The following is a 54381-nucleotide window of genomic DNA, read 5'->3' as shown; positions in this document are numbered from 1 at the left end:
CGCCGCGCATGTGATAGCCGTTGCGCTCCCAGAAGCCGGCCTGGTCGCCCGGCAGGAAGTCGATGCGCGTCAGCCACTTGGCACTTTTCCAGAAATAGAGATGCGGCACGACGAGCCGCATCGGACCGCCATGCTCGACGGTGAGCGGCTGGCCCTCCCAATGGGTGGCGAGGATGGCATCCTCGGCCGCGAAATCGGCAAGCGGCAGGTTGGTCGTGTAGCCGTCATAGCTCGTCAGCATCACGAAATGCGCCTCCGGCCGCGGCATGACGAGCGCCAGCAGATCGCGCGTGGCGACACCCTGCCAGCGGTTGTCGTATCGCGACCAGGTGGTCACGCAATGGATGTCGGTGAGCCGGTCGCTCTGCGGCAGGGCGAGGAAGGCCGCCCAGTCGAAGGACATCGGGTTTTCCGCCCCGCCCTTCACGTCCAGCCGCCAGCTTTCAGGCCGGATCACCGGCTGCTGGCCGAGATCGAGCACCGGCCAGTTCTTCACGAGATGCTGGCCGGGCGGCAGGCGGTCGGTTTCGGGCCGCGTGATGCGCCCGGTGAGGAACCGGCCCTCGTCCGCCCACTGGCGCTTGGTGCGGGTGAGCTTGCTCTCGTCGTCGTCGCTCATGGCGCTCTCCTGTTGTCCGTCCGAGAGTTGGGAATGCGCGGCACGCTGTCAAGATGACGCGGTGCGACGGCCCGCGCATTGACAGGCAGGCCCGCCACCTGCCACCCATGGAAAATATTCTTTTCGCTTTCATGACGGCAGACCCATGTCCAAGACCACGCGCGCCACCCAGGCCCTCGCCAAGGCCGGCGTTTCCTTCACCCTCCACACCTACGACTACGACCCCACCGCCGACCGCGTCGGCCTGCAGGCGGCGGAAGCGATCGGCGAGCACCCGTCGCGCGTGTTGAAGACGCTGATGGCCGAGGTGGACGGCAAGCCGGTCTGCGTGATCGTGCCCTCCGACCGCGAAGTCAGCATGAAGAAGCTCGCCAGCGCCTTCAAGGGCAAGTCGGCCGCGATGATGAAGCCGGCGGACGCGGAGCGGCTGACCGGCTTCGTGGTGGGCGGCATCAGTCCCTTCGGCCAGAAGAAACAGGTGCCGACGGCCATCGAGGAAGAGGCGCTGGCGCATGAGGCTGTCTATATCAACGGCGGCCAGCGCGGCCTTCAGGTGCGGCTTGCACCGCGCGATGTGGTGGCGGCGCTGAAAGCCATCGCCGCGCCGGTCATCGCCTGACGCATCTTCTCATCGCCCCTTCTTCTCATCATCCCTCCGGCACACTAAGTTTGCCCTATCCCTCGCAACAGACAGGCATGCCATGACCCATCCCGCCTCCCCCGTCGATCCCCTCAAACTCGACAAGCTCGCCGAAGTCGCCGTGCGTGTCGGCCTCCAGCTCCAGAAGGGGCAGGACCTCGTGATGACGGCGCCGATTGCCGCCCTGCCGCTGGTGCGGCTCATCACCAAGCACGCCTATATGGCCGGCGCCGGGCTCGTCAGCACCTTCTATGCCGACGAGGAGGCGACGCTCGCCCGCTACCGCCACGCGCCGGACGAAAGCTTCGATCGCGCCTCGGACTGGCTCTACGAGGGCATGGCCAAGGCCTATGCCAACGGCGCGGCGCGCCTCGCCATTGCCGGCGACAACCCGATGCTGCTGGCCAACGAGGAGCCTTCCAAGGTCGCGCGCGCCAACAAGGCGAACTCCATGGCCTACAAGCCGGCGCTGGAAAAGATCGCCAATTTCGACATCAACTGGAACATCGTCTCATATCCCAACCCGTCCTGGGCGAAGCAGGTCTTCCCAAACGACCCTGAAGACGTGGCGGTCGAAAAGCTCGCCAACGCCATCTTCGCCGCCTCTCGCGTCGATGTGGCCGATCCGGTCGCGGCCTGGGCCACGCACAATGCCAACCTCGCCAAGCGGTCCGCCTGGCTGAACGGCGAGCGCTTCTCCGCCCTTCACTTCACCGGACCGGGCACCGACCTGACGGTCGGGCTGGCCGACGGGCACGAATGGCACGGCGGCGCCTCCACGGCGAAGAACGGCATCACCTGCAACCCGAACATCCCGACCGAGGAGGTCTTCACCACGCCGCATGCCCTGCGCGTCGAAGGCCACGTCTCCTCCACCAAGCCGCTTTCCCACCAGGGCACGCTGATCGACGATATCCAGGTGCGCTTCGAGGGCGGCCGCATCGTCGAGGCGAAGGCGTCGAAGGGCGAGGCGGTGCTCAACAAGGTGCTGGACACCGACGAGGGCGCGCGCCGGCTCGGCGAAGTGGCGCTGGTGCCGCATTCCTCGCCGATCTCGGCGAGCGGCATCCTGTTCTACAACACCCTGTTCGACGAGAACGCCTCCTGCCACATCGCGCTCGGCCAGTGCTATTCGAAGTGCTTCCTCGACGGCGCGAGCCTGACGCCCGAGCAGATCCGCGCGCAGGGCGGCAATGAAAGCCTCATCCACATCGACTGGATGATCGGCTCCGACAAGGTCGATATCGACGGCGTTCGTGCCGATGGAAGCCGCACGCCCGTCATGCGCGCCGGCGAATGGGCCTGATTGGCAGCTTGTTCCGGCCGCGTTCGCGCGGCCGGGACTTCAGATCCGGCCGACGAGCTTTTCGATGCGCGCGACATGCGCCCTGCGCTTGCCCTCGTCCGCGCGGTCCATGTCGTAGAGATTGACCATGCGGAAATCGAGGCCTTTGGCGCAAAAAGCGGCGATGCCGCGCTTCAGCAGCTTCCTGACCGGGTTGCCCATGTAGAGATTGACGACCCACCAGGGCGAGCCCGTCGTGGTGAAGGCCCAGAACAGGCGGATATTACCGAGCCTGGGTTGGATGCGCCCGCCGGCGGGATCGTTCTCGAAGGCGACGCCGGGCACGAAGACCCGGTCGAAAAAGCCCTTCAGGATGGCCGGAAAATTGAACCACCATTGCGGAAAAACCAGCACAATCCCGTCCGCCTGCTTCAGCCGCGAGACGAAGGGCCCGGCCTCGGCGGGGTCGTAATCCGGCTCGAAATAGCGCGCCCGCTCGCTTTCCGTCAGCCGTGGATCGAAGCCTTCGCGATAGAGGTCCAGCAGGTCGACCGTATGGCCGTTTTCCGTCAGCCGGCGCTCAATCGTCCCGGCGAGACTGGCGGCGAAGCTGTCGGAAAGCGGATGAGCGAGCACGAGCAGGATGCGCATGGCGGCCTCAGAACAGCGAGCCCTGGCGCGTGGCGGGCTTTTCCGGCTCCGCCTTCGGCGCCTTTTTCTTCGGCGCCCCGCCGCCGCCCGAGCCAGTGACGGCATCGACGACGCCATCGGCGAACTCGATGGCGATGGCGCGGCCGGGGCCGAGTTCGCCAGCCGCCTTCACCGGCGCGCCGTCCTCGTCGCGCACCAGCGCATAGCCGCGCTTCAGCACGTTGCGGTAGGAGAGCGATTGCAGCACGCGATCCTGAGCCTGCAGGAGCGCGCGGCGACGTGCCAGGTCGCCTGCAAGCGCGCTTTCTCCCCGCAGCGCCAGACCCTTGAGCCTGTCGCGCGAGCGCTCGGTCTGCGTCCTGATGCGGGCGGGTGTCGCCCGCAGGGACACGTCGAAAGCCGAAAGCCGCGCGCGAAGCTGGTCCAGCCGGCGCTCGATCACGCGCTCGGCCCGCAGCAGCCGCTCGTCGACGCGCTGGCGGCGCTCGGCGATGCGCGTCAGAAGCATGTCGGGACGCAGATGCGCGGAGACCCGCTCGAAACTGCGGCGTTTGTTGACGGTGTTCATGTGCAGCCCGCGGCCGAGACCGGCGGCGGCTTCATCGAAGCGGCGGCGCGGCAGGGCCAGAAGCTGGTCGAGGGAGGGCAGCGCGCGGGCAAGCGCGCGCACGCCCTGGCGGCGATTGTCCATCTGCCGTGCCATCGCGCCGCCGAGCCGCGCGGCAAGTGAAGCGATCTCGGCCTGAAGATCGGCCTTCACCGGCACCGCCATTTCCGCCGCCCCGGTCGGGGTGGGCGCGCGGCGGTCGGCGGCATGGTCGATCAGCGTCCAGTCCGTCTCGTGGCCGACGGCGGCGATCAGCGGAATACACGAGGCTGCCGCGGCCCTGACGACGATCTCGTCGTTGAAGCTCCAAAGATCCTCCAGGCTGCCGCCTCCGCGCGCCACGATCAGCACGTCGGGCCGCGCAATCGGCCCGCCGGGAACGAGGGCATTGAAGCCCTCGATGGCGGCGGCCACCTCCTGACCCGATCCTTCGCCCTGCACCTTCACCGGCCAGACCACGACATGAACCGGGAAACGGTCTGCGATGCGGTGCAGGATATCGCGGATGACGGCGCCGGTCGGCGAGGTGACCACACCGATCACCTTCGGCAGGAAGGGCAGCGGCTTCTTGCGCTCCGCATCGAACAGGCCTTCGGCCGCCAGCTTGCGGCGGCGTTCCTCCAGAAGCGCCATCAGCGCGCCGGCGCCGGCCGGCTCCAGCGTCTCGATGACGATCTGGTATTTCGAGGAACCCGGGAAGGTGGTGATCTTGCCTGTCGCGATCACCTCCATGCCCTCTTCCGGCTTGAAGCGCAGGCGCGAGAAGCTGCCCTTCCAGATGACGGCGTCGATGCGCGCCCGGTCGTCCTTCAGCGAGAAATAGGCATGCCCCGAGGAATGCGGGCCGCGATAGCCGGAAATCTCGCCGCGCACGCGCACCTGGTCGAAGGCCTGCTCGACCGTGCGCTTGATGGACCCGGACAGCTCCGACACCGAATATTCGGCAAGGTTGCTGGGCGAATCATTTTCGGAAAAGAAGCTCATGCCGCCAAGTTTAATGCGTTTGCCGGCAGATGACAGGTCGGTGCGGGCCGTGTCCCCAGCGCAGTGCCGCTATTGCGGCCTCACCCGGAAGAGCTGCAAGGCGGCGTCCTCGGTTCCTGCGATCGACTCAAGATAATCCGGCACCCGGCCCTTTAGCAGATCGGCATAGAGGCCTTCGGGCTCCGCCTTGGCGAGGTCGCGGGTCTGGGTGTCGTCGGCGCAGAAGGCGACGAGCGTGACATGCGCCCCGCGCAGGAAGGCTTCGGCCTGGTGCGGGTTGGACAGGCCGATATGCAGTTCCGTCAGCATGCCGCCCTGGTTGCGGTGATAGGGCGCCGAGAGCACCCGGTGCGGCGTATAGCGCAGGATCTGCGCGCCGAGATTGGACGGCCCGGACACCACACCCACCGGCTCGCCGGAGAGAGGCGCGATGGAGGATTGTGCGGTGCAGGAGGCGCGCACCTTCGCGGTGCCGGCAAGGCCGGCCTGCAATTTCTCCTGAGAGCGGCCGGGCAAAAGCGCGCCGGCAAGCGCCCAGGTGGCGGGCACGGCGGCCAGCGTCAGGCCGGCAAAGGCGAGGCCCAGCCCGAGGTTTTTCGGATGGGCGTTGGAGGCCCGGCGCAGGTCGGCAATGGCAAGGCCGAGCGGCAGCGCCGACAGCATGTTGCTGAAGATCGCACCGCGGATCTGGATGAGCGAGACGGCAAAGGCGACGCCGATCAGCGCCAGCATCGTCAGGTGTCCGCCGACGGCCTCGCCACGGCGGATACGCCAGACGCAGACTACAAGCGCGAGCAAGGCCGGCGCGTAATAGGTCCCGATGGAGGCCGGCTCCAGCCGGAACTGCGCAACGGCAGACTGCGCCTCGATGACGCCGGACAGCCAGAAGGTCTTCAGCAGCGGATCGAGCGTGTCGAGCGGGTTGGACAGGCAGCCGGGCGCGACGACGAGGACCGCACCGGCGATCACCGCGCCGCCCGCGGCAAGCCCGGCGAGCCGGCCGCCGAACGGCCGGTCACTGGTGAGCGAGGCGACCAGGAACAGCATCGCGCCGCCAAAGGTGGCGAGCGCATAGAAGCCGTAGGACAGGCTGTCGCAGGTCACCTGCGTATAGCGCGCGGGCGCGACCGTGGCGAAGAAGGCGAGCGTCACCGTCGCCGCCAGCGCCAGCCCGAAGGCGGCAGCGGCCGCATGAAACGCCGGGCCCAGCCAGAGCCAGCGCAGCGCCACGACGAGACAGACCGCACCGATCAGCGGCGTGGTTTCCGCGCCGATGGCGATAGCAAACCCCGCCAGCACGCCGGCCACGGCATGGTCGCGCGCGCGCAGGCCCGGATCGAGCAGCATGGCGGCGATGCCGGCAACGATGGCGAGCTGCACATTGTGGTGATCGATCGAACCCGGCTGGAAGCGGTTGAGCGCCACGACGAAGATCGTCGTCAGGACGAGCGTCGCATGCATGGCGGCGGTGCCACCCAGCCGGTAGCCGGCCAGCCCCATGCCGAATAGCACCGGCACGACCAGCATGACCGGCCAGACCGCCAGCGCCAGTGCTTCCGCGCGCGGCTGTTCGACGAAAAGCGAGAAGAAGCCGATCAGGTTGGCGATGGGCAGGTCGATGAAACGCGACCAGTGCATCAGTGTGCCGCCGTCGAGGCCGAGGCGATACTGCGTCATGTCGAACCAGCCCTGACCCGCCATGAGGTCGCGCACCATGACGAGGCGCATCGTGTCGTCATTGTCGGCGCCGACATAATCGGTGGCAAACGGCAGCGAGACGGCGAGCAGCAGCACGATGGCGACGACGGCGTAGAGCGCCAGCACGCCCGCCGTCATGCCCTGGCGGCGCCGTTGCACTTCGGCGGCGGCGAGCGGCAGGGCCGAGGGCGTGGTTTCCGGCATGTCTTGGCCCTTTCGTGCAGCGTTCGAAGCCACCCGAAACCTAGCCTTAACCTTCTCAAGAAATAGTAAAACGGCGCCCGCATGAGGCGGCGTGGACGGGAGATTGCACCCCATGACGGAAGCCCTGATGGAAGACCTCGATATCGCCGTGCTCCTGCCCTGCTACAACGAGGCCCAGACGATCGGCGATGTCGTTGCCGCCTTCCGCGCCACGCTGCCGATGGCCCGCATCTACGTCTACGACAACAATTCCACCGATTCGACCGCCCTGCGGGCCGCCCTTGCCGGCGCGACCGTGGTGCGCGAGCGCCGCCAGGGCAAGGGCAATGTGGTGCGCCGCATGTTCTCCGACATCGAGGCCGACATCTACATCATGGCCGACGGCGACGGCACCTATGCGGCCTCCGATGCGCCCGAGCTCATCCGCACGCTCATCACCGAGGGTGCCGACATGGTGGTGGGCACGCGCCGGGGCGTGCGTGCCGATGCCGGCCGGCAGGGCCATGCCTTCGGCAACCGCATCTTCAACACGCTCTACCGGTCGCTGTTCGGCAACGATTTCTCCGACATCTTCTCCGGCTACCGCGCCTTCTCGCGCCGCTTCGCCAAGAGCTTCCCCGCCGTCTCCGGCGGCTTCGAGATCGAGACGGAAATGTCGGTGCACGCCTCGCGGCTGCGCCTGCCCGTCGCCGAGCTTGAACTCGATTACGGCCGGCGCCCGGATGGCTCGCATTCCAAGCTCTCCACCTTCCGCGATGGCGGCAAGATCCTGTGGATGTTTGCCATGCTGATGAAGGAAACCCGGCCCTTCACCTTTTTCGGCGCGATCAGCGGCGGCTTCCTTCTGACAAGCCTGATCTTCATGGCGCCGGTGCTCGTCGCCTATTTCGAGACCGGGCTCGTCGAGCGCATGCCGACCTGGGTCTTCTCGCTCGTGCTGATGATGATCTCCTTCCTCGTCTTCTCCGCCGGCATGATCCTCGATTCGCTCGCCCGCGCCCGCGCCGAGCAACTGCGCATCCACTACATGAACCTGCCGGCCGGCCGGCACGCCAGAACCGTCCGCATAAAGTCCGAGACGCCCGCCCGTCATCTGGCCGCCTGAGACGGATCGAACAGGACATCCATATGAACAGGGAAACGACAAACCGCATCCGCTTCGTGATCGAAGACGTATTGCCGCCGATCCTGCGCGATTCCACACTCTTTCGACAGGCAGCGAGCCTCGTCTGGGGGAAACATATCGGCAAGCTCGCGAAATTCCGCGAGCGCGCGCCTTTTCTCACCGCTGAAGAATATGCCGATCTCTACCGCGAACATCCACGCGTCCATGCCGGGACCGACAACTCCCGGGCATGCATCGACCGCATCGTGGCCTCGATTGCGGGCGAGAGCGTCTGCGATGTCGGTTGCGGCACTGGAGCTCTGCTGCGTCATATCAAGGTGGGCAACCCCAGGCTCAATCGCCTGACCGGCGTGGATTTCGTCATCGATGACGCGGCCGGAATAGATGGCGTCGAGTATGTCGCGGCGATGATCGAGAAGCTGCCCTTCGAGGACGGCGAATTCGATACCGTCGTATGCACTCATGTCATCGAGCACGTTCTGGAATACCGTCAGGCGATAGCCGAACTGCGTCGCATCGCTCGCAGGCGCCTGATCATTGTGGTGCCGCGCGAGCGCGAGTACCGCTACAGCTTCAACCCGCATTTCAACTTCTTCCCCTACACCCACTCCTTCCTGCGGGCCGTGCATCCCGTTCCCGCACGCCACGTCTGCGTCGATATCGGACGTGACATTTTCTACATGGAAGAGCGCATGGAGCTGGGCACGTGACTCCGGGCGGTTACAGCCCCACCATCTGGGCGGGCCTGCTCGGCACGCCGCTCCTGATCGCTGCGGGGCAGGTACTCTTCAAGCTGACGAGTGAGACCACCGGAGAGTTCGGCGCGCGGGGTATCGCAGCCCTGCTGCTCAATCCTCTGCTTCTGGCGGCACTGGCGATCTACGGCACAGGCACGATCATCTGGATTTTCGTATTGAAGGCGGTACCGCTCACAATCGGCTATTCCTTTATGGCGCTGACATTCTGCTTCGTGCCTTTGCTTGCGAGCCTCATCCTCGGCGAAGCACTGACAATGCGTTACGCCATCGGCGCCGTGCTGATCATTGGTGGAATGCTCGTCATCAACGGCTGACTTGCGGTTCGAAATGAGCCCGCGTCTGCGCATCGGCTGGGAAGAAGCTCTCGATCAGAACGCCCTGCACGAGGGCATCCTGCGCCGAGCCGAAGGAGGTGAGCGTGGTGATCCAGCTGAAGCGCTTGGTACCGATCCGCATCTCGATCGGCAGCACGGGCAGCCGTTCGGTGGCGGGAAAATCGTTAAGTGCCGCCCGGACGTCGTCTGCCGCCGCCAGCCGCTCGATGCGGTTGAGCAGCGGGCTGCGCGGCCCCTGGAGACGGGCTTCCGCGCGGATGCGGTTCACGAGGTCGGCGGCCGAGCGCGGCCAGTTCACGACGATGGATCGCAGCGGCGTGGGACCGAGATAGGCATCGAGAAAATTGTCGCCGGGTGAAACGGCAATCCCCGCCATGCCGGCGAGGCTCATGAAGGCCTGGTTGGCCGTCAGCACGTTGTATTCGTGGTCGAAAACCACGCCCGGATAGGGATCGTGCCGGTCCAGGATGAGGCCGATGGCCTCGACCACCGCCGCCGGAAGGGCGGCAAGGCTGGCGGACGGCGTCGTGGCGAAGCGCGGCCGGAAGCCGGCGGCGGAAAACAGCGCGCCCTGGTCGCGCGCGGGAATGTCGAGCACGGCCGAAAGCCGCAGGATCATCCCTTCCGACGGGCGCGACCGGCCGGTTTCCAAAAAGGACAGATGGCGCGCCGAAATGCCGGCCTCGCTTGCCAGCTCCAGCTGGCTCATGCGGCGGTGGCCGCGCCATTCCCTCAGATGTTCACCGAATTCCATGCTTTCCTCCAGACCGGCGCGCAGTAAACAGCAGGCAGGACATGATTTCCATTACCTCCAAGGTAATTGGTTTGCTGCACGAGGGCCGGCAGGATGGCCTCATCGACAACGAAGGAGCCCATCATGTTTGCCGCCCTCAACCGCAATCTCCTGCAATCCGTCCTCTTCGCCGACGGCGTCTTTTCGCTTGCCGTCGCGGCGCTGTTCTTCGCCGTTCCCGGGCCAATCGGATCGCTCGTCGGACCATTCGCCACGCCGATGCTCATCAACGGACTGGCAGCATTCTTCCTGCTGTGGGGCGCGTTCCACCTCGCGCTCGCACGACAGGCGCAGCCTTCGGCTGCCGCGGTTCGCCTCGCCATCGTCGGTGACGGGCTGTGGGTCATTGCCAGCATCGCCGTCCTCATTGCCGGTCGCGACGGCCTGACGCTCACGGGCATCATCCTTATCGCCGTGGCCGCCGTCGCCGTTGCGGATATCCTGCTTCTCAAGCAGATCGGCCTTGCCCGCCGACAACGCGCCGCCATGGCCTGACGGCCGACGCGGGCGAAGGGGAGACAGAAAACATTTCACCTTCATCCCGCCGATTCCCCTTGCGCAAAAAATGCACTACCGTCGCGCCCGAATGAAAATGGGGAGCCCTTCATGCGCGTTATCTTTTCCGAGGACCACAAGCTCAGGAACGCCCGTAGCGAACTTCACGGCGGCGAACTGGTGCCGCCGTTCGAGGCGCCGTTCCGGGCGGAATGGATCCTGGCGGCCGTCAAGGATGGCGGCTTCACCGACATCGCCGCCCCTGACGATTACGGCCTGGAAACCGCACTGAAGGTGCACGACGCCGGCTACCTGTCCTTCCTCGGAACCGCCTGGGACCAGTGGAAGGCGGCCGGCTACCGGGGCGAGGCCATCGCCACCTCCTTCCCCGTGCGCCGCACCTCGCCGCGCATTCCCACGCAGATCGACGGCCTGCTCGGCTATTACTGCAACGCCGCCGAGACGGCGATCTCGCCGGGCACCTGGGAGGCGGCGCTTTCCTCCATGCGCACCGCGCTGACGGCCACCGATATCCTCGCCGCCGGCGCAAAGGCCGCCTTCGCGCTGTGCCGTCCGCCGGGCCACCATGCCGGTATCGATGCGTTCGGCGGCTACTGCTTCATCAACAATGCGGCCGTCGCCGCCCAGCGCCTGCTCGACAAGGGTGCCAAGAAGGTCGCCGTTCTCGATGTCGATTTCCACCACGGCAACGGCACGCAGGATATCTTCTACGAACGCGGCGACGTCTATTTCGCCTCGCTGCATGGCGACCCGGCGGAAGCCTTCCCGCATTTCCTCGGTTATGCGGAGGAAACCGGCAAGGGGGCGGGCGAAGGCACGACGCAGAACTATCCGCTGCCGCCGGGCACGCCCTATTCGGTGTGGGAACAGGCCCTGCACGACGCGCTGAAGCGCATTTCCGCCTTCGGCGCGGAGGCGATCGTCCTGTCGCTCGGCGTCGACACGTTCGAGAAGGACCCGATCTCCTTCTTCAAGCTGACCTCGCCGGATTACGTCACGATGGGAAGAGCGGTTGCGGCAAGCGGCGTGCCTGTCGTCACCATCATGGAAGGTGGCTACGGCGTGCCGGAGATCGGTCTCAACGTCGCCAACACGCTGAAGGGCATCGCCGGCTGATCAGCCGGCGCGCCCAGAAACCGGCCCCGATCCGGGGCCGGTCTATGTCTTCAGGCGGTAGCGCACATAGCCGTCCGCCGGGGCATAGCTGTCATAGAGCCTGCGGGCGCGGGCATTGTCGCCGTTGGTGTGCCAGTAGATGCCGCGCCAGCCGTGGCGTTTCGCAAGCGCGATGAGATCGTCCACCAGCGCCCGGCCGATGCCCTTGCCGCGCACCGTCTCGTCGACATAAAGGTCTTCGAGATAGCCTTCCGGCGCGATGTCCCAGGTGCAGTCGTGATAGTGGTGGATGGCAAAGCCCACGAGCTGCCCGTCCCCTTCCGCGATGCGCATGGTGACGCGCGAGGAGGGATCGAGGATGCGGGCCCAAGTGAAGGCCGTCACCTCCTCCGGCACGTCGGCCGCGTAGAAGGTGAGGTAGCCGGCCCAGAGCGCCCGCCACGCCGCCTCGTCCGCCGCCACCGCGTCACGGATCGCCACGACGGCGGTCACGCCCCTGCCCTATCGAGCAGCGCGACCTGATCGGCCGACAGCGAAAGCGACGCCGCCCTGGTGAGGCTCGCCAGTTGCGAAAGGCTGGTGGCGCTGGCGATCGGCGCGGTCACCGCCGGTTTGGCCATCAGCCAGGCGAGTGCGATTTCGGCGGACTTCGCGCCGGTTTCGGCGCCCACCTGGTCGAGGGCGGCGAGAATGCGCTGGCCCTTGTCGTCCAGATAGCGCTGGACGGCCTCGCCGCGCGCCGTGCCTTCCGTGTCCGCCTTGCTGCGGTACTTTCCGGTGAGGAAGCCCGAGGCGAGGCTGAAATAGGTGATGACGCCGATATCTTCCTTGCGGCAGAGATCGGCGAGCGGGCCTTCGAAACCGTCGCGGTCGTAGAGATTGTATTCCGGCTGGAGCACGCCATAGCGCGGCAGGCCCGCCTTGTCGGCGGCGTCGAACGAGGACTGCAGCTGGCCGGCATCGAGGTTGGAGGCGCCGAAGGCGCGCACCTTGCCGGCGGCGACAAGGCTCGCATGCGCCTCCAGCGTCTCCTCGTAAGGCGTCGCGTCGTCCGGCCAGTGCGAAAGATAGAGGTCGATATGGTCGGTCTGCAGGCGCTTCAGCGAGGCCTCCACCTCCTCGAGGATCCATGACTTGCGCAGATCGCGCCGGCCCTGGCCCATATCGGAGCCGACCTTGGTGATGATCACCACCTTGTCGCGCGCGATGCCGGAGCGCTTCAGCCACTTGCCGATGATCGTCTCGGATTCGCCGCCCTTGTTGCCCGGCACCCAGCTCGAATAGACATCGGCCGTGTCGATGGCGTTGAAGCCGGCGCCCGTAAAGGCGTCCATGAGGTCGAACGAGGACTTCTCGTCGGCCGTCCAGCCGAAGACATTGCCGCCGAAAACCAGCGGTGCGATGGACAGGCCGGTCTTGCCGAGGGGTCGATACTGCATGGGAGCCTCCAGGGGTACGTTCTCAAATCAGTGCGCCGACCATAGGACGCCGCGCGGGGCTTTGCACGCGGCGCGACGGATTTTTCCGAACTTGCGGGCGAAAGGCGGCGCGACTAGTCTCTGCCCGCAATCGGGGGCCGCATAAGGGAGTGATATCATGCTGCGTTTCGGAATTCTGTCGACGGCCAAGATCGGCCGCGAACTCGTCGTGCCCGCCATCCAGGACGCGGAGAACTGCGTCGTCACCGCCATCGCGAGCCGCGACCTTTCCAAGGCCCGCGCCATGGCCGACCGCTTCTCCGTGCCGCATGCCTTCGGCTCCTACGAGGAGATGCTGGCCTCCGACACGATCGATGCCGTCTATATCCCGCTGCCGACGTCGCAGCATGTCGAATGGTCCATCAAGGCGGCGGATGCCGGCAAGCATGTGCTGTGCGAGAAGCCGATCGCGCTTCATGCCGGCGAGATCGATGCGCTGATCGCAGCGCGCGACCGCAACAAGGTGCTGATCTCCGAGGCCTACATGGTCACCTACAGCCCCGTCTGGCGCAAGGTGCGCGCGCTCCTTTCGGAGGGTGCGATCGGCCGCCTGCGCCATGTCCAGGGCGCCTTCACCTACTTCAACCGCGACCCCGGCAACATGCGCAACGTGCCGGCGCTCGGCGGCGGTGGCCTGCCTGACATCGGCGTCTATCCGACGATCACCACCCGCTTCGTCACCGGCAAGGAGCCTGTCCGCGTTCAGGCCAGCACCGATCGCGACCCGGAATTCGGCACCGATATCTATTCGAGCGTGCGCGCCGATTTCGGCGATTTCGAACTGTCCTTCTACGTCTCCACCCAGCTCGCCCAGCGCCAGGTCATGGTGTTCCACGGCGACAAGGGTTTCATCGAGGTCAAATCGCCCTTCAACGCCGACCGTTACGGCGCCGAGGAACTCGAACTGACCAACCAGAACCACGCCGAAAGCCAAATCTTCCGCTTTCAGGATGCCCGCCAGTACCGCCGCGAGGTCGAGGCCTTCAGCAAGGCGGCGCGCGGCGAAAACGAGGAGGTCGTGCCGCTGGAAAGCTCGGTCAACAACCAGAAGCTCATCGACGCCATCTACCGTGCGAGCGAAAAAGACGGCTGGGAGCCGGTGTAACCATCGCTTCGCTGCCGGACGACGTGGATCCTCGGGCCTCGCCCGAGGATGACAGGTCGAGGAGATGTACCGGACGCCACTGGCGTTGCGGCGGCGCAAACCATGTTTTAGCCGGCTAACTTATCTTCTCCGCCATCCGCGAGGCGAGGAGTGATCGACACCGTCTGCTACGCCTCCACGCCGACGCGCTTGTAGAAGAACGTCGTCGCGCAGTAGCGGCCGTCAGGATAGAGCGCGTAGTCGGGAATGACGCCGGCGCGCTGCCAGCCGAGACGCTCATAGACCGTTTCCGCCGGGCTGCCGGTCGCGGTATCGAGCACCAGCACCGTCTTGCCGTACCGTGCGGCTTCCGCCTCGGCCGCCGCCATCAGCGCGCGGGCGAGCCCGCGGCCGCGTTCGCTCTCCAAGACGAGCAGCTTCTTCACATCCGCCCGGTGCGGCTGGTTCGGCATCTGGCGGATGCCGACCTGCACCGTGCCGACGATGCGGCCGTCGCGTTCCGCCACGAAAAGCAGCGTGGCTTCCTCGGCGACCGCCGCGATCACGCCCTGCCAGAACGGCGCGGCATCGGCGGGGCCGTAGGGCGCCATGAAGCCGACGGAGGCGCCGCCCGTCACGCAATCGGCCAGGACATCGCAGAGTTCGCCGATGCGGGCTTGCGCTTCGGCAGGATCGAGCCTTCTGATATCGCTCATTGGTCCCTCAGGGTCTGCCGCGATCCAGCACCACGGCGTAATGGGCCGGCGTGTCGCCGGGGTTTTCAAAGACATGGCCATCGGTGATGCTCATATAGAGGCAATCGCCAGGGCCGAGATCGTGCACGGCGTCGCCGACCGTCATGCGCAGGCTGCCGGAAAACAGCCAGACATGCTGCGTCATGCCGGCCTTTGCCGTTTCCGGCGGATAGGCGATGCGCGCGCCGGCCGGGAACGTCACGTCGATGACCTCGACGCGCGAGGCAGTGCCCGGCGGCGAGACGGCGCGGCGCTGGTAACCCGTTTCGGGATCGCGCCAGACCGTCTGCGACCCGTGCCGCGAAACCGGATCGTCCGCACCTTCGGAAAAGGCGAAGAAGGCCGAAAGCGTCAGATCGAGCGCGGCGCACAGCCGTGACAACAGCTGCGCCGTCGGGCTCGCCTCGCCGCGCTCGATGCGCGAGATCATCGCCCGGCTGACGCCGGAGGCGCCGGCGAGATCGTCCAGCGTCATGGCGCGCGCGCCGCGCAGCAGCCTCAGCCTCTCGCCAATGGCGCTTTCCAAGGGGTCATGTGTATTTTCCATTATCATGGAATAATCCTCCCTCATAATGGAGTCAACCGGCATCAACCCATCTGGAAATAATTCTCCGCCATGGCGCGAAGGCGACAATGCGACATCACGCGTGACGCTAAGTTGTTTCGTGGGTAACGGGGGGCGGCGCATATGACGGTCGGTACACAGCGGGCATCGTCGCTCTTTTCCATCACGGCCATTGTCGTCTCGATGACGCTCGTCGCCATCGGCAATGGCATCATGCTCGCCTATGTGCCCTATGTGCTGTCGCGCGCCGACGCGCCCTCGTGGACGCCGGGTGCCGCCGTCACGGCCATTGCCTTCGGCGGCCTGCTCGGGTGCATCCTCGCCGGCCCGGTCATCCGGCGCGTCGGCCATGCGCGGGCCTTCTCCTGCTCCATGGCGCTCGTACTCATCGCCGCCTTCCTCATCGCGCTCGGCGTCCATCCCATCCTGTGGATCGTGGCGCGCGGCATCTACGGCGTGGCGGGCAACGCCAATTTCATCATCGCCCAGAGCTGGCTGAACCACGCGGCCGACAACCGCTGGCGCGGTAGGGCCATGTCGTTCTTCTACATGGCCTATGTGCTGGGGCTCGGCGTCGGCGCCTGGCTGTTCGGCCGCATGCCGGCCGATGGCAATCTCGCGCCGCTCTTCACCATCCTCGTCACCACGCTCGCCATCCTGCCCATCGGCCTCACCCGCCTGCCCACACCGCCGGCCCCCGCCCGCGTCAGCCTCGATTTCGCCATGGCCTGGCGCAATTCGCCCGTCGCGCTGATCGGCGTTCTCGCCGCCGGCGGGCTGTCGATGGTCGTGCAGGGCTTCACGCCGATCTATGCCGCCACAAACAATGTCGGACAGCAGGACGTGGCGCTGCTCATGCTCGTCATGCAGTTCGGCCTCATCTTCGTGCAATATCCGCTCGGCACGCTCTCGGACCGCATCGACCGCCGCGTCGTTTTGATCGTGACCTGCCTGCTCATCACGGGCGCTGCCGTTGCCGCCCTGTTCGTCTCCTTCCAGGCGCTCGTCATTCTGATGCTGGTCTTCGCGCTGTGGGCCGGAGCGGTGGAGAGCGTCTATTCCATCGCAAACGCCCATGCCAACGACCGCACGGACCCCGAGGATTTCGTGCCGCTCGCCTCCACGCTGCTCGTCGCCTGGTCGGTCTCCGCGACGCTCGTTCCGCTCGCCGTAACGGCGCTCACGCCGAGCCTCGGACCGCAGACCTTCATCTATGCGGTGATCGCCGTCGCGCTCGCCTATATCGCCTTCGTGGCGCAGCGGCTGCGGCTGCGCGAGACCGTACCGCCGCAGGCACGCGAGGGCTTCGAGATCAGAAGCGCCCAGGTGCCGAATGCCGGCGCGCTGGTCGAAGGCGAGAAAGCCCCGGAATAGCGGCGCTTGCCGTTCGGAAACCCTTCATTTACCGCTTTTCGCGAGTCGTGCGCACTGCTATATGGCGCGCATGAGCACCAATTCCTCCACGCCCCTCGACCATATCCGCAACTTCTCGATCGTGGCCCATATCGACCACGGTAAGTCGACCCTCGCCGACCGGCTGATCCAGTCGACCGGCGGCCTTGCCGAACGCGAGATGTCGGAGCAGGTCCTCGACAACATGGACATCGAGCGCGAGCGCGGCATCACCATCAAGGCCCAGACCGTGCGCCTGCACTACAAGGCCAATGACGGCGAGACCTATGTCCTGAACCTCATCGACACGCCTGGCCACGTTGACTTCGCCTATGAAGTCTCGCGTTCGCTGTCGGCCTGCGAGGGCTCGCTGCTGGTCGTCGACGCCTCGCAGGGCGTGGAAGCCCAGACGCTCGCCAATGTCTACCAGGCGATCGACAACAACCATGAGCTCGTCACCGTGCTCAACAAGATCGACCTGCCGGCCGCCGAGCCCGACCGCATCAAGGAACAGATCGAGGAGGTCATCGGCATCGACGCGTCGGAAGCCGTGCTGATCTCGGCCAAGACCGGTCTTGGCATTCCCGATGTGCTGGAAGCCATCGTCAAGCGCCTGCCCGCGCCCAAGAGCGAGGGCGGCGACAAGGCGCCGCTGAAGGCGCTGCTGGTCGACAGCTGGTACGACACCTATCTCGGCGTCATGGTTCTCGTGCGCGTCATCGAGGGCCGCCTCACCAAGGGCCAGACCATCCGCATGATGGGCACGGACGCCAAATATACCGTGGAACGCGTCGGCGTGCTCACACCCAAGATGGTGGCCATGGACAGCCTCGGCCCGGGCGAGATCGGCTTCATCACCGCCTCGATCAAGGAAGTGGCCGATACCCGCGTCGGCGACACGATCACCGAGGACAAGCGCCCGACGGCCAAGGCCCTGCCGGGCTTCAAACCGGCCCAGCCGGTCGTGTTCTGTGGTCTCTTCCCGGTCGATGCCGCCGATTTCGAAGACCTGCGCTCGGCGATGGGCAAGCTGCGCCTCAACGACGCCTCCTTCTCCTTCGAGATGGAATCGTCGGCGGCGCTGGGCTTCGGCTTCCGCTGCGGCTTCCTCGGCCTGCTGCATCTCGAAATCATCCAGGAGCGCCTGGAGCGTGAGTTCGACCTCGACCTCATCGCGACGGCGCCTTCGGTCGTCTACCAGCTCTACATGACCGACGGCACGATGCGCGAGCTACACAACCCGGCCGACATGCCCGACGTCGTGAAGATCTCGGAAATCCACGAGCCGTGGATCCGCGCCACGATCCTCACGCCCGACGATTATCTCGGCGGTATCCTGAAGCTCTGCCAGGACCGCCGCGGCATCCAGATCGAGCTGACCTATGTCGGCACGCGCGCCATGCTGACCTATGACCTGCCGCTCAACGAAGTCGTCTTCGACTTCTACGACCGCCTGAAGTCGATCTCCAAGGGCTACGCCTCGTTCGACTACCAGATCACCGACCACAAGGAAGGCCATCTGGTGAAGATGTCGATCCTCGTCAACGGCGAGCCGGTCGATGCGCTGTCCATGATGGTGCACCGCATGGCCGCCGAAAAGCGCGGCCGCGACATGTGCGAGAAGCTCAAGGAGCTGATCCCCAAGCACATGTTCAAGATCCCGATCCAGGCCGCCATCGGCGGCAACGTCATCGCCCGCGAAACCATCTCGGCGCTGCGCAAGGACGTGACCGCCAAGTGCTACGGCGGCGACGCCACCCGCAAGCGCAAGCTGCTCGACAAGCAGAAGGCCGGCAAGAAGCGCATGCGCCAGTTCGGCAAGGTGGAAATCCCCCAGGAAGCCTTCATCGCCGCCCTCAAGATGGGCGACGAGTAAGACCGAAAAGGGAGGCGCTGCCTCCCTTTTTTGTGCCGGCCCATCAGGGCGCAGGCGCCGGGAGCTTCTTGCCGATATCGCCCTGCAGCAGATGCAGGAAGGGTCGTGGCGCCAGCTTGCCCGGGTTGGCGTAAGGGTTCGAGAAGGCGAAGATGAAGAACAGGATCACGCCGGAATAGGCCCCGAAGAGCGAAAACAGCACAAGATGCGTGCGCGTCGGCCTGTACACGTAGAAGGCGGTCGAGATGATGATCAGCCCAATGATGGCCGGTCCCCAGAACAAGCCCGAGAAGCGGCCGAAGGAGGCCGCCTCCCGCAGCTGGCGGAAACGGGCAATCGTCGCGGTCTTTTCCTTGAGCCGATTGCCGAGATAACGCTCGCGCTCGTTTGCCGGCGTCAGATCGAGCACACGATTGTAGACGGCCTCCCATTCATGCCAGGCGCGTGGCGAAAGGCCGTCGCGATGCCCGAGCCGCGCCCACTCCTCGTTGACGACGATGGCGACGTAACGCGCCAGCCCCTCCTGCACAGGCGCGACGACCGCGCCACCGTATCGCGCCGCATCGTTAAAGACGTCCGAAATCGCGATCGCCTCATCAAGCAGCGTGGCGCGCACGCCTTTATAGTCATCGAGTTCCTGCGCATAGACCAGCCCCAGGATCAGGCTGTGCAGCGTGGCGACCCGCACGGCCATGTTGCCCGCCACCTCCAGCGTCCTGTCGCCCTCCTGGCCGGGATGCAGCACCCGGCGCGCCAGGAAGTAACATCCCAGCACGAGCGCTATCGTCGTGAGTACGACCGCCGCACCGGAAAAGAAAGACGACACGATATCGTTGAGACCATCCATGCCAGCACCATCCCCCACCGGTGCCCGCGAATCAAGCCGAGCTACGAGGCGAAAGAAGTGGCGGGGAATGCATGGCACCATAGCCCGCCGCTGCGCGGCCGCCCCGCTCATCTGGGGCTTGAAACGAGGCGCCACAGCCTCGCCCGCTTCCACCGCCGCCCTCTCGTGCCAATCCGAGGACATACACCCACCGCACGCCCTGATTTCGCGCCAAAATTCGGCGTCGTTTTCCCCGCCCGCATCATCCGTGCCTACAATTCCCCATCCCGCCCTCGGATACACCGCAAGGCGTTGCGGCGAGGCGGGGTCGGCGCGGGGCTTGAGGGGATGACGCGAAACCTCATGCACCGGGCTCGCGGAAAATGGTCTCCCTCCGGCGACACGCGGGAAGCGGCGGGATGTCGGACCGATCCTGCCGTTTCAGCCCCGAACGGCGCGTCGGGCGTGCCTGTGCGGCACACAAGGGGGCGGAACTGGCGGATGCGTCGGCATCGTCCGCCGGGATGGAAACAGGTCGGGAGGTGGCAACACTTTCCGCCGTATCGCCAAGGCGTGCGCTACGGATGTCAAACGGCCATGCCCCTCCCGGAAACCGGCGGTCAACATCCACCTTTCCCGCCTTTGCAGAGAGACCGGAGTCGCGGGCAAAAACCGCTGAACGGGGCGCCGGAAGGTGTCACCTAACTCTTTTCATTCGAGGCAGCTTCCGGCGCCCCGTCCGAATGCTTTTTGAAACCACGGGCGAAACCGCAGCGTGGATTGTCGTGCTGGCCCGTGTTCAGCCGTCCTCGTAGCGGCGCTGCCCTTCCAGCAGTGCGTCGTCCAGGCGGCCGTTCTCGGCATAGATCGAAAGCTCTTCCGGCTGCCCGACGCCTGCCACCAGCCGGGGACAGGCTTCCACCGCACCGAGCACCGTCGTCACGGGAATGACGCCAGCCCAGATCGGCAGGGCGAAATCCGCCTCGTCGTCGCCCACGCCCTTGGCGCGCACCTTGGCGGCGGCCTCCTCGATCTCCATGGCGATGATCGTCGTGGCCTTGGCCTCCTGTTGCGTGATCGGGCGCAAAAGTGCGCTGCGTCCGGGATAGAAGCGGTCCACCACGTCGCGCATCGCCTCGATCTTCTCGTCGGCACCCTCGACGAGCCGGGCCGTGCCGAAGCACATGGCGGAGCGGTAGTTGGCGGAGTGGTTGAAGCCGGAGCGGGCGAGCACGAGGCCATCGAGATGGGCGACCGTGAGGCAGGCGGGCGTGCCGGCCTTGAGGTGGCGCAGCATGCGGCTTGCCGACGAACCGTGCCAATAGAGCGTATCGCCCTTGCGCCAGAACAGCGTGGGCGTGGCATAGGGCTGGCCGTCGATGACATAGGCGACATGACAGAGCATCGCCGCATCGAGAATGGCGTGCACGGCGGCACGGTCATAGCTGCCGCGTTCGTGCAGGCGCTTGACGCGATTGCGCGGGGTGACGGGATAGGCGGCGGCGGTATCGACGGTCATGCAATCTTGCCTTTCGAAAACGATGCCGTCATGGTGCGCCATGACATTGGATCGAAAAAGCACCAATTCAGGGCGAAAAATACAAACCAATCCTCCTGATTGGTCGACGCTCGTTCCCGTGCTGCCGGCGGCCGGCAAGCGCACGCCGGCACTTTACCGCGAGCTGCGCCGGCTGATCGAGGCGGGCACGCTGCCGGCCGGCGGCAAGCTGCCGACCTCGCGCGATCTCGCCGCCCGACTGGCCATTGCGCGCGGCAGCGTGGTCGCGGCCTTCGAGATGCTGATCGCCGAGGGCTATGCGGTCGCCCGCCCCGGCGCGGGCACCTTCGTCGCAGACCGGGTGCCGACGGTCAGACAGGCCGCCGCGCCGGCAACGATTGACGACGCCGCGGTGCGGATGCCGCTGCCCGGCACGCTCGGCGTCGCCATGGCCGATGCGCGCACGCTCTCGCTCTTCCGCACCCTGCTCAACCGCCACCTCGCCCGCCCCGGACCGGAGCACTTCCACTATGGCGATCCGCGCGGCGGCGCGGCGTTGCGACAGGCGCTCGCGGCCTATCTGCGGCAGGCGCGCGGGGTGCGCTGCACGGCGCAGTCCATCGTCCTCACTTCGGGCACGCAGCAGGGTCTCGATCTCGTGGCACGCAGCCTGTTTGCGCCAGGCGAGCGGGTGATGATCGAGGACCCGTGTTATCCCAGCGCCCGGGCCGCCTTCATTGGCAACGGGCTTGCCGTGTCGGGCGTGCCGGTGGATGGCGAAGGGGCCGATATCGCCCGGGCCGTGCCGGAGGCCCGCGCCGTCTATGTCACGCCGTCGCACCAGTTTCCGCTCGGCGTGACGATGTCCATGCGCCGGAGGCTGGCGCTGATCGACTGGGCGCGCGAAACCGGCGGCTGGATCATCGAGGACGATTACGACAGCGAGTTCCGTTATGCCGGCCCGCCGCTCGCCGCCATGCAGGGCATGGATGACAGCAGCCGCGTGATCTATCTCGGCACCTTTTCCAAGGTGCTGTTTCCCGGCTTGCGCCTCGGTTATGCCGTGCTGCCCGAGCCGCTGCTGGAGAGGATCGTTGCGCTTCGCGCCCGGAGCGACCGCAGCCCGCCGACACTCGCCGAGGCGGCGCTGACCGACCTCATCCGCGAAGGCCATTTCGCCGCGCATCTGCGCCGGGCCCGGCGGCAGGCGCAGTCGGCGCGCGATGGTTTGCTCGAAGGGCTCCACATGGCACCCGGCCTCGCCGCAACCGTGCCGGATCAGGGCCTCCACCTCGTCGCGGGCGTGCCGGAAAGTGTGCCCGATACGCTGGCGGTCGACATTGCGCGGAAAGCCGGGCTCGGCGTCAGGGCGCTCTCGGCCATGGCGGTCACGCAGCCGCCACGGCAGGGCCTGGTGATCGGCTTTTCCGGCTTCGCGCCGGAGGTGCTGCGGGACGCAGCCTCGCGTTTTTCGGCAGCGCTTGCGCGCCTTTAGGCGACGCGGCGGCGGCGGTCGGCGGCACGCACCGTCGCCACCCAGGCGCGGGCCAGCGCAAGACCGGCGGCGTCCGCACTGGGCCCGCTTTCAGCGGCCAGTTCCGTGCGCCGGGCATACCAGTCCGGCGCGATGCCGGCGATGAGATCCGGGAAGGTGGCGACCCATTCATCGACCACCTTGCGGCTCGCCTCCAGATGAAACTGGGTGCCGTAGATCGCGCGGCCAAGCCGGAAGGCCTGGTTCGCCACGGCGTCGGTTCCGGCGAGGCGCACCGCGCCGTCGGGAAGCGTGAAGGTATCGCTATGCCATTCGAAGATCGGGAAGGAGGCCGCAGCGGCGGACAGCACCGGATCGGCCGCACCTTCCGCGGTGAGCGACACCGTGCACCAGCCGAATTCCCGCGCCGTGCCGATCACGTTGTCTCCGCCATAGGCGCGGGCCAGAAGCTGGCTGCCGAGGCACACACCCAGCACGGATTTGTCGGCATCACCGAAGCGGCGCATCAGGGCGGCGAGGCCGGCCAGATAGCCGTGGCTCTCATCGTCGAGCGCATTCTGCGGGCCGCCCATCACCACGATGGCGTCATGGGCGGTCTCGTCGGCGGGGATGGTATCGCCGGCATGGGGGCGGCAGATGTCGATCTCGGCGCCTGCTTCTTCAAGCGCGACGCCGATCTGCCCGAGCAATGTCACCTTGTCGTTTTCAACCACCAGAACCCGCATGCGATACTCCTGCCTTTCGATAGGAGGCGAAACAACCATGCTCCGAGGGTTCATTCAAGACCCGCCGAAAGAAAGAGATCCGGCCCGGCGGACCGGTTCAGGGGTAGATGACGCCCTTGCGCAGGATGACGTTCGCATAGAGCCGCGGCTCGCCGGTCTGCACCAGCGTGTGGGCGGCGCGCACGCGATTGTAGAAGTCTGCGCCGACGAGCGGCACGACCGTCCGCTGCGGCTCATGGCGGGCGCAGCATTCGATGATCTCGCTGTGCACCGGCTCCAGCCGGTCGCGTTCCTGCCGGTAGGTCGAGCGGAAGATCGCCTCCTCGACGAAATCGTCGATCGGCATCACCGACAGGATGGCGTTGAGCACCGGCACCAGCGGCAGGCCGTCGAGGCGGATGAGCCGGCGGGCATGCTCGACGCCGGGATAGTTGCCGTCGACGATGGCGATCTCGTCGCCGTGGCCCATCGCGCGCAGCGTCGAAAGCAGCTCCGGGCTCAGGATGGGATCGATATTCTTCAGCATTCAGCCAAGCTCCTTGAAGAGAACGTTCTGGTCGGGAAGGTAGCGGGAAAACAGCGGCAGGCTCGCTCCGCCGATCGAGCGGGCATGGCTGCCGACGGCGCCCTCCACGATCTCGGGCATGGTGACGCCCTGCAGGTCGAGCCGCGCGACGGCGGCCTTGGTGGCTTCGACGACGCGCGCACGCACCCAGTCGGGAAAGCCGCCATCGATGATGACGGCGGAAAAGTCGATGACGGAGGCCGAGGCGATGACGGCCTGGGCGAGTGCTGCCGCCACATCGTCGATCCACAGCTGCAAGGGTGCGCCGAAATCCACCCAGCCGTCGGGCGAATACCAGAGCGGCATGGGGTCGATGCCGGCTTCGCGCAGCAGGTTTTCCAGCCGGTAGATGGAGGCGATCTTGAGCAGCTGCACGGTCTCGCCGTCACGACCCTGCACGGGCAGCGGGCCGATGGCGCCCGCCGTTCCCGTACGGCCGGTAAACAGCGCGGAATTCAGCACCACGCCGCCACCGATGAAGGAGCCGATGAAGAGATAGAGGAAATCGGGATAGTGCTGGCCGCGGCCGAACACCAGTTCGGCGGCGCACGCACTGGTGGCATCGTTCTGCAAGGTGACTGGATAGGACACGCGTCTCGCGATCTCGGCTTCGAGATCGACGCCGCGCCACTGGTCCATCTCGGCCTGCGGGGCGCCCACCTCGCTTGCCCAGCTCCACAGCTCGAAGGGCGCGGCCACGCCGAAGCCCGCGATGCGGGCGCGCTCCTGCGGACTCATCGACGCCTCAAGCTCGGCCAGCCCCTCCTCCACGAAGGACAGAAGCGGGCCGGGCATGGGATAGGGGAAGGTGCATCGCACCTGCCGGCGGATGCCGCCGACGAAATCCATCAGCACGATATCGGCGCTGCGCCGGCCGATCTTCATGCCGAGCGAATAGACCGCTTCCGGATTGAGCCGCATGGGCACGGAAGGCTGGCCGACCTTGCCGCGCAGGGGTTCGCCGCGGATCAGCAGGCCCTCGGCCTCCAGCGCGCGCATGATGACCGTCACCGTCTGGGCGGACAGGCCGCTGCGCCGCGCGATCTCGGCCTTGGACAGGCTGCCGTGCCGGCGCACCAGCGACATGACGAGGCGCTCGTTATAGGCGCGCACGCGCACCTGGTTCGCTCCCCCGCTGGGATCGAGGATATCGGCCGGCGCGGCCATCGCCGACGCGGCATCTTTGATCATCGTGTCCTCCCGTGCCGGCCCTGGCGCAAGGCACCTGTTCCGGTCCTCTTATCGGCTGGCGCTCCGCTCTTCCATCGGAAACGTTACAGCCGGGGCCTTCGCCCACTGTTGACCGGAGCATGCCACATCGGATTAATAATTCAATTCGATTTATTTATTGACAGCCATTTCTTTTGGTGTTCTCTTGATCGTCGGAAGCCGGTCGGACAGCAGGAACCCTGTCCACCCGCGACCGGATGGCCCCGGGAGAGGGGCGCATCCCGTTCTATCCTTGGGAGGATTACATGAAGACATCCATCATTTCCGCCGCTATCGGCGCGCTGGCGCTTGGCGTGGCCTTTTCGACGCCGGCCGCTGCGGCAGACACCACCGCCTGCCTGATCACCAAGACCGACACCAATCCCTTCTTCGTGAAGATGAAGGAAGGCGCCACCGCCAAGGCTGCCGAACTCGGCGTCACGCTGAAGTCCTATGCCGGCAAGATCGACGGCGATTCAGAAAGCCAGGTCGCCGCCATCGAGACCTGCATCGCAGATGGCGCCAAGGGCATCCTGATCGCCGCCTCCGATACCAAGGGCATCGTCCCTTCCGTACAGAAGGCCCGCGACGCCGGCCTGCTCGTCATCGCGCTCGACACGCCGCTTGAGCCGCTCGACAGTGCCGACATGACGTTTGCCACCGACAACCTGCTGGCCGGCGAACTCATCGGCAAGTGGGCGGCCGCCACCCTCGGCGACGGTGCCAAGGATGCCAAGATCGCCTTCCTGAACCTGACCCCGTCGCAGCCGTCGGTCGATGTCCTGCGTAACCAGGGCTTCATGAGGGGCTTCGGCATCGACGTGAAGGACATCAACAAGATCGGCGACGAGGACGATGCACGCATCGTCGGCAACGACGTGACGAACGGCAACGAGGAAGGCGGCCGCACCGCCATGGAAAACCTTCTCCAGAAGGATCCGACCATCAATGTCGTGCACACGATCAACGAACCGGCCGCTGCCGGCGCCTATGAAGCGCTGAAGGCCGTTGGCCGCGAGAAGGACGTGCTCATCGTTTCCGTCGACGGCGGTTGCCCGGGCGTGCAGAACGTTGCGGACGGCGTGATCGGCGCCACGTCGCAGCAATATCCGCTGATGATGGCGGCGCTTGGCGTCGAGGCCATCAAGAAGTTCGCCGACACCGGCGAAAAGCCGAAGGCCACCGAAGGCAAGGACTTCTTCGACACGGGTGTGACGCTCGTCACCGACAAGCCGGCAGCAGGCATCGATTCGATCGACACCAAGGCCGGCAAGGAAAAGTGCTGGGGCTGATGCCTCATGCCGGCCCGGTCAGACCGGGCCGGCCATCCGCCATGGCGGACCGGGTGAACGCACCCTTGTTTTGACAATCGCAAAAAGACGTGGGCACCTTTGTCCCCTGCAAGGGGCCGCGCTGTAAGATGCGGCTGTGCGCGGGAGACCGCCCGAAGAAGGCGGCGGTGCGCATCGAGCGTCTCGACCGATTGTTCACGCACCCAATGTATCCGGCACTGCCGCGACGGTCGGCATCGGAAGGGGAGGAAAAGGATCATGAGTGAGACAACGACGGCAACGCAACCCGCTCAGGGGTCGCAGCCTTCGCAGGAATTCGAGAAGGTGCTGTCCGGCAGCGCAACGCAGGTCGCGTCCTTCGATACCAACGACAAGACGCCCGTCCAGAAATTCCAGCACTTCCTGCACGGCAATCCCTCTGCCGTGCCGCTCATCGTGCTCGTGCTTTCGGTTGCCGTGTTCGGCATCGTTCTCGGCGGAAAGTTCTTCTCCGCCTTCACGATGACGCTCATCCTCCAGCAGGTGGCGATCGTCGGCATCGTCGGCGCGGCGCAGACGCTGGTGATCCTGACCGCCGGCATCGACCTCTCGGTCGGCGCCATCATGGTGCTCTCCTCCGTCGTGATGGGGCAGTTCACCTTCCGCTACGGCCTGCCGCCATCGGTCGCGGTGCTCTGCGGCCTCGCCTGCGGTGCGCTGTGCGGCTATATCAACGGCCTGCTCGTCGCACGCATGAAGCTGCCACCGTTCATCGTGACGCTCGGCATGTGGCAGATCATCCTCGCCTCGAACTTCCTCTATTCGGCCAACGAGACGATCCGCTCGCAGGACCTCGCCGCGCAGGCCCCGCTGCTCCAGTTCTTCGGCAACAATATCCGTTTCGGCGGCGCGGTCTTCACCTACGGCGTCATCGCCATGGTGCTGCTCGTAGCGCTGCTGTGGTACGTGCTGAACCAGACGGCCTGGGGCCGCCATGTCTATGCCGTCGGTGACGACCCGGACGCAGCGGAACTGGCCGGCGTCAACGTCAAGCGCATGCTCGTCTCGGTCTACACGCTGTCTGGCCTCATCTGCGCACTCGCCGGCTGGGCCCTGATCGGGCGCATCGGATCGGTCTCGCCGACCGCCGGCCAGTTCGCCAACATCGAATCCATCACCGCCGTGGTGATCGGCGGGCTGTCGCTCTTCGGCGGGCGCGGCTCGATCCTCGGCATGATCTTCGGCGCGCTGATCGTCGGCGTGTTCTCGCTTGGCCTTCGCCTCATCGGCACGGACCCGCAATGGACCTATCTCCTGATCGGCGTCCTCATCATCTCGGCAGTGGCAATCGACCAGTGGATTAGAAAGGTAGCAGGCTGATGGCTCTCGAACCCATTCTCACCGCGCGCGGTCTCGTCAAACGCTACGGCCGCGTCACCGCCCTCGACCATGCCGATTTCGACCTCTATCCCGGCGAAATCCTCGCCGTGATCGGCGACAACGGCGCGGGCAAATCCTCGATGATCAAGGCGATCTCCGGCGCCATCACGCCGGACGAGGGCGAGATCCGGCTGGAAGGAAAGCCGATCAACTTCCGTTCGCCGATCGAGGCCCAGAAGGCCGGGATCGAGACGGTCTACCAGAACCTCGCGCTCTCGCCGGCACTGTCGATCGCCGACAACATGTTCCTCGGCCGCGAAATCCGCAAGCCGGGCGTCATGGGCAGCGTGTTCCGCAAGCTCGACCGCGGGGCGATGGAGAAATTCGCCCGTGACAAGCTCTCGGAGCTTGGCCTGATGACGATCCAGAACATCAACCAGGCGGTGGAGACGCTTTCGGGCGGCCAGCGCCAGGGCGTTGCGGTGGCACGGGCCGCCGCCTTCGGTTCCAAGGTCATCATCCTCGACGAGCCGACGGCAGCACTTGGCGTCAAGGAAAGCCGGCGCGTGCTGGAACTCATCCTCGACGTGCGCCGTCGCGGCATTCCCATCGTGCTCATCTCGCACAACATGCCGCATGTCTTCGAAGTGGCGGACCGCATCCATATCCATCGCCTCGGCCGGCGATTGACCGTCATCAACCCGAAGGATTACACCATGTCCGACGCCGTCGCATTCATGACGGGCGCCAAGGTGCCGACGGAGGCCATTGCGGCATGATATCGCCTTCCACCATCGTGGATGCCATCCAGCGGCGCGCGGGGGACGCGCGCCGCTTTCTCGTTGGCTTGGCCGGTCCGCCGGCGGCCGGCAAGTCGACACTCGCCGAGGCGCTGAGGGACGGTCTTCTTGCGCGTGGCGAAAGTGCCGAGATCCTGCCCATGGACGGCTTTCACCTGGATAACGGCATCCTGGCCGAACGGGGCCTCCTGCCGCGCAAGGGCATTCCCGAGACCTTCGACGGCCGCGGTTTCGTCGATATTGTCCATGCGCTCAAACGCGGCGACGACGAGGTTTTCGTGCCGGTCTTCGACCGATCGCGCGAGCTTGCCATCAATGCGGCGCGCGCCATTTCGCATGAGACCCGCTTCGTGCTGGCCGAGGGCAACTACCTGCTCTTGAAGGATGCGCCCTGGGACCGGCTCGACGGCGTCTTCGACTTCACCATCTTCGTCGGCCCGCCCTATGCCGTGCTGGAAGAGCGCCTGCGCCGCCGCTGGATGAGCTATGACCTGCCCGAGGACCAGATCGGCTGGAAGCTTTACGGCAACGATCTGCCGAACGGAAAGCGCATTCTGCAAAACTCCCGCCCCGCCGACCTGCATATCGACCTGTTCTGAGGAATTGTCGTCCGACCCTTCGAGTGCTATCGCAACGCCAAAGACGGGAGAGATGCCGATGACTACAGACCTCACCATTCGCCGCCCCGACGACTGGCACCTGCACCTGCGCGACGGCGCCATGCTGGAGGGCGTGATCGGCGACACCAGCCGCCACTTCGCCCGCGCCATCATCATGCCGAACCTCGTGCCCCCGGTCGTTACCACTGCTGACGCCGCCGCCTATCGCGACCGCATTCTCGCGGCCCTGCCCACGGGCGACCGGTTCGAGCCGCTGATGACGCTCTATCTCACCGAGCACACCGATCCCGATGACGTGGAAGCCGGCTACAGGAGCGACCTCATCCGCGCCGTGAAGCTCTACCCGGCCGGCGCCACCACGAATTCCCACGGCGGCGTGCGCGACATGGACAAGGCGATGCCGGTGCTGGAGCGCATGGCCAGGATCGGCCTGACGCTCTGCGTGCATGGTGAGGTCACGACGCCCGAGGTGGATATTTTCGATCGCGAGGCCGTCTTCATCGAAACCGTGCTCGACCCGCTGCGCGCCCGCCTGCCGGAACTGCGGGTGACGATGGAGCACGTCACCACGAAGAACGGCGTGGACTACATCAAGGCCGCCAAGGCCAACCTCGCCGGCTCGATCACCACGCATCACCTGATCATCAACCGCAACGCCATCCTGGTCGGCGGGATCAAGCCGCACTATTACTGCCTGCCCGTCGCCAAGCGGGAGGAGCACCGCCTTGCGCTGCGCGCCGCCGCGACCTCCGGCGACAAGCGCTTCTTCCTCGGCACCGATTCGGCGCCGCATGTCGATCCGCTGAAGGAATGCGCCTGCGGCTGTGCGGGTATCTACACCTCGATCAACACGATGAGCTGCCTCGCCCATGTGTTCGAAGAAGACGGCGCGCTCGACAGGCTGGAGGCCTTCGCCTCGCTGAACGGCCCGCAATGGTACGGCCTGCCGGCCAATGAAGAGACGATCCGCCTCGTCAGGCGCCCGGAGCCGGTCGCATTCCCGGCAAAGATCGAGACGGGTGCGGGACCGGTGACGGTGTTCGACCCGATGTTCCCGCTGCACTGGGACGTGGTATGATCTCCAGCCTCAGATGAAGGGGCGCGGCCCGCGCTGCAACCCTTCCCAGCCGGCGAGCGCCTGAAGCCCGTCTGCATCGAGGATTTCGCAGCCCCGGTCCTGCCAGCGCATCAGCTGGCGGTCGGAGAGTTTGCGCAGCGTCTTGTTTGTGTGGACGAGCGACAGGCCCAGCGTATCGGCGACATGCTGCTGGGTGATGGGAATGACCAGCCGCCCGCCGTTCAGCCCGGCGCTATGGGCGCGCTGCTGGATGAAGGACAGCAGATACGCGGTGCGCTCCAGTGCCGTGCGACGGCCGATGGACAGCAGGTGCTCGTCGAGAATGCGTTCCTCCAGCGCCGCAATCCAGGTCAGATCGTAACCGAGGGAGGGATGGCGCTCGAAGAGGCGTTCCAGCTTGGCGCGCTCGAAGACGCAGAGCGTGACCGGCGTCAGGGCCTCGACCGAATGGTCCATCTCGCCCATGAGGCTGCCCTGCAGGCCGACGAGGTCGCCCGGCATGACATAGTTCATGATCTGGCGACGGCCGTCCGGCAGGAGCTTGTAGCGAAAGGCCCAGCCCGACAGCACGGTAAAGAGATGGGCGCTGTGCATGCCCTCCACGAGAATGGTCGAACTGCGATCGACCGACAGTTCGCCCGTCTTGAACTGCGCGACGAAATCCAGTTCTCGGGGGGTGAAATCGCGGAATGTCTCGAGCCCGCGGAGGGGACAGTGCTGGCATGGCGTTTGCCACCGGGTTTGCTGCCTGGCCGTCGTTCCGCTCGCCATATTGCCCCCTTTTTCGACCGGACTGGCCTTCGAAACGGGGCAGGCGCGAAGTTGTTCCATCGCACTGACACTATGTCTTTTTTAAATGACACATCGGTGACCACGGCCCACATTCCGCCTCCCCAACCACCCCCCAGGCGGATTCGCATGGACGAGGAGTATCGCGCCATGGACCAGTCGTTTCCCCACATCGTGATCGCCGAACACGAGTTTCTTATCGCTTTGGACGCGGAATATCTCATCCGCTCGGCCATCGATTGCCGTACCACCCTCGTCCGTCCCGAGCAGCTCGGCCAATGGAACCCAGCCGCACTTGCGGATGTGGATCTGTGCCTGATCGACGTTCCGCTCGACATGTCCGGCATCGCGCCGGCGATCCAGCGGCTTATCGATGCCGGCGTGCCGCTGCTTCTGACGACGGTGAGCGAGGCGCACCAGAAGGGCGTCACCGGCTTCGAGACGCTGCCCGTCGCGACCAAGCCCTTCGAGGCCGACACGCTGTTGGCCATGGTCAGGGCGCAGCTGCACCGAGCGGCGCAGCCGGCCGAAGATGCCGATCAGAACTGACGGCCGAGCTTGGCATCCACCGAGTGGCTGTTGGCGCCGCGGACCGCGAAGAAGAGGAAGATCAGCGTCCAGAGAATGGACTTCTCCGCACCCATAAGACCCTCGGCCTTCACGACACCGTGGAAGTAGACGGTGACCGCAAGCACGATCATGGAGGCGAAGGCCGCCGGGCGTGTGAACAGGCCGATAGCGACCAGGATGCCGCCGAAGAATTCGGTGGCGGCAAGCAGCGGCGACCAGAAGACACCCGGATAGAAGCCGAGGCTTTCCACCATGCCGACCGCGCCAAAGGGGTTCATGATCTTGCCGTAGCCGTGCGTGACGAGCAGCAGGCCGGCGGCAACGCGCAGGATCGTCTCGGCGCTTTCATGCAGTGCGGCATAAAGGCCGCCAAGCTTGGGGATGATAAGGCGCGGGCGGGCGGGCGAAACGTCGGTCATGTGGGCTCCGTTCAAAATGTTGCAGTGCACATCCTCTCGGCGATGAGCGCGGCTGCGACAAGATGTCCGTCGACAAAACATGATGAATTAAGTTGACATTTCCGTGAGGGACGCGTGGGCCATCGCCTTGGCGGCAGGATGCCTGTTATAGCTTGCCGACGTTCCAAAGGAGGCAGCCATGTCCGACACCAAGCCGCGCGTTTCCATCCTCTACTGCACCCAGTGCAACTGGCTGCTGCGTGCCGGCTGGATGGCGCAGGAACTGCTGTCGACCTTCTCGGATTCGCTTGGCGAAGTGGCGCTCATTCCCGGCACCGGCGGCAATTTCGAAATCCGCGTGAATGACACCCTGATCTGGGAGCGCAAGCGCGACGGCGGTTTTCCCGGCCCGAAGGACTTAAAGCAGCGCGTGCGCGACATCATCGAGCCGGAGCGCGATCTCGGCCATACCGATCGCGGGTCTGCCCCGGACGCCTGAAACGAAAACGCCTGAAACGAGAACGGCGGGCCTGAAGCCCGCCGCCATTCATGCGCTCGCCGACCGCCTTAGCGGTAGGGCGAATAGCAGACCCGGTAGATGCCGTTACCGGCATGGTAACGGTTGGTATAGGGGTCATAGGTGCGATAGCGGTTCATGCACCAGCGCACATGCGCATTGCGTCCGCCGCCATAGTAACGCGGGCGCTCATAGCGCGGGCGATAGTAGCGGCGCTCATAGCCGTAATGCGGGCGATAATGATGACGGCGATGCCAGCGCCGCTCGCAACCATAGCCGACGCAGAACTGCGCTTCGGTGACGTCGTTTGCGGTCTGGAGCTTGAGCGCAGGCACAGCAAGCGGAGCGGCCTGGGCCGTTCCAAGCGGAGCGATTGCCGAGGCAAGACCCATCGCGCAACCGAAAATGATATTTCGAATCTTCGACATGTTGATCCTCACTATCCTTGCGGGATATTTCCCTTTCACGTCCCTGCCTAGCATTACGGCCACGCATTTTGTTTTATTCGTGATGGCGCGGGCAAGACTGGATGTATCGCGGCAATCGCGATGAGCAAGTGGAGGGGTAAGCAATGAGCCTGAAATTCGGAACCAGCGGACTGCGCGGTCTTTCGGTCGACCTCGAAGGTCCCGCAACGGCGCTTTACGCGACCGCGTTCGCCCGCCACCTGATGGGATCCGGTATCGCGCATCCGGGCGACGAAATACTTGTCGGGCGGGACTTCCGGTCCTCCAGCCCTGCCGTTTCGGCCATTGCCATCGCGGCGCTGCGCAAGGCGGGGCTTGAGCCGCGCGACTGCGGCACCCTTCCGACACCGGCGCTTGCTCTTCTCGGCCTCGAGCGCGGCGCGGCGAGCCTCATGGTGACGGGCTCGCACATTCCCGCAGACCGCAACGGCATCAAGTTCTACCGGCCCGACGGCGAGATCGACAAGGCGGACGAAGCCGCGATCAATGCCGCCGCCGAGGCTTTGCGGAGCGAGGGCACGGTCTTCGATGCGGCACAGGAGACCGCGCCGGACGGGCATGAGGCCGCCATGGCGCTCTATGGCGAGCGCAACCGCACGCTCCTGCCCGAGGGGGGCCTTTCGGGCCTCAGGATCGGCGTCTACCAGCACTCGACGGTGGCGCGTGACCTCTTCGTTGCGGTGCTGGCGCATCATGGCGCCGATGTGGTGGCGCTCGGCCGCTCCGAAACCTTCATTCCGGTGGATACCGAAGCGGTTTCCCCCGAAACCATCGCCCTGCTGCAAGGATGGGCGGCAGAGCACGGCCTCGACGCCATCGTCTCGGCCGACGGCGACGGCGACCGGCCGCTCGTCACCGACGAGACGGGAACGCCGCTGCGCGGCGACCTCATCGGCCTGATTGCCAGCCGCTTTCTCGGCGCAACGGTCGTGGCCACGCCGGTCACCTCCAATTCCGGTATCGAAGCCGCAATCGACGGGCGCGTGCTGCGCACCCGCGTCGGCTCACCCTTCGTGATTGCTGCGATGAACGAGGCCGTGGCGGCGGGCGAAACCGCCGTCGTGGGTTTCGAGGCCAATGGCGGCACGCTCACCGCCACGCCCTTCACCGTGAATGGCCGCACACTGACGCCGCTGCCGACCCGCGACAGTCTGATGGCCGTGCTCGCCGTGCTGGCGCTGGCACAGAGCCGCCGGCAGCCACTCTCAGCCATTTCGGCCGGCTTTTCGCTTCCCGCGGCGGCCAGCGACCGGCTGGAGAACTTTCCCGTGGAAACCAGCGCGGCCCTGATGACGGCACTGCAGAACGGCGCCGACACGCTTGCCACCTTCCTCGCCCCGATCGGCGTACCCGCAAGCGTCAGCGACATCGACGGACTACGGGTGACGCTTGCGGATGCGAGCATCATTCACCTGCGCCCTTCGGGCAACGCGCCGGAAATGCGCTGCTATGTGGAAGCCCGCGACGAAGCAGCTGCCGTCCGGCTGCTGCAGGCCGGCCTCGCGCGCATCCGCGACTGGGCCGCGGCCCGCTAGAGGCGGGCGCGCGGCGGAACGGAAAACAGGCTTTTCGTCAAGCTGTTGCGAAAACTTCAAAAAGCCTGTTGACACCGGAGGGCGGTCCTTCTACATCGCTCTCCGTCGCCCAGATGGCGGAATTGGTAGACGCGCCAGCTTCAGGTGCTGGTACTCGAAAGGGTGTGGAGGTTCGAGTCCTCTTCTGGGCACCAATCCCCTGTTTCAGTTGCCTTCTAAGGCAATGGGAAACATCAAAAAGGCCCCTGCTTCGCGGGGGCCTTTTGCATTTGGGGCAAGCGTGGCCGGCGGGCTTCAGGACGCTTTGGCGTGTGTTTTTTCAGCCCTGTAAAATCTTGCGATTGCGGCTTGCATCGCCGCCTCGTTAGGCACATAAGCCTATAAAATAATCATATGCCTTTTAAAGATCAGGATCATCGTGGCCACACCCCATGACGGTGCCCATAAGTCGGGCATTCTGTCCAAAATCCGGCTTTTCACGCCGATTCTGGCCGGCGCCACGCTGAAGGAAAGGCTGATCGGCTGCTTCGGCGCGCTTCTGGGTATCTGCGTGACCGGTCTCGTCTGCGGCATGGCGATGGGCAACGGCCCGCATCTGCCGCTGATCGTCGCGCCCATCGGCGCATCCGCCGTGTTGCTTTTTGCCGTGCCCGCAAGCCCGCTGGCCCAGCCCTGGCCGATTGTCGGCGGCAACACGATCTCCGCCTTTGCCGGCGTGGCCGTCGCCTCGCTCGTTTCCGATCCGGCACTTGCCATCGGGCTTGCGGTGGCCCTTGCGATCCTCGTGATGTCGCTGACGCGCTCGCTGCATCCGCCGGGTGGTGCCGCCGCGCTGACGGCCGTCATCGGCGGCGCGGCGGTTACGCGCGCCGGCTTCTGGTTTCCCATCGTTCCGATCGCGCTCAACTCGCTGATCCTCGTCCTCGTCGGCATGGCGTTCCACCGGCTGGCGGGGCGGCAATATCCGCATCGTCCGGCCGCCCTCCCCGTCAACACGCATGGAACGGCCGACCCGCCGGCGGCTTTGCGGGCCGGCTTCACGGCCGAGGATATCGATGCGGCCATTGCCCGCCTCGACGAAACGCTCGATGTCAGCCGGGCGGATATCGACGCGCTGCTGCGCGAGGTGGAACAGCAGGCGCTGGCGCGTCGCCATGGCGAACTGACCGTTGACGACATCATGTCGCGCGACGTGGTGACGGTGCGCGCCGACGCCACCCCCGAAGAGGCGCGGCGGAAGCTTCTCGACCACGATATCCGCACGCTGCCCGTGCTCGACGGCGACGGCCGCCTTGCCGGCACGGTCGGGCTTCGCGAGCTGGCGACGACAGAGCCCGGGGCCACGCTGCCCATGACCACGGCAGCGACCGCGCGCCCGTCCGACCCGGCAACGAGCCTTCTGCCACGCCTGACGGATGGCTCGATCCATGCGGTCGTCGTCATCGACGATACCGAGCACGTCATCGGCATCGTTTCCCAGACCGATCTTCTCGCCACCCTGGCCAGAAGCCTCTCCCACAATGCTCGCACCGGCCTGATGGCCGGAAACGGACAGGGTATCTGACCATGCCCGCACGATGTCACCGGGGCCTGTCCTGACGGACGGCCCCGCCAAAAACTGCGAATATGAAACGAAGGAGCGTCGCGATGCCGACAGTCGATGAAAAGCTTGAACCGATCCTCGCCCAGGTTCTACAGCGCAACCCGGCCGAACCGGAATTCCACCAGGCGGCGCGCGAAGTGCTGGAGAGCCTGGGCCTCGTCGTGACGAAGCATCCGGACTACCTGAAGGATGCGCTGATCGAGCGCATCTGCGAGCCGGAGCGCCAGATCATCTTTCGCGTTCCGTGGGTGGACGACAAGGGCCAGGTGCACATCAACCGCGGCTTCCGGGTGCAGTTCAACTCGGCGCTCGGCCCCTACAAGGGCGGCCTGCGCTTCCATCCCTCCGTCAATCTCGGCATCATCAAGTTCCTCGGCTTCGAGCAGATCTTCAAGAACGCGCTGACAGGCCTGCCCATCGGCGGCGGTAAGGGCGGCTCGGACTTCGACCCGAAGGGCCGCTCGGAAGGCGAGATCATGCGCTTCTGCCAGTCCTTCATGACCGAACTGCACCGCCATCTCGGTGAGCATACGGACGTGCCGGCCGGCGATATCGGCGTCAGCGGCCGCGAGATCGGCTGGATGTTCGGCCAGTACAAGCGCCTCACCAACCGTTTCGAGGCTGGCGTCTTCACGGGCAAGGGCCTGAGCTACGGCGGCTCGCTGGTACGCAAGGAGGCGACCGGCTACGGCGCGGTCTACTTCACCCGCGCCATGCTCGAAAGCCGCGGCACGGATTTCGAAGGCAAGAAGGTCACGGTCTCGGGCTCCGGCAACGTCGCCGTCTACGCCATGGAACAGGCGATCAAGTACGGTGCGACCGTCGTCGCCTGCTCCGACAGCAGCGGCTACGTGCATGACGCCGACGGCATCGACCTCGACCTCGTCAAGGACATCAAGGAAGTGCGCCGCGAACGCATGTCGGACTATGTGCGCTTGAAGAAGTCGGCACATTTCATTCCGACAGGCAAGGGCTCGATCTGGGACGTGGCCTGCGACGTGGCACTGCCCTGCGCCACGCAGAACGAGCTGACCGGCAAGGACGCCAAGACGCTGATCGCAAACGGCGTCATCGCGGTCGCGGAAGGCGCCAACATGCCGTCCACGCCGGAAGCCGTGCGCGCCTTCCAGGAATCCGGCGTGCTGTTTGGCCCGGGCAAGGCGGCCAATGCCGGTGGCGTCGCGACCTCGGCTCTGGAAATGCAGCAGAATGCCAGCCGCGATAGCTGGAGCTTCGAGCAGGCCCGCGAGCGCCTCGGCCAGATCATGCAGGGCATTCACGACCGTTGCGCCGAGACGGCGGACGAATATGGCGCCAAGGGCAACTACGTGCTCGGCGCCAATATCGCGGGCTTCATCCGCGTAGCGGAAGCCATGCGCGCGCAGGGCGTGATCTGACCGCTTCGCCTCTCAGGCAGCCGACGGCCCGGGACCTTCTCCCGGGCCGTTTTCGTTGGCCGGCACGAAGTTGCGTTGTTCGAACCCGCCCGCGACGAGGCGGAAGGCCGGCCTTTGCGCCGGTGCGGCCTCGCCCATCAAGGGCTGGAAATGCACCCGTTCCAGTGCGAGCCAGTCACGCCGGCCCTCGGGGCGGGCAAAGGCGATCATCTCGCCTTCGCGGAGCCCCAGCAAGGCGAGGCCGTAGAAGGTGGTGATCGGCAGGAAAGCGCCGCCGGGCACGTATGTGCCGGGAAGGCAGAGCGTGCGGGTATCGGTGAGGCCGCTTGCGCAGTGGAAGGTCACGCGCGCATCGATCATCGCAAGGTCGGAGGGCACAGCGCTCTGTGCCGGCAGGCGGGCGGCGACAAGCTTGCGGTCGAGCAGCGCCTTCCATTCCTGCGTCAGCGGCGGGCGGTCGCGCGCCATCTTTTCCAGCACATAGGCGTCGCGCGCCACAAGCATTCCCGGTTCGCGTTTCATCGTGTTCTCCATCCGCCCGGAGGGCGGGTTCCAGATATTCATGGTGGAGAGCCCCCTGGCCGCGCGGCACAGGGGGTCACGATCCTGCGACGAGGCAACCTCCGATGCGCCCGGATGCGGGGAAGGACAGGAACTTCATGGGTGTGGCGGCCTAGGAGGCGTGGGCGTCCGGCACGCCGTCATGCACGGCGATGACCGAAAGGCGGCGCGGCTTGCCGTCGCGCGCGGACCATTCGATCTTATGGCCGGCCGACATGCCGATGAGCGCGGCACCGACCGATGTCAGCACCGAGATGCGCTTGCGGGCGATATCCGCATCCTTGGGGAAGACGAGCTCGGCCGTCTGCGCCGGCTCGTCGTCGATCTGAAATTCAACGACGGAGCCCATGCGCACGATGCCGGGCGCCATGCGCGCATCGTCGATGACCTTGGCGCGGTCGAGCTCGGTCGCCAGCTGCTCGGCCGAATGCGGATCGCGCTCGGCCAGCATGTCGGCGAGATTGGACAGGCGCGCATGTTCGGAACGCGCGATGGTGATGGTGGGCAGGCGGCTGCCCTTGGTCTTTGCGGTCATGGAAACCTCACGACACGTTGCTTCGCGGCCCGTCGGGCGCACGGAATAGGAAAAAGGGAGATGGTGTCGCGCTTTACCGGTGCGGTATGTGGAAATGCACAGAACCGCAATGCCCCGCGGCCGGGGCGCGACGCGACCGAGCCGAGGGGCTAGTGTCCTGCGAGAGGAAACAACCGTTTCAAGAACCGGGCAATGGAAGGCGTCGTGATCATGCCTATAAGATGGGGTGAGCATGGGCGCAAAGTCAAGTCAAAGGCGGCAATGACGCTTGTTGCCAGACGCATCTGCGCGCCGCAGAGGTGAATTCGTTTGCCCAAGGGGCGAAAGCGCGCGATCCTAACCCGACGGCGTTCCCGCAAGGGCTGTTTCATGGATGAAGACGACAAGCCTGCTTCCCTCGCTTCGCCGGCCTGTTTGCTGCACGAGGTCGACCCCGACTATGCCGGGCTGCCCGGCCCCACCGAACCGCGCGACTGGCCACAGGTCAACCGTTGGCGCAAGGCCGAGCGGGAACGGTTGATCGCCGCGCGCCTTGCCATGCCGGCCGAGAGACGGGCGGCGTTCGGCGCGGCGATCGCCGCGCAGGCGCTGGCGGAGATCGGTGCGGCGGACGGGCTCGTGGTCAGCGCCTACTGGCCGTTTCGCGGCGAGCCGGACCTGCGCCCGCTGCTGCAAACCCTCGCCGCATCGGGCGGGCGGACCGCCCTGCCCGTGGTCATCGCCAAGGGTCAGCCGCTGGAATTTCATGCCTGGCAGCCGGGCGATCCGCTCGAACGGGGCGTCTGGAACATCCCGATCCCCGCTGTACCGCATCCCGTTATTCCCGATGTCGTAATCGCGCCTGTCGTGGGCTATGACCCGGCCTGCTATCGGCTGGGCTATGGCGGCGGGTTCTTCGACCGGACGCTGGCGGCCCTGCCGCGCAGACCGCGCATCATCGGCGTCGGCTACAGCGGCGCGCGATGCATGACGATCCATCCCCAGCCGCATGACATTGCGATGGACATGATCGTGACGGAAAACGGGGTGGTTCGGCCCTATGACTGCACGACCCGCGCCTTGACGTAGAGTGCGCGCCCGGCAAACCAGCCGTTGACGGCGGCGCCCAACCCGAGCAGCACGAACAGCGCGGCGCTCCAGGCGAAGCTGCCCGTCCAGCCGCGAATGAGGCCGACGACGAACGGGCCGATGGCGGCCAGGAGATATCCGACGCATTGCGCCATGCCGGACAGATGCGCAGCGACGATGGGTTCGGGCGAACGCAGCACAATGACGGTTAGCGCCACCGCGATCAGCCCGCCCTGCCCGATGCCCTGCAACACCGCCCAGAACCAGACGGACCACAGCGGCGCGAAAAGCATGCCGATGAGCGCGACAACGGCCACGACGCACAGCGCGGCATTGATCAGTCGCTGATCGCGGCCGCGCACCGCCAGATGCGGCGCGACGAGGCAGGCGGCGGCCTGCACCATGATGGACACCGAGACGACGGCCCCGGCCGTTACGCCATCAAGACCGCGCTCGCGCAGAATGGGCACCATCCAGCCGAAGACGCAGTAGGCGAGTGCGGATTGCAGGCCCATGAACAGGGTGACGTGCCAGGCGAGGCGATCGCCCCACAGGCCTTCGACACGCACGGCGGCGCGCCGCACCTGCCCGCGGCTCATCACCACCTGCGGCAGCCAGAGCAGGCTGACGACAAGGGCGGGCAGCGCCCAGATTGCCAGCGCGGCGGAAAACGAGCCGCCCAGCGCATGCTCGATGGGCAACGTCAGCCCGGAGGCACCGGCCGCGCCGGCGCACATGGTCATGGTATAGAGACCCGTCATCAGCGCGGCCTTGTCTGGAAAATCGCGTTTGACCAGACCGGGCAGCAGCACATTGCCGACTGCGATGCAGGCGCCGGCAAGTGCCGTGCCCAGAAAGAGCAGCGGAATGGAGGACAGGCCGCGCATGGCCGTGCCGAGCGCCAGAAGCACCACGACACCCAGCAGCGTGCGCTCCGTGCCGATGCGCTGTGCAAGGCGGGGGGCTAGCGGCGAGAACAGGCCGAGGCAGACGACGGGCAGCGTTGTCAGCAGGCTCGCACCGGTGGCCGACAGGCCGAGCACATTGCGGATTTCCGGCAGGAGCGCCGACGCGCTCGAAAACAGCGGCCGCAGGTTGAAGGCAATGAGCACGAGGCTCAAGCCGAGCAGAAAGCGCGCAAGCCGGCTTTTCGGCCGATGCGCCGCCGGCGGCGGCACGCTACCTTCTTCGGCCTCGATCAGCTCGATGGAACCGGGATCGGGACGCGCGGTCATGACAGCAGCATCCGGTCGAGCGCCGACAGAATGGGTGCGGTAAGCGCGCGCACGGCGGCATCCGCGGCGTCAGGGCTGCCGGTCGCGATGGCATCGATGATGGCCGCATGGGCCGCCGTGTCGGGCTCGGGCAATTCGGCGCCGAGCGTCGCCTCGATCGTCTCGGCAATCAGTGTGGAGAAGAAATCGTACATGCCGATCAGCACCGCATTGCGCGAGGCCGCGACGACCCCGCGGTGGAAGGCAAGGTCGCGCGCGATGAAACCGGACTGGTCGGCGCCGTCGGAGGGACCGCGCGCGGCCAGCAGCGCCCGAAGGTTTGCGATATCGGCGGCATTGTGCCTTGCTGCCGCGAGGCGCGCGGCCTGCGTATCAAGCGCAAGCCGCGTTTCAAACTGGTCGCGCAGCCCGGCGCGCCGCGCCATGACGAGCGGGCCGGCGACATCGGCGACGGACAGGACATAGGTGCCCGATCCCTGCCGCGTTTCGAGATAGCCCTGCGAGGCCAGAACCCGCACCGCCTCACGCACGGTGCCACGGCTGACGGACAGCATGGCGGACAGGGTCGCCTCGTTGGGCAGCTTTTCGCCCACCGCCCAGCGGCGGGAGAGGATTTCCGCGCGGATCGCCTGCACGGCGGTATCGGCGAGGGAGGTCTTGCTGATTGTCCGCATTTTCAACTCATAAAATCATCGGATGACCTTACCTAATCTGTTTCGGCGCTCGTGCCAAGGGTCTTTTGTCGGCCATGGTGAGTGCCGAGCACCCTTGCAATGCGCGACCACCACGGCTCGACGAACCGAACGCGGGAAAAGCAGCGTTTGGCGGCCTCCATGTGCCCAATTCGCGCGGCCGGGAAAGACAGCGAGCGCGCCCGATGTCGCGGATGCCACCGTCATGTTCGCCAGCAGCGGGGCGGGCGTGATGCGGCCGCGATTGATGGCGCGGCGCGGGCGCTGTATTTGTCTTGTCGACAATAGGATATTCCGATGAGCGACACCCCTTCCGAACGCAAGCGCGGCTCCGGTGCGAAGATGGTCTACGACCTCCTGCGCGACGAAATACTCGACCTCAAGCTCGCGCCGGGCAGCCCGATCGACGAGGTGCAGCTTGCCGAGCGCTTCGGCATGTCGCGCACGCCGATCCGCGAGGCCCTGGTCCGGCTGTCAGGCGAGGGGCTTATCGAGACCCTGCCCAACCGCTCGACGATGGTTGCGGCTATCGATTTCCTGAATCTGAGCCCGCTCTTCGACGCGCTGGTGCTGATGTATCGCGTGACGACGCGGCTTGCCGCGCAAAACCACCGCGCCGAGGACCTTCCCATCCTTCACGGCCTGCATGCGGACTATGCCGCGTCGGTCGCCGCACGCGACACGTCAGCGATGATCGCCACCAATGCGGCCTTTCATGCCGCCATCGCGGAGGCGGGCCGCAATCCCTATTTTACCGGCCTGTTCAGCCGCCTGCTCGATGAGTCGCGGCGCATGCTGCATCTCTACTACCGCTCCTACGAGGAGCAGTTTCCGCAGCGTTTCGTCGATGAGCATGCCGAGATCATCGCCGCCATCGAAGCGCGTGACCTCGACGCCGCTGATCGCCTGGGCAAGGCCCATGCCGAGGCGATCGTCGTACAGGTGCAGGCACTCTTCAGCCGCAATGACCGGCTCGATATTCAGCTTTAAGGGCATCAATTCTTTTTTGTCGACAAATAGAATACAGACTGATATATCACGTTGCAGAACAGATGATCGACGGCGCGGACGCTGCCGACAGTCCCAAAGCCCAGAGGAGACCGACATGAAGGCGCAGATTTTTTCCGGCGTGATCCCCGCCCTGATGACGCCCTGCAAGGACGACCGCACGCCCGACTTTGATGCGCTCGTGCGCAAGGGCAAGGAGCTGATCGGCAAGGGCATGTCGGCCGTGGTCTATTGCGGCTCGATGGGTGACTGGCCGCTGCTCACCGACGCGCAGCGCATGGAAGGCGTGGAGCGCCTGGTGAAGGCCGGCGTGCCGGTCATCGTCGGCACCGGCGCTGTCAACACCGCCTCGGCCGTGGCGCACGCCGCCCATGCACAGAAGGTCGGCGCGCAGGGCCTGATGGTCATTCCCCGCGTGCTGTCGCGCGGCTCCGTCATCGCCGCGCAGAAGAACCACTTCAAGGCGATCCTGAGTGCGGCGTCGGATCTGCCGGCGGTCATCTATAACAGCCCGTATTACGGCTTTGCCACGCGCGCCGACCTGTTCTTCGCGCTGCGCGAGGAGCACAAGAACCTCGTCGGTTTCAAGGAATTCGGTGGCGCGGCCGATATGCGCTATGCGGCCGAGACCATCACCAGCCGCGACGACGACGTTTCGCTGATGATCGGCGTCGATACCTGCGTATTCCATGGCTTCGTCAATTGCGGTGCCGTCGGCGCGATCACCGGCATCGGCTGCGTGCTGCCCAAGGAAGTGCTGCACCTGTGCAACCTCGCCCAGGGCGCAGCCAAGGGCGACCCGGATGCACGCCAGCGCGCGCTGGAACTGGAATCGGCACTCGCCGTCCTCTCCTCCTTCGACGAAGGGCCGGATCTCGTGCTGTATTTCAAGCACATGATGGTGCTGAAGGGCGACGCCGAATACACGCTGCACTTCAACGAGACCGACGCCCTCTCCGAAAGCCAGCGCGGCTATGTCGAAAGCCAGCTGAAACTGTTCGACACCTGGTATGCCGCCTGGAGCCAGCTGCCGGGCGCCGTGCAGAGCTACAAGGTCTGAGACGCGGACCGCATCATTGAAAAGCCCTCCGTGTGGAGGGCTTTTTTGTTGGCAATCTCACCCCGGACGTTCGGTTATCCTCAGCCATGTGCCGAGGATGACGAACGAGCAGATGCTTCGCTCCTTACCCTTCGCCGGCTAATGAAAGCGCTGGATAATCACGCAACCGCGTCCAGCCCCTTCTCCAGCAGCCGGTCGAGCTGATCGATTTCGGCAGCGGTGAGCTTGATGCCGTCCGTTTCGGAAACCGCGCGGGCGGCGAAGCGGCGTTGCGACGGCAGGCGGGCACCACCGCCGACAATGGCTTCGAAGAGCTGTTCGGCACGGGCGAAGGGATCGCCGGGCCGACCCTTGGCGAAGGCCTCCGGCGACATGGCGATGATGAGTTCGCCGTGAAAGGGCGCAAGCGTCGTCGTGCCGAGATAGTCGAGCACTTCGGGGCTTGTGAGGTCGCCGATCATGATGGCGCCGAGAAGCTCGATCATCGTGCCGATGGCTGAGCCCTTGTGGCCGCCGAAGGGCAGCATGGCGCCAGCGAGCGCGGCTTCGGGATCGGTCGTCGGACTGCCCTCGGCATCGATCGCCCAGCCCTCGGGAAGCTGCTTGCCAGCGCGCCGGTGCAACTCGATCTCGCCGCGGGCGGCCACCGATGTCGCAAAGTCGAAGACATAGGGCGGGGCATCCCTGCGCGGCCAGCCGAAGGCAAAGGGATTGGTGCCGAGCAGAGGCCTGGTGCCGCCCGTTGGCGCCACGGTGGCATAGCTCGGGCACATGACCAGCGCCGAAAGCCCCTCCTTCGTCACGGCCTCGACCTCCGGCCAGAGCGCGGAGAAATGGGTGCAGTCGTTGATGACAAGGGCCGCGATGCCGAGTGCGCGGGTGCGCTCTGCGAGCACCGGCAGGCCGAGCTCGAAGGCAGTGTTGGCAAAGCCGCCGGCGGCATTGACCTTCACGATGGCCGACCCCTCGTTGGGATCGAGAACCGGCACGGCATCCGGCTTGACCTTGCCGGCCTTGACGGTGCGCAGCGCGCCTTCGATGCGGTAGATGCCGTGCGACTTGCAGGCATCCCGCTCGCCGGCCACGATGACACGGGCAAGCGCGCCCGCCTGCCGCTCATTGAGGCCCGCGCGCCGGAAGATGGCTTCCACCCGGTCATGCAGGGCGGCGATCGTCAGGTGGGTGTCTTGTGTCATCATCATCTCTTCAAGGCTGGCTATTACGACGCTAGGCGATTGAACATCTCCACCCACAGCGTATAGAACCCCTCGACAAGTTCAATTCGCCCCGCGCGGTTTTGCGGCGGCTATCCCCTCCCCGTGAGAAAGGTACGTGTAATGGCTTTCACTCCCAACGGTAAACACCTCGTGGCCGGACAGTGGCTCGACGGCAACGGCACCTTCACCTCCTCGCCGGCGCATGGGCCCTCGCACCAATTCGCCGTCGGCACGGTCGAGCTGGTGAACCGCGCCGCCGAGGCCGCCGAAGAGGCGTTCCTCAGCTACGGCTATTCCTCGCGTGCCACCCGCGCCGCGTTCCTGCGCGCCATCGCCGACGAGATCGAGGCCCGCGCGGACGCCATCACCGAAATCGGCACGCAGGAAACCGGCCTACCGGTCGCGCGCCTACAGGGCGAACGCGGCCGCACGACCGGCCAGCTGCGGCTCTTTGCCGATCACATCGAGAAGGGCGATTATCTCGACCGCCGCTTCGATGCCGCACTGCCCGACCGCCAGCCGGCGCCGCGTCCTGAAATCCGCCTGATCCAGCGGCCGATCGGCCCGGTCGCGGTGTTCGGCGCCTCCAACTTCCCGCTCGCCTTCTCGACGGCCGGCGGCGACACCGCTGCGGCGCTGGCCGCTGGTTGCCCAGTCGTGGTCAAGGGTCACTCGGCCCATCCCGGCACCGGCGAGATCGTCGCGGAGGCCGTGCTGGCCGCCATCCAGAAGACCGGCGTTCATCCCGGCGTCTTCTCGCTGATCCAGGGCGGCAACCGCCAGGTCGGCGAGGCCGTGGTGCAGCATCCGCTGATCAAGGCCGTGGGCTTCACCGGCTCGCTTGCCGGTGGCCGCGCGCTGTTCAACCTGTGCGCCGCCCGCCCCGAGCCCATCCCCTTCTTCGGCGAGCTCGGCTCCGTCAACCCGATGTTCCTGCTGCCCGAGGCGCTGAAGGCGCGGGCGGAAGGCCTCGGCCAGGGCTGGGCGGGTTCGCTTACCATGGGCGCCGGCCAGTTCTGCACCAATCCGGGAATCGCCATCGTCGCCGACGGTGCTGATGCCGACCGCTTCACCGCCGCTGCCGTCGAGGCCCTCTCCAAGGTAGGCGCACAGACCATGCTGACCGACGGTATCGCCAAGGCCTATCACGACGGTCAGGCGCGCTTCGAAAGCCGCAACACGGTGAAGCCGCTGCTGACGACCGAATCCGCCGGCCGCGAGGCGCTGCCGAACCTCTTCGAAATCTCCGGCGAGCATTTCCTTGCCGACCATGCGCTTTCCGAAGAGGTGTTCGGCCCGCTCGGTCTCGTGGTGCGCGTCGGCTCGGTCGATGAAATGGAGACGCTGGCGCGCAAGTTCGAAGGCCAGCTGACGGCGACCATCCACATGGATGCCGGCGATCTCGAGGATGCCAAGCGCCTGCGCCCGATCCTGGAGCGCAAGGCCGGCCGCGTGCTGGTCAACGGCTTCCCGACCGGTGTCGAGGTGGTGGATTCCATGGTGCATGGCGGACCGTACCCTGCCTCCACCAACTTCGGCGCGACCAGCGTCGGCACGATGTCGATCCGCCGCTTCCTGCGCCCGGTGTCCTACCAGAACATGCCTGAGGGCCTGCTGCCGGAAGATTTCGCCGGCTAACGGAATGACGACAAGACGCACGGGTCCTCGCGGCCCGTGCGTCCCGGCCGGTCAGTCGCGACCGAAGACGTCGCGGGTATAGACCTTGGCGGCGACATCGCCGAGATCATCGGCGCAGCGGTTTGCGATGATGATGTCAGCCCGCTGCTTGAACGCCTCCAGATCGCGCACGATCTCGTGGCGAAAGACCGTTTCCCCTGGAAGATCCGGCTCGTAGACGATGACCGGAATGCCGCGCGCCGCAAGGCGCTGCATGATGCCCTGGATCGAGGATTCGCGGAAATTGTCCGATCCCGTCTTCATCGCAAGCCGGTAGACGCCGACCACATCAGGGTCGCGCGCGGCGATATCGCCGGCAAGGAAATCCTTGCGCGTCGCATTGGCATCCACGATGGCGCGGATGAGGTTTTGCGGCACATTGCTGAAGTTCGACAGCAGCTGGCGTGTGTCCTTCGGCAGGCAGTATCCGCCATAGCCGAAGGAGGGATTGTTGTAGTGCTGGCCGATGCGCGGATCGAGCCCGACGCCCTCGATGATCGCGCGCGTATCGATGCCGTGTGTCATGGCATAGGAATCGAGTTCGTTGAAATAGGCAACACGCATGGCGAGATAGGTGTTGGCGAAGAGCTTGATCGCCTCGGCCTCGCCGGGGCCCGTGAAGAGCACGGGGACATCTTCTCGGACGGCGCCCTGCCGCAGCAGGCCGGCAAACTGGTGCGCTTCCGGCGTATCCGCGCCCACGACGATGCGCGAGGGATGCAGGTTGTCGTAGAGCGCCCTGCCCTCGCGCAGGAATTCCGGCGAAAACAGGATTTTCTCGTCTCCACGGGCCTCGCGCAGCCATTTTGTATAGCCGACCGGGATGGTGGACTTGATGACGATGGTGGCTTGGGTGTTGACCTGCCTGATGTCCTCGATGACGGTCTCGACGCTGGTCGTATCGAAGTAATTGTAATCAGGATCATAGTTGGTGGGCGTTGCAACGACGACGAAATCCGCCTGCGCAAACGCGTCCCTCTTGTCCGTGGTGGCGCGCAGGTGCAGCGGCTTCGTCCGCAGATAGTCCTCGATTTCGGCATCCGCCACCGGCGAGATGCCGGCATTCAGGCTGTCGACGCGCTCGCCGGTGATGTCATAGGCGATTACGCCATTGTGCTGCGCAAGGAGTACGGCATTGGAAAGACCGACATAACCGATGCCGGCAACCGCAATATTGACCATGGGCCATCCCGTCGGCGCTACGTTGACCAAGCAGGCCGCAAGCAAAGCGGCGCGGCTGCAGGCGGGATATAGCCGCGGATGATTACAGCCAGATGGCAGGCGCGGGACGCACAATGACAAAAAGCGAGGGATCAAAATCGCCTCCCGCGCGTTTTGCCTTCATCACGATCCTAAACAGGAGAGAAAAATGGACTGGAATCGCGTCGAAGGTAACTGGAAGCAGGTCAAGGGCAAGATCAAGGAACAGTGGGGCAAGCTCACGGACGACGATCTCGATGTCATCGACGGCAAGCGCGACCAGCTGGAAGGCAAGATTCAGGAGCGTTACGGCTACGCAAAGGATCAGACCAAGAAAGACATCGACGACTGGTACGGCCGCCAGAGCTGGTAATCCCGCTCCGATGATGTTCAGCACATTTGACCGCTCACCCCAAGGGTGAGCGGTTTTTTGCTGTTGGCGAAACGGACATAGTCTTGTCCGGCACCACCCGCCCTGGCGGGCGGGTGGCAGATGCGTACGGGTCTCAGTCGAGCAGTTCGGCGGGCACCTTGCCGCCGTTGTCGGCAAGCGCCTTCAACAGGGCCTTGTGGAGCCACATGTTCATCGCAGCCGAGTCGCCCTTGTCGCCGGTGTAGCCGAGCTCGTCGGCGAGCTCCTTGCGCTCGGCGAGGCTCGCATCCATGCCAAGTGCCTTCATCAGATCGACGATCGAGTGGCGCCAATCCAGCTTCTGGCCGTTCTTGGCGACCGCGTCATCGAGAATGGCGGCGACGTCGACGTTGCCCGTCTGGACCGATTGCGGCGTCGCCGCGGGCGTGCCCCCAAGCGTGCCGGTGGCATCGTCCTTCAAAGAAGGCGTGGCCGAAACATCCGCGGTCGCCGGTGCCACACCGGCGCCCCCGATCGTCGTCTTCGATGCGGTTTCGACTGCTGCCGGCTGTGCTGCCTTGCCGAAAAGCTTTTCCTTGATGGAGCTGAAAATTCCCATGGCGGTTCCTTCCGTCTTCGACCTCCTCATGAGGCGTTTGAAAGAAGTATAGCGGTCACCCATCCGCGACAAGGCGTCAGGTCACAGGTGATGGATTTCAGGAGTGGTTTGCGATCAAACCGCTTTTGAGCGATCATCGACGGAAAGCAGGCAATGCCTCTGTGCGGAGAACAAATGAACGTTTCATCGCCTTATGCCGTGATCCATCGTGCGTTTGGGACGCCCGCTCCTTGAAGCATCTTCAACGCCCATCAGAGCGCCAGGTCGAGCAAACCCTGTATCGCTTCGATCGCAATCCTCCCGATGCCGGTCGCTGCCTCTCGCACCTCTACGAGATTTTCTCCCGGTACCGTCCGAATTGGGGCTGGTGCCGCCAATGTTTTACGCCCGAGGCGGAGGCGCGAGCGCGAAATGCGGGCGATCCGCGTCGCGCCGCGCTCGAAAGCTTCGCGCAGATCTACTTCGAACATCCGAACTGCTCCGGTGGCCGCGACACGTTCCTGCATTGGCTGCCCCGCGGGCTGGAACTGACATTCCTGAACGCCGAGCATGATTATTCTCCGATGGAAGGCGCCATGCAACTGGGGCTCTGGCGCTGGCCGAAGGAGGAACAGGATGGCCTGCGCGCCTTGTTCTCCAGCGTCGCGTCGAAATGGTTTGATCGCGGCGATCCCGTGCCATTCGAACCTGTGATGCGCAAATCGGGCCGGGACACGGACAGCTATATCTCCGCACGCATCGTCGAAGCGCTCCTGATGCTCAGGGTCGACCCTTTCGATCTGTTTTCCTGGTTGGCACGAGCGAACTCGACCCGGGCGCGGGCCGTTCTGGTCGATCTCACGATCCACGAGCATCTCGTCGATGAAGCTGCCTACTATGTTCTGGACGATGCCACCGACGAATCCTTGCTGCGCAACGGTATCCGCGCGTTGGACCGGCTCGCGCTGGACGCTCTTGCGCGGGTCGTAACCGACGACCGGCTGATGCGCCTGTGGGCTTGGGCCGACCGGGAAGACCGGGCCTTAGCCCGCAAGATCGAGGATACGGAACCGTTGCGGATGCAACGTGCCTTTCGCTTGTCGGCGACGGAACGCCGGAGGGATCGCGCCATCGTCCGGGCCGCTCTCGCCTGAGCACTCCCGCCGGACCTGGAGAGGCGTATATGACGCGGCTTGCTTTCGCAGCCGGTGAGTGGGGGGTCGCTGCGATCGCGGTAAGGAGGGCTATGGAGGGAAAATGGCGGACAGAGAGGGATTCGAACCCTCGATAGAGTTTCCCCTATACACGCGTTCCAGGCGTGCGCCTTCAACCACTCGGCCACCTGTCCGTCCGCTCGTCGCCGACGGTCAGTCCGGCGCGGGTCGCTTCGGCTTTTTCAAGCTCTGCGAGACGGCGCGATATATACCGAGGTTTGGCGAGGGATCAACCGCTTTCTGACAGATTTTTGAAGGTTCTTCGCCAAAGCCCGAGGGATTGCGCAGGGCCCGCCGCCTTCTTATCTATAGAAGCCGGAGAAGCGGAGCGGAAACCGCGCGCGGAGAAGGTCGATGATACGGTTCATCCTCAAGGCGATCAGCCTGTTTGCCCTCGTGGTTGCCGTCATGGCGGGCACGATCGATGCGATCCAGTCCGTGTCGGCCTCAGAGCCTGTGCTCACGCCGCTTGCCGTTGCCTGGAGCACCGCGAGCCCCGATACGATTGCCCTTGTCGCCGATGGCATCATGCGCCATCTCCATCCCTATGTCTGGGATCCCGCGGCGATGTGGGTGCTGTCGCAGCCGGCCTTTGTCGTGCTGCTCGCCGTTTCGCTGTTCTTCTGGATCATCGCCTACAAGCGGCCGCCGATTGCCGGCCGCTTCACCGCCTGACACAAACCGCCGCGACGAAAGCGGCCCGGCCAGGAGGCCACCATGTTCAACATCGACATGTTCAACAAGAAGTCCGTCATGCCCGCGCCGGAGGCAGCCCTGCCCGGCCGCGAGAACGCTATTCCGACTGCCGTTACCCATTTCGTCAACGGCCAACCGCTCAAAGGGCCCTATCCGGCGGGGTACAAGACCGTGCTGCTCGGCATGGGCTGCTTCTGGGGGGCCGAGCGCCTGCTCTGGCAGATCCCCGGCGTGTGGGTTACCGCGGTGGGCTATGCCGGCGGTTTTACGCCGAACCCGACCTATCGCGAGACCACGACGGGCCTGACGGGGCACACGGAAGTCGTGCTCGTCGTCTACGATCCTGCCGAAGTCTCGCTCCAGACGCTGCTGAAGGCGTTCTTCGAGGCGCACGACCCCACTCAGGGCATGCGCCAGGGCAACGATGTCGGCACGACCTATCGTTCGGCGATCTATCTCGACGACGAGGCGGATCTTGCCGTCGCGCGGCAGGCCCGCGACGCCTACCAGAAGGCGCTCGACGCCGCCGGGCGGCCGGACCGCATCACGACCGAGATCGCCAAGGCGGGCCCGCTCTACTTTGCGGAGGAGGAGCACCAGCAGTATCTCGCCAAGAATCCGGGTGGCTATTGCGGACTGCGCGGCACGGGCGTCGCCTGCGCCATCGGCTGACAGCCGCCAAATACATCCTGGACACGCGCCGCCGCCAACGGGTTGAAATTCCTGTTGGCGGCGGTCGGTATTTTTACCAACTGAAAAATTTCTGGTGAATTTTTGCTGGCGCCGTGCAAGGATGCCACCAGCCTGACCCAAGGGAAAGGGTCGGTGACTTCGGTGCGCGCTGCGTGAGGCGCAGCCCGGAAGGTCCCTATAAGATCAATAGCGAACAGGGCTGCACAATGAAAAAAACCCTTCTCACCCTTCTTGCCACCGCTGCCATGTCGGCGAGCGCTTTCGCCGCGGATATCAAGCCCGCGATCATCTACGATCTCGGCGGCAAGTTCGATAAATCCTTCAACGAAGCAGCCTATAACGGCGCGGAAAAGTTCAAGACCGAGACCGGCATCGAATACCGCGAATTCGAGATCGCCAACGATGCCCAGCGCGAGCAGGCGCTGCGCCGCTTCGCCAGCGACGGCAACAACCCGATCGTGATGGCCGGCTTCTCCTGGGCTGCGCAGCTTGAGAAGGTCGCAGCCGAATATCCCGACACCAAGTTCGCCATCATCGACATGGTCGTCGACAAGCCGAACGTGCGCTCGGTCGTCTTCAAGGAAGAGGAAGGCTCGTGGCTCGCCGGCATCATGGCGGGCATGGCCTCCAAGTCGAAGACCGTTTCCTTCGTCGGCGGCATGGACATTCCGCTGATCCACAAATTCGCCTGCGGCTATATCGGCGGCGCGAAGTCTCTCGGCGCCGACTATAATGTGCTCGAAGCCTATACCGGCACGACGCCGGACGCCTGGAACGACCCGGTCAAGGGCGGTGAAATCGCCAAGTCGCAGTTCGACCAGGGCTCCGACGTGGTCTACCACGCAGCCGGCGGCACGGGCGTGGGCGTTCTGCAGGCTGCGGCCGACGCCGGCAAGCTCGGCATCGGCGTCGACTCCAACCAGAACGGCCTGCATCCGGGCAAGGTGCTGACCTCCATGGTCAAGCGCGTGGATGTCGCCGTCTACGACGCCTTCATGTCGGCCAAGGACGACAAGTTCCAGCCCGGCATCAACGTGCTCGGCCTCAAGGAGAACGGCGTCGACGTCGCCATGGACGACAACAACGCCTCGCTCGTCACCCCGGAAATGAAAGCCGCCATCGACAAGGCGCGCGCCGACATCATCGCCGGTACGGTGAAGGTTCACGACTACATGTCGGACGAGACCTGCCCCTACTAAGGGTATCGGACGGCCCGTTTGCGCCAAGCAGACGGGCCGATTCCGTTTCCGGACACGGACCCCTTTTTCCGCAAACCGCTTCGGCGCTGCTGGCTCAGTAATGCGGCGGGCGGGTGATGGCCGGGGCCTCGCGAGACCCTTCTTCCAGCATGAGAAAGCGCTCCGTCAGACGGTCGAGCTTCGTCCTGATCTGCTCGACCACACGCCATTGTTCGGCGAGCTGGTCGGAGAGTTCCTCGATCGTATGGGCCTGGTGGGCGACATGCTCTTCCAGGCGGGCGATGCGTGCATCGGCGGTGTCGTCGGAAAGATCGGTCATGGCTGTCCTCTCGGCTTCATGCGGCCGGCATGAGCTATAGCGGGCAGGCCACCGCGCCGCAATCGCACTGGACAAGCGCTGCGGAAGCAACAAGACTGCGACACGGCAGGCCGAAGAACGGCCTGTCGGCCTGAAATCCCCGTCAGAGTGGATCGTCATGAGCGAACTGGCAATCGAACTGAAGGGCATCGACAAGAGCTTCGGCCTCGTCCATGCCAACCGGAACATCAACCTGAAGGTCCGCAAAGGCACCATTCACGGGATCATCGGTGAAAACGGCGCCGGCAAATCCACCCTCATGTCGATCCTCTACGGCTTCTACCAGGCCGATCACGGCGACATCATCATCGACGGCAAGACGATCAAGATCCGTGATCCCAATGCGGCAATCGCGGCCGGCATCGGCATGGTCCACCAGCATTTCATGCTGGTGGAAAACTTCACGGTTCTGGAAAACATCATGCTGGGCGCCGAGGAAAGCCAGATCCTTAATGCCGGCATCACCAAGGCGCGCGCCGAGCTGAAGCGGCTGGAAAAGGAATATGCGCTGGAGGTCGACCCCGACGCTGTGATCGAGGAGCTTCCCGTCGGCATCCAGCAGCGCGTGGAAATCCTGAAAGCGCTCTACCGCAAGGCCGATATCCTCATTCTGGACGAGCCGACCGGCGTGCTGACGCCGGCCGAGGCTGACCATCTCTTCCGCATCCTTCGCCAGCTCAAGGACGAGGGAAAGACCGTCCTGCTCATCACCCACAAGCTGCGCGAGATCATGGCGATCACCGACGAGGTGTCCGTCATGCGCCGCGGCGAGATGGTGGCGACGCGCACGACGAAAGACACCTCCGTGGAGGAACTGGCCGAGCTGATGGTCGGCCGCCGGGTTCTGCTGCGCGTGGAGAAGGGCGAGGCGAAACCCGCTGACGTCAAGCTTTCGGTGAAGAACCTGACGGTGCGCGACGGCCGCGGCGTGACGATGGTGGACGACGTGTCCTTCGACATCCGGGCCGGCGAAATCGTCGGTATCGCGGGTGTTGCCGGCAACGGGCAATCCGAGCTGCTGGAGGCGATTTCCGGCATCCGCCGCGCGAAGTCCGGCACGGTTTTGCTGAGCGGCAGGGAAATCGACGTGACGGGCAATGCCGACCCGGCGGACCTGCGCCGGCGCGGCCTCGCCCATGTGCCGGAGGACCGCCACCATGTCGGGCTCGTGCTGAAATTCGAGGAAAGCGAAAACGCGATCCTCGGCTATCACGACGATCCGAAATACCGCAGGGGCATGCTGCTCGATGTCGACGCCATCCGCGCCGATGCCGAAGCGAAGATCGCCGCCTACGACATCCGCCCGCCCAACCCGCGGCTCAAGACCGCCAACTTCTCCGGCGGCAACCAGCAGAAGATCGTGCTGGCGCGCGAGATGGAGCGCAATCCTGATGTGCTGATCATCGGCCAGCCGACGCGCGGCGTGGATGTCGGCGCCATCGAATTCATTCACAAGCGCATCATCGAAATGCGTGATCAGGGCAAGGCCGTGCTGCTTGTCTCCGTCGAGCTCGACGAGATCCGCGCGCTGTCCGACCGTATCCTCGTCATGTTTGCCGGCCGCGTGGTGGGCGAGCGTACCCCCGACGCCACCGAAGGAGAACTCGGCCTGCTGATGGCCGGTGTGGAAGGCCGCAAGGAGGCCGCTGAATGAGTGTTCCCTATGCGAAGCTGCCCGGTTGGGCCGAATACGGCCTGATCCCGCTGGTGAACCTCGCCGTCGCCTTCCTGATTTCCGGCCTTGTCGTGCTGATCGTCGGAGAAAGTCCGCTGGAGGCCGCCTATCACATGGT

At 65.4% G+C, this 54381-nt stretch carries 57 protein-coding genes and 2 tRNA genes (2 of these 59 only partly in view); 33 read left to right on the top strand and 26 right to left on the bottom strand.

Features of this window, described 5'->3' with window-relative positions; all coding sequences use genetic code 11:
- Positions 1-619, bottom strand: partial view of a sulfite oxidase-like oxidoreductase gene (locus MKI86_RS07890; RefSeq protein ID WP_241599602.1) — the 5' portion only. Its footprint begins 35 nt before the window's first position; the window shows 619 of its 654 coding nt (coding positions 1-619); its start codon is at positions 617-619; its stop codon lies beyond the left edge, outside the window.
- A gap of 145 nt (positions 620-764) precedes the next feature.
- On the opposite strand from MKI86_RS07890, the gene ybaK reads away from it, so the two are divergent.
- Together ybaK and MKI86_RS07880 are read left to right on the top strand one after the other, a co-directional pair.
- Positions 765-1238: a Cys-tRNA(Pro) deacylase gene (gene ybaK, locus MKI86_RS07885; RefSeq protein WP_241599600.1), complete on the top strand. Its 474-nt coding sequence runs from the start codon at positions 765-767 to the stop codon at positions 1236-1238.
- Between the two features lie 82 nt (positions 1239-1320).
- Positions 1321-2565 carry an aminopeptidase gene (locus MKI86_RS07880; protein WP_241599598.1) on the top strand — a complete coding sequence of 415 codons (1245 nt, stop codon included), beginning with the start codon at positions 1321-1323 and terminating at the stop codon, positions 2563-2565.
- A gap of 39 nt (positions 2566-2604) precedes the next feature.
- Here MKI86_RS07880 and MKI86_RS07875 read toward each other — a convergent pair whose 3' ends face one another.
- The 3 genes from MKI86_RS07875 to MKI86_RS07865 all read right to left on the bottom strand — a co-directional run bounded on the left by MKI86_RS07875 (position 2605) and on the right by MKI86_RS07865 (position 6688).
- Complete coding sequence (locus MKI86_RS07875) at positions 2605-3195, bottom strand: NAD(P)H-dependent oxidoreductase (protein WP_241599596.1); 591 nt, start codon at positions 3193-3195, stop codon at positions 2605-2607.
- Positions 3196-3202: 7 nt separating this feature from the next.
- On the bottom strand, positions 3203-4786 hold the full coding sequence (gene xseA / locus MKI86_RS07870; RefSeq protein ID WP_241599594.1) for an exodeoxyribonuclease VII large subunit: 1584 nt from the start codon (positions 4784-4786) through the stop codon (positions 3203-3205).
- 69 nt (positions 4787-4855) lie between these two features.
- Entirely contained in the window at positions 4856-6688 is a 1833-nt protein-coding gene (locus tag MKI86_RS07865) for a hypothetical protein (RefSeq protein ID WP_241599592.1), read from the bottom strand.
- A 112-nt stretch (positions 6689-6800) separates the two neighbouring features.
- On the opposite strand from MKI86_RS07865, the gene MKI86_RS07860 reads away from it, so the two are divergent.
- From MKI86_RS07860 to MKI86_RS07850, 3 genes are read left to right on the top strand one after another with little or no spacing between them, the layout of a single operon-like run.
- Entirely contained in the window at positions 6801-7793 is a 993-nt protein-coding gene (locus MKI86_RS07860; RefSeq protein WP_241599590.1) for a glycosyltransferase, read from the top strand.
- A 23-nt stretch (positions 7794-7816) separates the two neighbouring features.
- On the top strand, positions 7817-8524 hold the full coding sequence (locus MKI86_RS07855) for a class I SAM-dependent methyltransferase (protein WP_241599588.1): 708 nt from the start codon (positions 7817-7819) through the stop codon (positions 8522-8524).
- Complete coding sequence (locus MKI86_RS07850) at positions 8521-8886, top strand: DMT family transporter (RefSeq protein ID WP_241599586.1); 366 nt, start codon at positions 8521-8523, stop codon at positions 8884-8886. The genes MKI86_RS07855 and MKI86_RS07850 overlap by 4 nt, the downstream gene beginning before the upstream one ends.
- On the opposite strand, the gene MKI86_RS07845 is transcribed toward MKI86_RS07850, so the two are convergent.
- A complete protein-coding gene (locus MKI86_RS07845; RefSeq protein ID WP_241599585.1) occupies positions 8876-9661 on the bottom strand; it encodes a helix-turn-helix domain-containing protein in 786 nt (261 codons plus the stop codon). The genes MKI86_RS07850 and MKI86_RS07845 overlap by 11 nt on opposite strands.
- Positions 9662-9784: 123 nt before the next feature.
- On the opposite strand from MKI86_RS07845, the gene MKI86_RS07840 reads away from it, so the two are divergent.
- Entirely contained in the window at positions 9785-10195 is a 411-nt protein-coding gene (locus MKI86_RS07840) for a hypothetical protein (protein ID WP_241599583.1), read from the top strand.
- Positions 10196-10306: 111 nt separating this feature from the next.
- Positions 10307-11332 (top strand): histone deacetylase family protein, encoded by a 1026-nt coding sequence (locus tag MKI86_RS07835; protein ID WP_241599581.1) that lies wholly within the window; start codon positions 10307-10309, stop codon positions 11330-11332.
- A gap of 42 nt (positions 11333-11374) precedes the next feature.
- On the opposite strand, the gene MKI86_RS07830 is transcribed toward MKI86_RS07835, so the two are convergent.
- Positions 11375-11824, bottom strand: coding sequence for a GNAT family N-acetyltransferase (locus tag MKI86_RS07830; RefSeq protein ID WP_241599578.1), 450 nt, complete (start codon positions 11822-11824; stop codon positions 11375-11377).
- Positions 11821-12771: an aldo/keto reductase gene (locus tag MKI86_RS07825; RefSeq protein ID WP_241599576.1), complete on the bottom strand. Its 951-nt coding sequence runs from the start codon at positions 12769-12771 to the stop codon at positions 11821-11823. Before MKI86_RS07825 ends, MKI86_RS07830 begins: the two co-directional genes overlap by 4 nt.
- Positions 12772-12928: 157 nt before the next feature.
- Here MKI86_RS07825 and MKI86_RS07820 point away from each other — a divergent pair, with 157 nt between their 5' ends.
- Positions 12929-13915 carry a Gfo/Idh/MocA family protein gene (locus MKI86_RS07820; protein ID WP_241599574.1) on the top strand — a complete coding sequence of 329 codons (987 nt, stop codon included), beginning with the start codon at positions 12929-12931 and terminating at the stop codon, positions 13913-13915.
- A gap of 167 nt (positions 13916-14082) precedes the next feature.
- Here MKI86_RS07820 and MKI86_RS07815 read toward each other — a convergent pair whose 3' ends face one another.
- A complete protein-coding gene (locus MKI86_RS07815; RefSeq protein WP_241599572.1) occupies positions 14083-14610 on the bottom strand; it encodes a GNAT family N-acetyltransferase in 528 nt (175 codons plus the stop codon).
- A gap of 7 nt (positions 14611-14617) precedes the next feature.
- Positions 14618-15202, bottom strand: a complete 585-nt coding sequence (locus MKI86_RS07810) for a helix-turn-helix domain-containing protein (RefSeq protein WP_241599570.1) — start codon at positions 15200-15202, stop codon at positions 14618-14620.
- A gap of 135 nt (positions 15203-15337) precedes the next feature.
- Here MKI86_RS07810 and MKI86_RS07805 point away from each other — a divergent pair, with 135 nt between their 5' ends.
- Entirely contained in the window at positions 15338-16588 is a 1251-nt protein-coding gene (locus MKI86_RS07805) for an MFS transporter (protein ID WP_241599568.1), read from the top strand.
- Between the two features lie 61 nt (positions 16589-16649).
- The gene (gene lepA / locus MKI86_RS07800) at positions 16650-18482 is read left to right on the top strand and encodes a translation elongation factor 4 (protein ID WP_241599566.1); all 1833 of its coding nucleotides are present in this window, start codon (positions 16650-16652) and stop codon (positions 18480-18482) included.
- Positions 18483-18525: 43 nt separating this feature from the next.
- Here the strand turns inward: lepA and MKI86_RS07795 are convergent, their stop codons facing one another.
- Both MKI86_RS07795 and MKI86_RS07790 read right to left on the bottom strand, forming a co-directional pair.
- The gene (locus tag MKI86_RS07795) at positions 18526-19329 is read right to left on the bottom strand and encodes a bestrophin-like domain (protein WP_241599556.1); all 804 of its coding nucleotides are present in this window, start codon (positions 19327-19329) and stop codon (positions 18526-18528) included.
- Between the two features lie 778 nt (positions 19330-20107).
- Entirely contained in the window at positions 20108-20827 is a 720-nt protein-coding gene (locus tag MKI86_RS07790) for a pyridoxamine 5'-phosphate oxidase family protein (protein WP_241599554.1), read from the bottom strand.
- A gap of 118 nt (positions 20828-20945) precedes the next feature.
- On the opposite strand from MKI86_RS07790, the gene pdxR reads away from it, so the two are divergent.
- Positions 20946-22301 carry a MocR-like pyridoxine biosynthesis transcription factor PdxR gene (pdxR, locus tag MKI86_RS07785; RefSeq protein WP_241599552.1) on the top strand — a complete coding sequence of 452 codons (1356 nt, stop codon included), beginning with the start codon at positions 20946-20948 and terminating at the stop codon, positions 22299-22301.
- Here the strand turns inward: pdxR and MKI86_RS07780 are convergent.
- The 3 genes from MKI86_RS07780 to MKI86_RS07770 form a co-directional block, all read right to left on the bottom strand.
- Entirely contained in the window at positions 22298-23026 is a 729-nt protein-coding gene (locus MKI86_RS07780) for a type 1 glutamine amidotransferase (protein WP_241599549.1), read from the bottom strand. The two genes, pdxR and MKI86_RS07780, sit on opposite strands and share 4 nt — an antisense overlap.
- Positions 23027-23123: 97 nt before the next feature.
- Positions 23124-23552 (bottom strand): RbsD/FucU family protein, encoded by a 429-nt coding sequence (locus tag MKI86_RS07775; protein ID WP_241599547.1) that lies wholly within the window; start codon positions 23550-23552, stop codon positions 23124-23126.
- The gene (locus tag MKI86_RS07770) at positions 23553-24782 is read right to left on the bottom strand and encodes an ROK family transcriptional regulator (RefSeq protein WP_241599546.1); all 1230 of its coding nucleotides are present in this window, start codon (positions 24780-24782) and stop codon (positions 23553-23555) included.
- 284 nt (positions 24783-25066) lie between these two features.
- Between MKI86_RS07770 and MKI86_RS07765 the strand changes: the two genes are divergently transcribed.
- The 5 genes from MKI86_RS07765 to pyrC all read left to right on the top strand — a co-directional run bounded on the left by MKI86_RS07765 (position 25067) and on the right by pyrC (position 29949).
- A complete protein-coding gene (locus tag MKI86_RS07765) occupies positions 25067-26092 on the top strand; it encodes a sugar ABC transporter substrate-binding protein (protein WP_241599545.1) in 1026 nt (341 codons plus the stop codon).
- A gap of 258 nt (positions 26093-26350) precedes the next feature.
- Entirely contained in the window at positions 26351-27451 is a 1101-nt protein-coding gene (locus MKI86_RS07760; protein ID WP_241599543.1) for an ABC transporter permease, read from the top strand.
- Entirely contained in the window at positions 27451-28230 is a 780-nt protein-coding gene (locus tag MKI86_RS07755; protein WP_241599541.1) for an ATP-binding cassette domain-containing protein, read from the top strand. The genes MKI86_RS07760 and MKI86_RS07755 overlap by 1 nt, the downstream gene beginning before the upstream one ends.
- Positions 28227-28850, top strand: coding sequence for a nucleoside triphosphate hydrolase (locus tag MKI86_RS07750; RefSeq protein ID WP_241599538.1), 624 nt, complete (start codon positions 28227-28229; stop codon positions 28848-28850). The genes MKI86_RS07755 and MKI86_RS07750 overlap by 4 nt, the downstream gene beginning before the upstream one ends.
- Before the next feature lie 58 nt (positions 28851-28908).
- Positions 28909-29949, top strand: a complete 1041-nt coding sequence (gene pyrC / locus MKI86_RS07745; protein ID WP_241599536.1) for a dihydroorotase — start codon at positions 28909-28911, stop codon at positions 29947-29949.
- 9 nt (positions 29950-29958) lie between these two features.
- Here the strand turns inward: pyrC and MKI86_RS07740 are convergent, their stop codons facing one another.
- Positions 29959-30720 carry a Crp/Fnr family transcriptional regulator gene (locus MKI86_RS07740; protein WP_241599534.1) on the bottom strand — a complete coding sequence of 254 codons (762 nt, stop codon included), beginning with the start codon at positions 30718-30720 and terminating at the stop codon, positions 29959-29961.
- Positions 30721-30867: 147 nt separating this feature from the next.
- Between MKI86_RS07740 and MKI86_RS07735 the strand changes: the two genes are divergently transcribed.
- Positions 30868-31287 (top strand): response regulator transcription factor, encoded by a 420-nt coding sequence (locus MKI86_RS07735; protein WP_241599533.1) that lies wholly within the window; start codon positions 30868-30870, stop codon positions 31285-31287.
- On the opposite strand, the gene MKI86_RS07730 is transcribed toward MKI86_RS07735, so the two are convergent.
- Positions 31278-31727: a DoxX family protein gene (locus MKI86_RS07730; RefSeq protein ID WP_241599530.1), complete on the bottom strand. Its 450-nt coding sequence runs from the start codon at positions 31725-31727 to the stop codon at positions 31278-31280. The two genes, MKI86_RS07735 and MKI86_RS07730, sit on opposite strands and share 10 nt — an antisense overlap.
- Positions 31728-31905: 178 nt before the next feature.
- On the opposite strand from MKI86_RS07730, the gene MKI86_RS07725 reads away from it, so the two are divergent.
- Positions 31906-32205: an Rdx family protein gene (locus tag MKI86_RS07725; protein WP_241599528.1), complete on the top strand. Its 300-nt coding sequence runs from the start codon at positions 31906-31908 to the stop codon at positions 32203-32205.
- Positions 32206-32273: 68 nt separating this feature from the next.
- On the opposite strand, the gene MKI86_RS07720 is transcribed toward MKI86_RS07725, so the two are convergent.
- Positions 32274-32651, bottom strand: coding sequence for a BA14K family protein (locus tag MKI86_RS07720; RefSeq protein WP_241599526.1), 378 nt, complete (start codon positions 32649-32651; stop codon positions 32274-32276).
- A gap of 143 nt (positions 32652-32794) precedes the next feature.
- Here MKI86_RS07720 and MKI86_RS07715 point away from each other — a divergent pair, with 143 nt between their 5' ends.
- The 4 genes from MKI86_RS07715 (at position 32795) to gdhA (ending at position 37225) form a co-directional block, all read left to right on the top strand.
- A complete protein-coding gene (locus MKI86_RS07715; RefSeq protein ID WP_241599524.1) occupies positions 32795-34225 on the top strand; it encodes a phosphomannomutase in 1431 nt (476 codons plus the stop codon).
- Positions 34226-34332: 107 nt separating this feature from the next.
- A tRNA-Leu gene (locus tag MKI86_RS07710) sits at positions 34333-34419 on the top strand.
- A 218-nt stretch (positions 34420-34637) separates the two neighbouring features.
- Positions 34638-35789 carry an HPP family protein gene (locus MKI86_RS07705; protein ID WP_370879938.1) on the top strand — a complete coding sequence of 384 codons (1152 nt, stop codon included), beginning with the start codon at positions 34638-34640 and terminating at the stop codon, positions 35787-35789.
- An 83-nt stretch (positions 35790-35872) separates the two neighbouring features.
- Complete coding sequence (gdhA, locus tag MKI86_RS07700; RefSeq protein WP_241599519.1) at positions 35873-37225, top strand: NADP-specific glutamate dehydrogenase; 1353 nt, start codon at positions 35873-35875, stop codon at positions 37223-37225.
- Positions 37226-37237: 12 nt separating this feature from the next.
- On the opposite strand, the gene MKI86_RS07695 is transcribed toward gdhA, so the two are convergent.
- On the bottom strand, positions 37238-37747 hold the full coding sequence (locus MKI86_RS07695) for a GreA/GreB family elongation factor (RefSeq protein ID WP_241599517.1): 510 nt from the start codon (positions 37745-37747) through the stop codon (positions 37238-37240).
- A 151-nt stretch (positions 37748-37898) separates the two neighbouring features.
- A complete protein-coding gene (gene rnk, locus MKI86_RS07690; RefSeq protein ID WP_241599516.1) occupies positions 37899-38321 on the bottom strand; it encodes a nucleoside diphosphate kinase regulator in 423 nt (140 codons plus the stop codon).
- 369 nt (positions 38322-38690) lie between these two features.
- Here rnk and MKI86_RS07685 point away from each other — a divergent pair, with 369 nt between their 5' ends.
- Entirely contained in the window at positions 38691-39389 is a 699-nt protein-coding gene (locus MKI86_RS07685; protein ID WP_241599514.1) for a 5-formyltetrahydrofolate cyclo-ligase, read from the top strand.
- Here MKI86_RS07685 and MKI86_RS07680 read toward each other — a convergent pair.
- Positions 39359-40624 carry a CynX/NimT family MFS transporter gene (locus tag MKI86_RS07680; RefSeq protein WP_241599512.1) on the bottom strand — a complete coding sequence of 422 codons (1266 nt, stop codon included), beginning with the start codon at positions 40622-40624 and terminating at the stop codon, positions 39359-39361. The genes MKI86_RS07685 and MKI86_RS07680 overlap by 31 nt on opposite strands.
- Positions 40621-41298 (bottom strand): FadR/GntR family transcriptional regulator, encoded by a 678-nt coding sequence (locus tag MKI86_RS07675; protein WP_241599510.1) that lies wholly within the window; start codon positions 41296-41298, stop codon positions 40621-40623. Before MKI86_RS07675 ends, MKI86_RS07680 begins: the two co-directional genes overlap by 4 nt.
- 315 nt (positions 41299-41613) lie before the next feature.
- On the opposite strand from MKI86_RS07675, the gene MKI86_RS07670 reads away from it, so the two are divergent.
- A complete protein-coding gene (locus MKI86_RS07670) occupies positions 41614-42306 on the top strand; it encodes a GntR family transcriptional regulator (protein ID WP_241599496.1) in 693 nt (230 codons plus the stop codon).
- A gap of 115 nt (positions 42307-42421) precedes the next feature.
- Complete coding sequence (locus MKI86_RS07665) at positions 42422-43384, top strand: dihydrodipicolinate synthase family protein (RefSeq protein ID WP_241599493.1); 963 nt, start codon at positions 42422-42424, stop codon at positions 43382-43384.
- Between the two features lie 158 nt (positions 43385-43542).
- On the opposite strand, the gene MKI86_RS07660 is transcribed toward MKI86_RS07665, so the two are convergent.
- Positions 43543-44580: an Ldh family oxidoreductase gene (locus tag MKI86_RS07660; protein ID WP_241599478.1), complete on the bottom strand. Its 1038-nt coding sequence runs from the start codon at positions 44578-44580 to the stop codon at positions 43543-43545.
- Positions 44581-44721: 141 nt separating this feature from the next.
- On the opposite strand from MKI86_RS07660, the gene MKI86_RS07655 reads away from it, so the two are divergent.
- Positions 44722-46239: an aldehyde dehydrogenase (NADP(+)) gene (locus MKI86_RS07655; protein WP_241599475.1), complete on the top strand. Its 1518-nt coding sequence runs from the start codon at positions 44722-44724 to the stop codon at positions 46237-46239.
- Positions 46240-46290: 51 nt separating this feature from the next.
- Here the strand turns inward: MKI86_RS07655 and MKI86_RS07650 are convergent, their stop codons facing one another.
- Positions 46291-47460, bottom strand: coding sequence for a nucleotide sugar dehydrogenase (locus MKI86_RS07650; RefSeq protein ID WP_241599471.1), 1170 nt, complete (start codon positions 47458-47460; stop codon positions 46291-46293).
- A 187-nt stretch (positions 47461-47647) separates the two neighbouring features.
- Between MKI86_RS07650 and MKI86_RS07645 the strand changes: the two genes are divergently transcribed.
- On the top strand, positions 47648-47851 hold the full coding sequence (locus MKI86_RS07645; RefSeq protein ID WP_203317212.1) for a CsbD family protein: 204 nt from the start codon (positions 47648-47650) through the stop codon (positions 47849-47851).
- Between the two features lie 133 nt (positions 47852-47984).
- Here MKI86_RS07645 and MKI86_RS07640 read toward each other — a convergent pair whose 3' ends face one another.
- The gene (locus MKI86_RS07640; RefSeq protein ID WP_241599461.1) at positions 47985-48449 is read right to left on the bottom strand and encodes a DUF3597 domain-containing protein; all 465 of its coding nucleotides are present in this window, start codon (positions 48447-48449) and stop codon (positions 47985-47987) included.
- 125 nt (positions 48450-48574) lie between these two features.
- Between MKI86_RS07640 and MKI86_RS07635 the strand changes: the two genes are divergently transcribed.
- On the top strand, positions 48575-49582 hold the full coding sequence (locus tag MKI86_RS07635) for a hypothetical protein (RefSeq protein ID WP_241599459.1): 1008 nt from the start codon (positions 48575-48577) through the stop codon (positions 49580-49582).
- A 104-nt stretch (positions 49583-49686) separates the two neighbouring features.
- Here MKI86_RS07635 and MKI86_RS07630 read toward each other — a convergent pair.
- Positions 49687-49776, bottom strand: a tRNA-Ser gene (locus MKI86_RS07630).
- Positions 49777-49996: 220 nt separating this feature from the next.
- Between MKI86_RS07630 and MKI86_RS07625 the strand changes: the two genes are divergently transcribed.
- From MKI86_RS07625 to MKI86_RS07615, 3 genes are all read left to right on the top strand, one after another.
- Entirely contained in the window at positions 49997-50317 is a 321-nt protein-coding gene (locus tag MKI86_RS07625; RefSeq protein ID WP_241599456.1) for a hypothetical protein, read from the top strand.
- A gap of 42 nt (positions 50318-50359) precedes the next feature.
- On the top strand, positions 50360-51010 hold the full coding sequence (msrA, locus tag MKI86_RS07620; RefSeq protein WP_241599453.1) for a peptide-methionine (S)-S-oxide reductase MsrA: 651 nt from the start codon (positions 50360-50362) through the stop codon (positions 51008-51010).
- A gap of 227 nt (positions 51011-51237) precedes the next feature.
- Entirely contained in the window at positions 51238-52230 is a 993-nt protein-coding gene (locus tag MKI86_RS07615; RefSeq protein ID WP_241599450.1) for a BMP family lipoprotein, read from the top strand.
- 94 nt (positions 52231-52324) lie between these two features.
- On the opposite strand, the gene MKI86_RS07610 is transcribed toward MKI86_RS07615, so the two are convergent.
- The gene (locus tag MKI86_RS07610; protein ID WP_134650449.1) at positions 52325-52549 is read right to left on the bottom strand and encodes a SlyX family protein; all 225 of its coding nucleotides are present in this window, start codon (positions 52547-52549) and stop codon (positions 52325-52327) included.
- Between the two features lie 157 nt (positions 52550-52706).
- Between MKI86_RS07610 and MKI86_RS07605 the strand changes: the two genes are divergently transcribed.
- Together MKI86_RS07605 and MKI86_RS07600 are read left to right on the top strand one after the other, a co-directional pair.
- Positions 52707-54242 carry an ABC transporter ATP-binding protein gene (locus MKI86_RS07605; RefSeq protein ID WP_241599447.1) on the top strand — a complete coding sequence of 512 codons (1536 nt, stop codon included), beginning with the start codon at positions 52707-52709 and terminating at the stop codon, positions 54240-54242.
- Positions 54239-54381 carry the 5' portion of an ABC transporter permease gene (locus MKI86_RS07600; RefSeq protein WP_134650451.1) on the top strand. It continues 991 nt past the right edge of the window, so the window shows 143 of its 1134 coding nt (coding positions 1-143); it begins with the start codon at positions 54239-54241; its stop codon lies beyond the right edge, outside the window. Before MKI86_RS07605 ends, MKI86_RS07600 begins: the two co-directional genes overlap by 4 nt.

This window comes from Shinella sedimenti (assembly GCF_022601905.1).
Taxonomy (GTDB): Bacteria; Pseudomonadota; Alphaproteobacteria; order Rhizobiales; family Rhizobiaceae; genus Shinella; species Shinella sedimenti.
This window is presented reverse-complemented; position numbering and strand designations above follow the sequence as displayed.

Bases quoted from the DNA above. Each gene is read 5' to 3' on its own strand.
- ybaK (WP_241599600.1), top strand. From the start codon at position 765: ATGTCCAAGACCACGCGCGCCACCCAGGCCCTCGCCAAGGCCGGCGTT.
- MKI86_RS07880 (WP_241599598.1), top strand. From the start codon at position 1,321: ATGACCCATCCCGCCTCCCCCGTCGATCCCCTCAAACTCGACAAGCTC.
- MKI86_RS07875 (WP_241599596.1), bottom strand. From the start codon at position 3,195: ATGCGCATCCTGCTCGTGCTCGCTCATCCGCTTTCCGACAGCTTCGCC.
- xseA (WP_241599594.1), bottom strand. From the start codon at position 4,786: ATGAGCTTCTTTTCCGAAAATGATTCGCCCAGCAACCTTGCCGAATAT.
- MKI86_RS07865 (WP_241599592.1), bottom strand. From the start codon at position 6,688: ATGCCGGAAACCACGCCCTCGGCCCTGCCGCTCGCCGCCGCCGAAGTG.
- MKI86_RS07860 (WP_241599590.1), top strand. From the start codon at position 6,801: ATGACGGAAGCCCTGATGGAAGACCTCGATATCGCCGTGCTCCTGCCC.
- MKI86_RS07855 (WP_241599588.1), top strand. From the start codon at position 7,817: ATGAACAGGGAAACGACAAACCGCATCCGCTTCGTGATCGAAGACGTA.
- MKI86_RS07845 (WP_241599585.1), bottom strand. From the start codon at position 9,661: ATGGAATTCGGTGAACATCTGAGGGAATGGCGCGGCCACCGCCGCATG.
- MKI86_RS07840 (WP_241599583.1), top strand. From the start codon at position 9,785: ATGTTTGCCGCCCTCAACCGCAATCTCCTGCAATCCGTCCTCTTCGCC.
- MKI86_RS07835 (WP_241599581.1), top strand. From the start codon at position 10,307: ATGCGCGTTATCTTTTCCGAGGACCACAAGCTCAGGAACGCCCGTAGC.
- MKI86_RS07825 (WP_241599576.1), bottom strand. From the start codon at position 12,771: ATGCAGTATCGACCCCTCGGCAAGACCGGCCTGTCCATCGCACCGCTG.
- MKI86_RS07820 (WP_241599574.1), top strand. From the start codon at position 12,929: ATGCTGCGTTTCGGAATTCTGTCGACGGCCAAGATCGGCCGCGAACTC.
- MKI86_RS07815 (WP_241599572.1), bottom strand. From the start codon at position 14,610: ATGAGCGATATCAGAAGGCTCGATCCTGCCGAAGCGCAAGCCCGCATC.
- MKI86_RS07810 (WP_241599570.1), bottom strand. From the start codon at position 15,202: ATGATAATGGAAAATACACATGACCCCTTGGAAAGCGCCATTGGCGAG.
- MKI86_RS07805 (WP_241599568.1), top strand. From the start codon at position 15,338: ATGACGGTCGGTACACAGCGGGCATCGTCGCTCTTTTCCATCACGGCC.
- lepA (WP_241599566.1), top strand. From the start codon at position 16,650: ATGGCGCGCATGAGCACCAATTCCTCCACGCCCCTCGACCATATCCGC.
- MKI86_RS07795 (WP_241599556.1), bottom strand. From the start codon at position 19,329: ATGGATGGTCTCAACGATATCGTGTCGTCTTTCTTTTCCGGTGCGGCG.
- MKI86_RS07790 (WP_241599554.1), bottom strand. From the start codon at position 20,827: ATGACCGTCGATACCGCCGCCGCCTATCCCGTCACCCCGCGCAATCGC.
- MKI86_RS07780 (WP_241599549.1), bottom strand. From the start codon at position 23,026: ATGCGGGTTCTGGTGGTTGAAAACGACAAGGTGACATTGCTCGGGCAG.
- MKI86_RS07775 (WP_241599547.1), bottom strand. From the start codon at position 23,552: ATGCTGAAGAATATCGATCCCATCCTGAGCCCGGAGCTGCTTTCGACG.
- MKI86_RS07770 (WP_241599546.1), bottom strand. From the start codon at position 24,782: ATGATCAAAGATGCCGCGTCGGCGATGGCCGCGCCGGCCGATATCCTC.
- MKI86_RS07765 (WP_241599545.1), top strand. From the start codon at position 25,067: ATGAAGACATCCATCATTTCCGCCGCTATCGGCGCGCTGGCGCTTGGC.
- MKI86_RS07760 (WP_241599543.1), top strand. From the start codon at position 26,351: ATGAGTGAGACAACGACGGCAACGCAACCCGCTCAGGGGTCGCAGCCT.
- MKI86_RS07755 (WP_241599541.1), top strand. From the start codon at position 27,451: ATGGCTCTCGAACCCATTCTCACCGCGCGCGGTCTCGTCAAACGCTAC.
- MKI86_RS07750 (WP_241599538.1), top strand. From the start codon at position 28,227: ATGATATCGCCTTCCACCATCGTGGATGCCATCCAGCGGCGCGCGGGG.
- pyrC (WP_241599536.1), top strand. From the start codon at position 28,909: ATGACTACAGACCTCACCATTCGCCGCCCCGACGACTGGCACCTGCAC.
- MKI86_RS07740 (WP_241599534.1), bottom strand. From the start codon at position 30,720: ATGGCGAGCGGAACGACGGCCAGGCAGCAAACCCGGTGGCAAACGCCA.
- MKI86_RS07735 (WP_241599533.1), top strand. From the start codon at position 30,868: ATGGACGAGGAGTATCGCGCCATGGACCAGTCGTTTCCCCACATCGTG.
- MKI86_RS07730 (WP_241599530.1), bottom strand. From the start codon at position 31,727: ATGACCGACGTTTCGCCCGCCCGCCCGCGCCTTATCATCCCCAAGCTT.
- MKI86_RS07725 (WP_241599528.1), top strand. From the start codon at position 31,906: ATGTCCGACACCAAGCCGCGCGTTTCCATCCTCTACTGCACCCAGTGC.
- MKI86_RS07720 (WP_241599526.1), bottom strand. From the start codon at position 32,651: ATGTCGAAGATTCGAAATATCATTTTCGGTTGCGCGATGGGTCTTGCC.
- MKI86_RS07715 (WP_241599524.1), top strand. From the start codon at position 32,795: ATGAGCCTGAAATTCGGAACCAGCGGACTGCGCGGTCTTTCGGTCGAC.
- gdhA (WP_241599519.1), top strand. From the start codon at position 35,873: ATGCCGACAGTCGATGAAAAGCTTGAACCGATCCTCGCCCAGGTTCTA.
- MKI86_RS07695 (WP_241599517.1), bottom strand. From the start codon at position 37,747: ATGAAACGCGAACCGGGAATGCTTGTGGCGCGCGACGCCTATGTGCTG.
- rnk (WP_241599516.1), bottom strand. From the start codon at position 38,321: ATGACCGCAAAGACCAAGGGCAGCCGCCTGCCCACCATCACCATCGCG.
- MKI86_RS07685 (WP_241599514.1), top strand. From the start codon at position 38,691: ATGGATGAAGACGACAAGCCTGCTTCCCTCGCTTCGCCGGCCTGTTTG.
- MKI86_RS07680 (WP_241599512.1), bottom strand. From the start codon at position 40,624: ATGACCGCGCGTCCCGATCCCGGTTCCATCGAGCTGATCGAGGCCGAA.
- MKI86_RS07675 (WP_241599510.1), bottom strand. From the start codon at position 41,298: ATGCGGACAATCAGCAAGACCTCCCTCGCCGATACCGCCGTGCAGGCG.
- MKI86_RS07670 (WP_241599496.1), top strand. From the start codon at position 41,614: ATGAGCGACACCCCTTCCGAACGCAAGCGCGGCTCCGGTGCGAAGATG.
- MKI86_RS07665 (WP_241599493.1), top strand. From the start codon at position 42,422: ATGAAGGCGCAGATTTTTTCCGGCGTGATCCCCGCCCTGATGACGCCC.
- MKI86_RS07660 (WP_241599478.1), bottom strand. From the start codon at position 44,580: ATGACACAAGACACCCACCTGACGATCGCCGCCCTGCATGACCGGGTG.
- MKI86_RS07655 (WP_241599475.1), top strand. From the start codon at position 44,722: ATGGCTTTCACTCCCAACGGTAAACACCTCGTGGCCGGACAGTGGCTC.
- MKI86_RS07650 (WP_241599471.1), bottom strand. From the start codon at position 47,460: ATGGTCAATATTGCGGTTGCCGGCATCGGTTATGTCGGTCTTTCCAAT.
- MKI86_RS07645 (WP_203317212.1), top strand. From the start codon at position 47,648: ATGGACTGGAATCGCGTCGAAGGTAACTGGAAGCAGGTCAAGGGCAAG.
- MKI86_RS07640 (WP_241599461.1), bottom strand. From the start codon at position 48,449: ATGGGAATTTTCAGCTCCATCAAGGAAAAGCTTTTCGGCAAGGCAGCA.
- MKI86_RS07625 (WP_241599456.1), top strand. From the start codon at position 49,997: ATGATACGGTTCATCCTCAAGGCGATCAGCCTGTTTGCCCTCGTGGTT.
- msrA (WP_241599453.1), top strand. From the start codon at position 50,360: ATGTTCAACATCGACATGTTCAACAAGAAGTCCGTCATGCCCGCGCCG.
- MKI86_RS07615 (WP_241599450.1), top strand. From the start codon at position 51,238: ATGAAAAAAACCCTTCTCACCCTTCTTGCCACCGCTGCCATGTCGGCG.
- MKI86_RS07610 (WP_134650449.1), bottom strand. From the start codon at position 52,549: ATGACCGATCTTTCCGACGACACCGCCGATGCACGCATCGCCCGCCTG.
- MKI86_RS07605 (WP_241599447.1), top strand. From the start codon at position 52,707: ATGAGCGAACTGGCAATCGAACTGAAGGGCATCGACAAGAGCTTCGGC.